We start from the raw sequence: 57,094 nt of genomic DNA on the forward strand, positions 1-57,094 counted from the left end.
CCTTTGATGCTTTATCTCTTACTGCAGCCTTTATTTCTCTTGCAGCTTTAGCAATGACAGGTGCCGCTCCCGTTCCTGTGCCACCACCCATTCCAGCTGTGATAAAGAGCATATGACTATCTTTTATATGCTCCATGATTTCATCAATTGATTCTTCTGCTGCACCCTTACCAACATCTGGTAAAGCACCTGCACCTAAACCTTTAGTTAAATTAATACCAAGCTGAATTTTCTTATTACATAAAGATTTATCTAACGCTTGTGCATCAGTATTTGCAACAACAAAATTTACCCCTTGTAGATTAGATTGAATCATGTTATTCACAGCATTTCCACCTGCACCACCTACTCCTACAACAGTAATTCTAGGATGTAGTATGGGTAACTCTGGTAAATTAAGATTGATCGACATTCAAATAAAATTCACTTGACAATAAACTACTACTTTTTCAATAATAAGCAAATACTTTTTACTACTCTATATTTTGCCTATTTTAAAATATATACTATAATGTAGCATAAAGCAATAAAAAAAACACAGAACATGTTAAAAGCTACGAGATCTTCAAGAAAGTTCTGAGAAATATATGGATCGGGCTAGAATTTTTAATAATCTATACCTACCAAGTATAGGCCATGGGCCGGTGCTGTAATACCAGCATAGTTTCGCTCACAGTGAGTTAATATTTTTAACATTTGGTTTGGATCAATACTATTTCTTCCAAATTCAACTAGTGTACCTATAATAATCCTGACTTGGTTATGCAGAAAAGAAAGAGCTGATATTCTAATATAGAGATGATCTTTATTCTGTATAATCTCAATATTATCGATTGTTTTGACTGGATTTTTGGATTGGCAATATTTTGAGCGGAAACTTGAAAAATTATGTTTGCCAAGCAGATATTTTGCAGCTTCACACATAATCTCTACATTAAGTGGTTTAAATATTTGCCATACATATCCTGCCTCTAGCACTACTGGAGCATAGCGATTAATGATTCTATATTCATAATGTCTTTTTTTAGCTGAGAATCGCGCATGAAACGTCTCATTAACAATTTCAGCATTAATAATTGCTATATCAGTTGATTTTAGATGATAATTTGTGGCATTTCTTATTCTATAAGGTTCAACTGCTTGTTGTATATCAAAATGCGCAACTTGTCCTAAAGCATGCACTCCTGCATCTGTCCTACCACCACAATATAATACGATTTTCTCACCTGTAAAGTTAAAGACAGCATTTTCTATTGTTTCTTGGATTGAATATATAGAATACTTCTGTTTTTGCCAACCTAAGAATTTACTACCATTATATTCTATAGTGATCTTATATCTCATAAAATCATTGCAGCATTAATAATTTAGGGTATCATAATAATATCAGTATTTTTAAATAAATCATGGTAGATTTAGTAGATAATAAACAAAAAGCGTTAGATAATGCAATCAGCCAAATTGAAAAGGCTTTTGGCAAAGGCGCAATAATGAAACTCAAACAAAATCCAGTAGAAAAAATAGATACGATATCTACAGGATCTATCGCTCTTGATTTTGCATTAGGCGTAGGTGGTCTACCTAAAGGACGTATCATTGAGATATTTGGTCCTGAAAGTTCTGGTAAGACTACACTTGCTTTACATGTAATTGCTGAAGCTCAAAGGAATGGAGGAGCATGTGCATTTATTGATGCTGAGCATGCATTAGATGTGTTATATGCTCGTAAGCTAGGCGTTAGTACTGATGATCTTGTGATTTCACAGCCAGATACCGGAGAACAGGCGTTACATATAGTTGAATATTTGGTCTGCTCTGGTGCAGTTGATGTAATAGTTGTTGATTCTGTAGCTGCCTTGACACCAAGAGCTGAAATTGAAGGCGATATGGGTGAGCAGCATATGGGACTACAAGCAAGGCTTTTAAGTCATGGATTGCGTAAATTAACTTCTGCTGTATCAAAAGCAAATTGTATATTAATATTTATTAATCAAATACGTATGAAAATAGGGGTAGTTTATGGGAATCCAGAAACTACTACAGGTGGAAATGCTTTAAAATTTTACACCTCTATCCGGCTTGATATCAGAAAGACTAGCACTATAAAAGATAAAGAGAATATTACAGGAAATGAAACAAGAGTAAAAGTTGTAAAAAATAAGGTTGCACCTCCATTTAGAGAGGCAAAATTCGATATTATGTATAATGAAGGAATATCAAAACTTGGTGAGATAATAGATATGGGTGTAAAGTTTGGTATTGTTGAAAAATCTGGTGCTTATTATTCATATAATAACGTACGTCTTGGGCAGGGAAAAGAAAATGTAAAGAATTACCTTAGAACGAATCGAGAGGTTGCATCTGAAATAGAAATAAAAATTAGGGAAGCGCTAAGTAACCATAATAATTTTACTATTACTATGGATGATACTGAAGAAGATAAACTTAAAGAAGCAATTTTCTAATGGATCTCATTAAAGTAATAAAAGAACGAATATATAACTCTATCAATGTAATAGATGTTGATCTTATTGATGAATCAAGAAGTCATGCAAGCCACTATTCTACCACAGTGTTGCCATCACATATTCAATTAATGATAGTGTCCGATGATTTTATCGGTATGAATTCTATCAAAAGGCATAGACTAATTTATAAATTATTAGAAAATGAAATAAAGCTCCTACATGCAGTTTCGCTTTGTTTATATACCAAAGATGAGTACAATCAACCTGAAACAGAAATCTTTATTAGTTAAAGCTGGCAGAAATTTTAAAAATTATAATGGCTCAATGAATCCACCTGTGTACCATTCATCAACCATATTATTCCCTACTTATATGGACTACTTAAGTGCTGCAAATGGTAACAGTATATATGATGTTACCCATGATGGCATTACACGAGATTATAGTTATAATAGCGTTGGATCCCCTACCCTTCACTATTTTGCAAATGCGCTTGCTGAAATCGAAGGCAGAGGTCATGCACTTATCTATCCTTCTGGGTTATGTGCTCTCACCTTTACTATTTTAATCTTCAGTAAATCTGGCTCTCATGTTTTAATTCAGGATAATAGCTATTATCGTCTTAAGAGATTTGCTAAGAATGAGTGTCCTAAAAGAGGAATAGATGTAACTTTTTATGATCCAACACAGAGTATAGCTCGTCTTATTCGTGATAATACTTCATTGATAATGATTGAAACTCCTGGTTCTGTAACATTTGAGATTTCCGATATAGAGCATATAGTTAAAATTGCTAAAATGCATAATATTATTACTGTTTGTGACAATTCGTGGTCTACACCACTACTGTTTAAGCCATTAAATCATGGCATTGATGTTGCATTGTACTCAGTAACGAAATATCTATCTGGTCATTCAGATTTATTAATGGGTGCTATAATTGCTGAAGGTGATACTTTTAACTTAATGTATGAAAATCACAAATATTATGGAATAACAGCACAATCATACGATTGTTATCTTGCACATCGTGGATTGAGAACACTTTATATACGCATGACACAGCATCAAAAAACAGCAATGCAGCTAGCAAAATTTCTTGAGACACATCACAAGGTTAATAGAGTGTTGTATCCCGCATTAACTTCACATCCTCAACATGAATTATGGAAAAAATATTTCAAGGGAGCAAGTAGTGTATTTAGTATCATACTTGATAGACAATATTCAGATGAAGAATTAAGTAATATGGTCGATCATATGAAGGTTTTTGCTATCGGTGCATCGTGGGGTGGATGTGATAGTTTGATATTACCATTAACTTATGAAAGATCTATAATGAAGCCTGATCATGTAGGAAGTTGTATAAGGATATCTTGCGGACTAGAAGACCCAGTAGACTTAATAGAAGATTTAAATACTGCATTAACAAGAATATGAAACTAAAAGAACTATTATATAATATTATTGATACGGACTTTGATATAGAGATTGAAGGTGTTACATGTAATCCAAGAAGAATTCGGGCAAACTTTCTTTTTGTCTGTATCGACATGAAGTGTTTAAATAGAATTACAGAATTACCTGTTGCAACCATTATTAGTCAGCAAGATATATTTATGGAAACACTTGTAATTTTCCATCCGCACCCTCAAAGAATATATAGTGAAGTGGTCAGTAGATTTTATCGATTCAAGCAACCTAAGTATATTGCAGCTGTAACAGGTAGTAGTGGCAAGACTTCTGTAGTAGAATTTTGCCGTCAAATATGGCAAAGTGCAGGATATAATGCAGCATCTATTGGAAGCCTTGGAACACGTTTTAATGATAAAATAATAACTCATACAAATGATCTCACAACTCCTGATCCATATGATCTTTATTCTAAGTTGCATGATATTAACAATAACAATATAGATAATATAGCAGTGGAAGCTACAAGCCATGGTATTGATCAATATAGAATTCATGGATTAAAGCTTAGTGTTGCAGCTTTTACTAACTTGTTACATGATCATTTGGATCATCACGGTAGTATTGATAATTATTTTACAATAAAACAGAGGCTGTTTTACGAGATATTACCTGAAGGAGGAAAAGTAATATTAAATAGTGATATAGAGCAATATAATATATTATTTAATATAGCAAAAGAACGTGCAAACAAGATAATTACATATGGTCAAAAAGATTCTGACATTACATTATTGGAACAAATACCAACCCAGGATGGTCAATATATAAAAATCAAAAAAGGTGATAGGATTTATGATACATTTTTCCCAGTTTTTGGAAAATTTCAAGCATATAATTTATTATGTGCAATAGGTATGTCTGGGGTAGATCTTATGGATATATGTGTAAAAAAATTGTATCCTCCTCCAGGTAGAATGGAAAAGGTAGATGAGTTAGTCTTTGTAGATTATGCACATCATGCTGGTGCATTAAAGCAAGCCTTATTATCATTAAAGTGGCATTTTAAAAAAAAGGTAGTGCTAGTATTTGGATGCGCAGGAAATCGTGATAAAACAAAACGCCCACAGATGGGACTGGTTGCACAAAAATATGCAGATAAAGTAATAGTCACAGATGATAATCCACGTAATGAAGATCCAGGACAAATCCGTAGTGAAGTATTATTCAGCTGTCCTGGTGCATGGGAAATTGGAGATAGGAAGAAAGCGATAAAAAAAGGAATAGAAATTGCTTATGATGAAGGCATGATGCTTTTAATTACAGGCAAAGGCAATGAACAAACTCAATCAATAGGTAGTAAAACTGTGGAGTTCAAAGATGGATCTATTGTTAAACTATTAAAAAGTTCTCACTTTTCATAATATTCAAAATTTAAATTGGTAATGTTTTATGTTGAAATATAGTGGACCAAAGCAGTTAAAGTCTTTAATGGAGAATTATCTATTACAATGTGTAAAAAATAAGATGACCAGAAATGAAATACGTCTTATTTTGCATTGGGATAACATAGTTGGCAAAGAAATAGCAGAATATACAAAACCACAGAAAATTTCATATACACAAAATGCAAATGTTGGTATACTACATTTGATTGTCACAAATGGCAGCAAAGCGTTAGAGATTCAACACATGATATCTTTTATAATAGAAAAGATCACAATATTTTATGGATATAAGGCAATATATGATATAAGAATCAAACAAGTTCCTCTCTGTTAGAGAGGAACATTCCTCACTATTATTCGCTTAATATTATTATGGAAAATAATGATTAACTTTATATTAAAGTTAATTTTTTCATACCCACAGAGAAAAATGTAGTAAAACAACATAAATATGTTATGTTAAAATGTTATGGAATAAAAAGTAAAATATGGTGCAGTTTTCTTTACCACAACACTCAAAAGTTAACAAAAGGGGTAAGACTTATCCTGTACCTGCCGGAGCAAAAAATATTAGAAGGTTTAAGATTTATCGTTGGTCTCCAGATGATGCAAAAAATCCAAGAATAGATACATTTTTTATAGATATAGATAATTGTGGCCCTATGGTACTTGATGTATTAATCACAATCAAAGATGAAATGGATTCAAGCTTAACTTTTAGGCGTTCATGCAGAGAAGGAATATGTGGGTCATGTGCAATGAATATTGATGGTACAAATACTCTTGCGTGTACTAAGTCGATACATGATATAAAGGGTGATGTTAAAGTATATCCATTGCCTCATATGTATGTAATAAAAGATTTAGTTCCTGATCTAAGCAATTTTTATGAACAATATAAAAAAATCAAACCATGGTTACAAGTCGATAAATCTGCAGTACCGAATAAAGAATATAAACAATCTATAGAAGACAGAGAAAAATTAGATGGTCTTTACGACTGTATATTGTGTGCTTGCTGTTCAACAAGCTGTCCAAGTTATTGGTGGAATGGCGATAAATATTTAGGTCCAGCAACATTATTACAAGCATATAGATGGATTATTGACAGCCGCGATAATAAAACAGCTGAACGTCTTGACGCACTTAATGATCCATTTAAGCTATATCGTTGTCATACAATAATGAATTGTACAAACACTTGCCCTAAAGGTCTTGACCCAGCAAAAGCTATAATAAAAATAAAACAACTTATGGTTGACATGGTAAGAGACTGAAGAATAATATTGAATGGATTATATCTCACCACCCCATTGAGTATAATCAAGCTATAAAATTTATGGAAGCAAGAGTAGAGTTAATTCATAAAGATTTAGCACATGAGCTAATATGGTTACTCGAACATCCTGCTATATATACTGCAGGTATAAGCGCATTGGATAATGAAGTGATAGATGCATTATTTCCTATCTATAAGACTTGTAGAGGAGGTAAATATACGTATCATGGTCCTGGACAACGTATTATATATTTAATGCTTAATTTACGGGCAAGAAATCAACAGAACGTCAGAACATATATCAAAAATTTGAGTAACTTGATAATCAATGTTTTAAAACATTTCAATATACTAGGAGAATTTCGAGAAGATAGGATAGGTATTTGGGTAAATAATAACGGGATAGAAGAAAAAATTGCAGCTTTTGGGGTACGTTTAAGAAAGTGGATCACGTACCACGGTATTGCTCTTAATGTCAATCCAGATCTTTCTAATTACAAGGGTATTGTGCCATGCGGATTGCAGAATTATGGTGTTACATCTATGGATACACTTGGAGTAAACGTTACACTTTCTGATTTAGATATTGTAATTAGACAGGAGTTTTATAGGATTTTCTGATAAATTCATTATAGATTGTGTCTTGAAAGTCAGGCTAGGAGTTTACATAAGAAATGTCCTAATCATTGCCAAAAATAAAAAGGAGTCTCTAGTCTCACAAAGGATCTTTATCGATAACGGCTCATCCAGACAAAAATACGTTCAAACCACCCAGCGTTGAGGCAATACTTTAAAGCCAATCGAGCTGTCTATTCCACGATCTTGAAGGTATAGCACATTTCATGATAGATCATAAAAAAGCAGAATCAATAGCTTGTCGAGAAGATGTGAACAGAGCTTTTGCGAAATGTTTATAGTTTGACAGCTTACATCTCTCCAAAGTTTTGCCATTGCTGATAAAGTCTTTCCTCCATGTTCTTTAGCAAATTCAGTAAACGCATCCCGATCAGTTTTAAACCTCTGTAGCTACCATCTCTCTGCTTTCTCCTTCATCTACTAACAGCTTCCATTGCCTTCTTCCTGACTATATGCTGCTTGCATCTAACCCTACTGAATATATATCTTCTGACTATTAAAGAAAGGGCCATAACTCTTCAGGTTAGAGCAGTATATCTCCCTTTCCCCTCTATAGATCTTTTGCGAAACAGAAAATTATTGCAAAAGCGTAAAAAATGTGTCTTTTTGATAAAATTTTTCTTGTTTTAAAAGCTATTACAGAGATACCTTAATGGTTTTGGTAATACTTTTGGACTCCAGAAAATCTTCTAAGAATCTGTTCATAATCTTTTGAGAAGTAAAACAGCAAAAGCTAAAACAACCATTTGCAGGCTAGTGTTGAGCTGTTTCTCGCAGTTTTTCCACAATCGTCCAAAGGAGCGTTCCACAACCCATCTTGTTGGCAGCACAACAAAAGAATGCAGTTTCAACAGTTGCACCAATCATCTCTTTTATCTTAGTTGCAAAATTCTCTCCCTGAGTCAACTCTTGATCTCCAAAAGGTTTTCTCTTTCATCATTTCTATAGTACCGCTCCGATCGTCTGTTGTCACGTAAATTACATGCCTTGCGTATCTACTGCAATATGGCGCTTTACCTTTTTCATACCCTTTCTCTTTAGCAGTATCTCTGTGTTTGACACTTTGTGCATCAATTATGCAGAAGCTGGTTTTTTCTTTCCGACCATTGTTTCGTCGAACCTCGCCAACTATTTTTCTAGCTCTAGAATACTTTCTTTATTTGTGTTCTGTCCACTGCTTGAAATAATCATAACAACTTTGGAAATTCTTTCGGTAATATTCCCCATTGGCAACCACTTTTCAAAACATACAACACTCCACAAAATACATCCCACATTCCTTGATTTTGTCTTCTTTCAATAAGACCCAAGCTCTGGCAATATGATTGCGCACTGCTCTTTACTTACATCGCTTGGACTTATATTCTTTTTATACATTATATCTATTTCATATTTACCTTTTCTTTTAGATCGCATACAGGTTCTAACAGGATTATTGCCATGGATCTCACATTATAAATGCTTCCATTGAAAAATTTTTACTTTTTTATTTAATTAAGATATTGATATATAATTATAGTTTTGTATTATAGTACTTAATACTACAGTAGTTTCCTATATCAGAAAACAACTAGTTTACATTAGTGCAGCTGTAGTACATATGTGGTTTTTAGTAAGTGAGAAACAAATGCAAGATCAACCAGGTACAAGTGAACAATCTAAAGTGCAAAGTGGAAGCAAAGCACTTTTGCCACATGGAAATATTGAAGTGGATACAACTACAGAACCAGAAGTTAAGGTTGAAGTATTTTCACCAAGCAGCGATAGAATATACGATATAGCATGGATGGAAAAGTCACTCAATAAATATTTGACAATGTTGTCGAATGATGTAGAGGCGTATGTTAAGCATAATACAAATATTGCAGATGATACATTTAAGTATTTTAATGACTCTCAGGAATTTGACAGTGAAAAATATCTTACAGCAGCTACTAAGTTTCCTCTGAATTCGATAGCGGACTTACTATTGACCTGTAGATTGAAAGATGCACAAGTCAATAGCAAGGTTCCTGTAGTGCATGCATTCTTTCAAGAAGAACGTATAGATAAAGTTGGTACTAATACTGATAGCAATTTGAAATATGTAATTGAAAACGCTTATAACACTTCATATCAACAAGAAGATAGATTGATCGTATTTCTTGGTATGAATATACCTAGTTTCGCTCATGCTATATGTCTTGATATAGATTTATATAAGAAAAAAGCTGTTATTTATGATAGTTCACAAGACTTATTTATTGAACAACAATCTGGGATAATAGGGTTACGTAAATATTTATCAGAATTAGGTTATCAGCATCATACTGCAAAACATCCTATCTGTATACAACAGTCCGGTAGCTGTGTAAACGTGACAATTGAAATGATTGTGCATTTGTTATGTGGTACTCCTATAACGAATGAAGCTGACATACTTGCTTACCATTTGAACCTAGCAAGTGAGTTAAAAACTCTTAAGGATGTTATCATGAATGCATTTAAGACACACATATTAGATCATAAATACGAATCAGGTCCTGATGTATTTCGAAACATAAGAGGAGAATATAAAGTACAAGGAGGTATATTACACTTTTTGACAGCTTATGCATTATCTATGCATCCTGATCACAAAGGTAAGATCAAGAATCAAGGTACACTCTTATCTCTTTTGGTAAAGGCATACTCTACCTCAAGTAGAAGCTATTTAATGTGTTTAAATATGTTAATGACTGATACTGAAAAACGTCTTTCAAATGGGCTAGACTGCATTAATAAAATGGAAAACAGAGGGATGCATTCATTGGATGAAGTAGACATTGACATTGATAATTTTCAAGTATTAATTTTTTTGGCAGAAGTCTATTTACAAAAACACCATTATAAACAAGCAATTGCCTTTATAGATCGGTATATCACAATCCATGTACGAGATTACCCTGAAAATGTGGACAATGATGCATTCATTTTAAAAATGAGGTGTTATATAGGTATGGGTGAATATCATTCTGCATATACCATATTTCTAGAATTAAATCTAAATGATCTGCGAGAAGCACATAAAAATAAATTTTGTACCATTATAAGCAAGTTAATCAAAGAGTTTACAAGTCTCTCAGAACATGAAAAGGTAATGGAGTTATTTGAAAAATGTCAATCTCATATAGTGCAAAATGATGATATTTATAAAATTATAGCACTGATGCAGAGCAGCCTAAGTTTAGAGAAAAAGGAAGAATTGATAACTACCTACAATAAAAAAGCAACACGTAAAGTAGAAATATTAACTAGAGATAATTATGCTACCCAAGCACAAGGTTTGGTTAATAATCAAGATTTGGTTAATAATATTTACTGTATAAAAGGTTACCGCAATATAGTAATATTAACTACAGAAGCATGTATGATTGAAAATATAGGTATACCAAAGATAACACAGTTATATTATCTTCATGAGTGCTTATACGGTAATAGTATTGTTGATAAGGAGAGTTTAGTTCTACGCTTATCAAGAAAATATTATGAATGCAGTATTGGTACAAATATTCAAATTCAATCCGTTATAGAGGACGAGTTGAGAAAAATCGGAGAGAGCTTAGAAGATGAATGCAATATTGGTGCAAATATTCAAACTCAACCCTTTAGAGAGGACGAGTTTAGCAGAATCACAGAGAGCTTAGAAGATGAATGCAGTGTGGGTGCAAATATTCAAATTCAATCCTTTATAGAGGACGAGTTTAGCAGAATCACAGAGAGCTTAAAAAAAGCATTGCGTGAAATACGGCATTCTATATGTAGTAAAGATAATGATGCTTATGAAGCATTAACAAAACATATTTGTGGTGTAACAAAATCTCCCATGAATGACAGGATTTTTATAAAGTTTGAATACTTTCTAGATAGTCGAAAAGATGCTACAGCAGTAAATTCTTTTGAAAAACTTACTGATGATATATGTATAGCTAATTCATATGAATATGTATTAATTAATTATTTTATAGCATTACACCATGCATCTAATATAATAAATTCTTTGGATGATATTACAAATGTACTATTAGCTCAGCACAATACATCAAAAGTTACTCAAGTAACAACAGATGATGAAAATATTTTATTAAATGTTTTATTAAATGAGGGCCTAGTATGGATTGGTGAAAGTACTAATTTCACTAATATAGATGAAGCTTATATTAAAAAATTAATTGAAGAATCACCAGATGATTCTGTTGCTTTCCTTAAAGCTTATTTTAACAATATGCAAATTGTCATTGATAGTAAATTCCCTTACCTAAAACATCAGGCTTATTTATGTACAGGAAAAATACTTGAGTTAATATACCGATCTATGATAACCCGTATAGGAAATATACTTGAGCCAATATACGAATCTATAATGACAGATAAAGATGATCCATTTCGTAAGCAGCAGCTTTTAAATACTAATAAATTTCGTAAGCAGCAGCTTTCAAGTGCTAATAAATTGTTAAACAACATGCTGAGAGATTGTAGTATGTATTTTAATAAAGCAAAAGAAATATATCCTAATATAGCATCAAGTTATTTGTACCTTGCTATTTTATATCAGCATGCACACACTTATATTGCAGAACTCTATATTAAAGATTCTTCTTCAATAACTAACACTATCTGCAGTCTAGATTATCTAAAACACAGCATTTTAATGCAGTTTCAATCAGTGTCTTTTCTTGAACCAGGTAGAAGTGACTATGTAATACATATTCGTGATAATAATATGTCTGCATATAGTAAGGATTTGGTATCATTAAAGCATCATGAAAAAAGTAATGATACTTCCACTCTTTCTATCATAAATAGCATTAAAGTCATATTGGGAACTAAGTTGTCATTAGCCGATTTTATTGAAGTAAATGAATGTAACAGGCTTTTTCTAAGCAGTATACTTGCGACTATAAGAAAGCTGTACAAGAAAGCTCTGCTATATTTGGATGATGCTATTCTTATTAATGATAATTTTTTACCAGAGTCTCGTCTACTTAAGACATATATTATATGCATGATTCATAGTAAGAATGGTATCATAGAAATTGATAACAGGCAAAAGCTGCGTAAACAAGTAGAAGATTGTATTTCAAAGATTGATACTAGAGAAGTTTATGATTTGCAAAATATGATGCAAGATATGTCTCACTTACATTTTGAGTACAAGAAAATGTTGAAATCTTTTTATACAATAAAAGGTAATTTTTTGAGAGATAACATCAACGTATTTGATATAGATGACCTTATTATCAATGCATTCCTGTATTTATATCCATCCAAATCCTCTTTTAAGAATAAAATAGATTATAATTATAGCAAATTAGGGTTACAAGGGGAGATATATGAGTTCTTACAGTCTGCGAGACAAAATCTGTTATCGATATTTTATCTAGCAGACTATAAAGAATATATAACTCAATATAAACGCAGAATAGCCCAGAGTTTAACAACTTTTGAAGCATTTAATCAGTACGCAAAATTTATTAATTCTTATATTCATTCTGTATGTGCAGAACACAACTATACGGTAGCACTTGCAACATGTAGAGAGTTATTACAAAACTACATAGCACAGGAGCAAAGAAAAGTCAGCTCATTAAAGATGCTTCTCTTATTTAATATGTGTTTGCTTTCTATTCAGTGTAATCAAAACAGCCCGAACAACAAGGTGGTTGTTGATGCTGACATTGCTCAAGATTATATCCGCGAGTACAATCAAGCAAGATCTCGATCAACAAGTGTAAAAACGAGAATAGTAGGTCATATTAGTCATTTCATATTACATCATTCTTCTCCTGCGTTACTCAACAGTTCTGGTCAAAATTACATTTACGCATTAGCTAATACCAATACTATAGGTATTAATGATAAGAAAAACTTACATATTCAATATTGTGATATTGAAATGTATCTATGCTATTTAATATTGATTAAGTTTTATCACTATAGCGTTAGCAAAGCATCAGTAAACGATAGATTACAAAAATTTGTATCACAGTTTATGGAGTGTGGTCTTGATATTAATCGCATAGGTTCTTTATCTGGGGATGTAGAATCAGAGCTAAGATTCTTATTGGATAATATTCTTGCAGCACAACTAAATAATATGAGATATAGTAATTATACGTATTACAGAACCATTTTACTGTATATTCAAAATAATATAAGTCCAAATTCTAAGGATCATCAAACAATATCTGATATTCTATTGATTGATATTTCTCAAACACCACAAGGAGATACACCAAATGCGACACCTGTAAAGATATCTTCGCCTCAATTGAGTTTTACTCCTGTTAAGGCTAATAAATCAGGGAAAAAAGATCAAGGGTCAACTTCTACGACTAAGAGAACATCAGATGTGAATGTATTGAAATTGTTATCTAATGAGTCTCAATCTCCTAGTACTTCTTTAGGATCACCAAACCCAGAAGCTGCAAAAAGAGCAAGAGTGAATAGTAGTGAGAGACAGTGAAATATATGTTTAATGTTTACTAAAAAATTGATATAGTGAATATATCAATTTTAAGAACATAAGAACAAGAGATACAATTATGCGTTTATTTAATCAGTTTCTAGAGTTTGTAAATAATCTGCCAGAGAAATTAGGAATAAAACAACCAGTAAGATCAATAAATCTTGAAATGGCACCAATAAATATAAAACCAATAGAACTAGATTTCAGTACTGAGTTCATTATTTCCGTTCTTAAATCTTTTGAAAAAAAGAAGATACAACAAGAATGTACTAAATTGTTTGATAAGTTTTTAAGTTGTGAAGAATCCTTGACAATTAGCTATGATCTAAATAACTTATTATACACAGGACATTTTCTAAAACCAAAGTTGCATACATCTATGCATACATCTATCAGTAAAGATGATCTTAAGAAGTGTTTTATACATATGTTTACAAAAGTACAAGAATATACGGTAAATGTAGACAACACAAAATATGTATATGAGCACTGTATGTTTATGTTCAAACGGGAATTTCTTTTAAGGTTACATAAAAATAATGTTTATCCTTTCTACATAAGACAATGTAATGTGGGTACTACTGCAGATCCTATATTTAATGGATTACCAACACTTATAAGTATTACAATTATAAATAGTAGTGACATCAAGGCTCTAGATCGCTTATTGATAGCTCTTTTCAGTCTCCCTTTATTTTATAAAATAGATAGTATAATTGCACAAGCTAGTAGAGATTTTACTGATGTAACAACTGATAGTATAACACTTTTCAAGTTGCAGGATGATCGTATTAGATGGTATCAATGTGGGTTTGTACCAAAGCACACACTTGATAAGGTAGAGCATTTAATATTAAATGAGCAATACAAAACACGAAATGAAAAACCTTGTAATAAAATGGATGATGCTGAAGTAAGTTGTGTTGCAGGCTGCTCAAAGTTTCTATAAATAGCAGAATCCAATTTTGTGCTCTACTCAGCTATTTATGTTACAACCAAGCCTTGCTAGGAAATATGTAATGCATGGATTTATATTTTACCAGAATTAAGCTCTTTCAACAACTTTACTCCCTCATCAGTTAGCTTAATACATGCCTCAATCTCTCTCATTTCACTTTCTCGTTCTTCTATACTAAATTGTATAATCTCTTTGGAATATCCATTTTTCTTACTTATAAGCTCTGTTTGCAATTTCCTTATTTGATACTTTAATTCATCAACTCTTTCATATTTTGCTAAAAGTCCAATCATACTATTTACTTGTGCGCACAATTCTTTTTCTACTATCTTTTCCAAAATTAGAGAGAGTAACAACATATCTATTTGATAATCTATTTCAGTTTGTACTCTAAATAGCTCTATTAACCCATATAGAGATTTTTCATTAATTCTTGCATAATTGAGAAAATTGTAAAACTTTAACTTCTTTTTTAGATAATTTTCCATATCCTTTTCAAGATTTGGCTTCAGTTTATCATATAACTCTAATAGTATAACTACCAATTCCTTCAAGGATTCTAAATTTATCTCTTTAGGATCATAAGGTAATAACACTATCAATAGATGCTTAATTCACTCTACATCATTTGATTTTATTGCCTAATAAAGTGCTTTGCTTCTGTCTTCCTTTACATCGTATAATTCTGATTAATCACAAATGTTAAATATATAATTTATCAACTTTTCATTACCTTCTGTAGAATAAACCACTATTTTTAGCTCTCTAAATGGATGATTGATATCAAATTCTTTTAAGAGTTCGTGATCCATGGTTTTTTCTATTATAACCGCTATTTTACTTAACTTTTTTAGTTCAGCTATACTATCTAAATATTTCTATTGGTTTAAACAATATTTGGATTATAATTTAGTTTTAATGCGTGTACAAAATAAAATGCGTAAAATTACATATTTTTTTATCCTGGTAATGATTGCAATACAGTTGTATGCAATACAAAAAAATGATTCTGACCTATATGATACAGCAGTGCAACTTTTTAATCAAGAGAAGTATAAACAGGCTATTAGAATTGCACAATCAATTGAAGATCTATACCCTCTTTCCTATTGTGCAATGCAAGCAAAATTACTAGTTAGTATTGCTAGATATAATATGGGAGAATATAGTAATGCTGCAAATGAGCTGGATGAATATATATTTACTTACCCAAATAGTGAAGATCTAGAATATGCATTCTATTTAAGAATATTAGCCTATTACATGAAGATTAATAAAGTAAAACTTGAACAATCTGCTGCTTACAAAACTTTAGAATTAGCTACAGAATATATAAATTTTTTCCCAAACGGTGAATATATAGAAGATATAACAAATAAAGTTAAATTAGTCACAGAACATATAGCAGCAAAAGAGTGTTCAATAGGTCAGTTTTACTTCAAACGCGGCGAGTACTTAGCAGCGATAAAGCGCTTCCAAAATATATTAGAAAATTATAAAGATTCCATCTATTTATCTCAATCTATTAAATATCTTGTTGGGTCTTATTCGGCACTGGGACTTGACCTAGAAGCTGAGCAATATACTAAACTCCTGCCATTAGAATGAATGGGCAAACTCTTTTCTATTGATATAGATGAGTCTATTTTTAATGTACTAGCACAATATATATTATCTAAATATAGTGAAAAAGAAATATCTGCATTAAAAATAATACTTCCCCATAAACGAGATGTAACGGCACTACTCGGTGCATTTACAATTGGAAAGTGCATGATTCTACCAGAAATTACTTCACTAGAACATATTGATGAAGAAGAGTTAATGCAGAATTCAGATAGAGTACAAGTACTGACCCCAGAAAATGAAACACTTTTATTAATTGAATTCATATTAAAGTGGAACAAAGAAAATAACGATAATTATCCAATAGATTTAGCATATAGTATTGCACCGCTGCTTAATATATCAGAGCCAATAAAGCATTTAGAAAAGATAGAGAATTTCATAGAGTTACTAATCAACACATGGGGTAGTACTTTAAAAAACTTGGGCATGGTAAGTAGATTAGAACATACAAGGTATTATATAAATAATATAATACTTTCATTGCGTGATACTCAACATATTATTTTTGTTGGAATTGAAAAGAACGAAATACATCAATCTCTGATCAAAGCAATATATAATCTACCATATGGTATTGTGATTTTACCAAATTTAAATTTTAAAATCTCAGAGAAAAATTGGCAATCACTGCATAAAAAACATTATCAATATATCATAAAAAACCTGTTAGATGATATGAATATCAGCAGAGATGAAATTACACATTTAGGTAAACAATCTGATAAAATCATTGATTATATTTTTGATACAACAAGTCAATTAAATGTCCAGAAGTGTGTTCATAATCATATTGAAATTATAACCTGCCACTCTGTAGAAGAGGAAGCAGAATCAATTGCATCGATTATAAAAAATAAAGGATATGATAATGTGTCATTACTTATCGATAATCCACTACTTGCAATCCGTATAACATGTTTATTAAAACAATATGATATAACAAATTATTCATATATAACTCTCTTGCTCTATAGTATTGAATTACTCACTTCAAACTGGAATAGTGTAGCACTACTTTCACTACTTAAGCATCACTTGATAGAATTTAGATATACACAAGAGAAGTATTTTGAAATTTTGACAGAATTCGAAATAGAAATATTACGTAATTTCAATATTAATGGTTTTAAGAATATTATAGACACTATCAACAAGCATAAAAAAATAAAATATCAAAAAGATATATTAATTATTCTCAATAGGTTACAGACCATTCTAGATCCTTTACTTCATATGGTAAATCGCCCTATTTTTGAAATAGTTACAACACATTTACAATGTTTTTCTTGCCTACCTTGCATTGGTATCATTACAGATTTTGTTAATGCATGTAAAAATACAAAAATTAAGTGCTCGCTAGAATTATATAGTAAAATTCTTAATCTATTTTTTCAAAAACACTTTGTCTCTACATCTACAATAGAAAATAACTTTAGTTTATATAAAACCAAAGTTATGGTATTTGCAGATTTAAATTGCTTACAAGAAGAACAAAATTATTTTTTATATAATTTGTTTTGTGCAAACAAAGTATACATTGTAAGGTTGTCTAATCAGCGAAAATCTCTTTTACTAAAGCGTATAGAAATATTTTATAAGGAAAAGACATACAACTATAAAAATATAGTTACAAATATCATGCCTTGTACACAACCTATACCTAAACCTGGGGTTCAAGTTAGAATGGAAAAAATGCAACTAATATCTTGCAGTGCATTAGAAAAATTAATTCGTAACCCTTATACATTTTACATTGAATATATACTCAATATTAGAAAGCTTAAAGATCTAAATGCTAAGTTATCTAAATTAGAATTTAGCACTATTATGCATAAGATTTTTGAAAAGCATTCTTTTGATATTTCGCAAGAAGAATGCTTATCTAACTTTTCAAGCATGTGGTGGATAAGGTTACAAAAAATTATTCAATCCTTTATTAAAACTAGTAATACTAGAAGCCAACATATTGAAACTGAAAAAAGTTTTTCTTTGAAAATTTCCAAGGAGATTTCTCTAGTGATAAAATGTGACAGAATTGAACACTTAGCAGATAATAATTTAGCAATTATAGATTATAAATTAGGTATACCTCCGTCTCAAAGTGAAGTTATGCCTATACAATTAATTCTACAGGCACTAGCAGTGGAATCTAGTACTAAAAAGAAAATTTCAGAACTTGCCTATTGGAAATGCGATTATGATCAAGCAAAAATCGTTCCTCTGATAGGTTATAGAGAAAAAATGCAAGAATTTCAGGATATTTTGCCACAGTTCTTATCTCATTATTTAAGTGCTGATACTCCTTTTACTGCATCACCATATTTAGACAAATTTCTCAGATTTAATGACTATACACACTTGGAGAGAATAAAAGAATGGCTTTAGTGTGCTTTTTTATATTTTTTATTCACTTTGGTCATTATATGATCAAAAATTCCTAAAACTCTTTTAAATAAATTTGGAGTGGCTGAAGTAATAAAATTCACCGATGTAGTGTTGTTTTTATCATCTCCACTTGCTTTGTAGTCTAGAGCAATAACACCCCTGCTTCTTCCACCAGTAAGAATCTTACCGAAAATAGGTATGTTAGAAATAAGCTTATTTATAAAATATAATGGTACTATTTCTCCTGTAATTTGGAACCTAGAATTGTTAATATTGAACGCACCGTGGGCAGTAATATATAGTTCTGTAGCAGTTAAACTAGATTTTTCAATCTCAACAATATTATTACTATATGAAAAAGGGATATTACATATATCAAAATAAATACCTTCATTATTGAGAGTATTAACAATTCCTACAAAGGAAGACATAGAAAGTAGTTTAGTAAGCAAAGGTGCATCTTTAACATAAAAACTACTAATCGATGCCATGCCATAGCGTTTATTATTTTCCATCTGAGTGGATAAATAAAAAGATATTCTACCATGTTTTACCGATTTACTGATACCTAAAGAACGCAAAAACATCCCTGCATTGTCTGCATAAACTTCAAGACCTATATCGGTATATTCCGCAAGAATATTACTATCATCTTGTAAAAACCGTCCAATAAATTTACTACCACTACAATCAGTATGTGTGCATGATAAATCTAATTTTGCATCACGAATAATAATATTTTCTTGCATAATTACATTATCAACATACATACTAACTTTTATATTATTTTCCGAGATACTATCGTTATTGTTAATGATATAACTTAATATATCACTTATATTGATCGTATTGCCATAAATAGTTAGCGTGTTTTGATTCCTGCTTAATTCAATAGTCATATTAAAGTCATTACCAGGTAACTGGAATGTATTTGAACTTAAATATAAATGCTCATTTTCCTGCTTTCCACTTAAACTGATATTTATGTTATCCCCTGCGATATGCAACTTTTCTAATAATAGTTTATTATCATTATGCAATTCTGCAGAAAATGTCAAACTTTCCATATTACCTTTCCACCCTAAATAACTTGAGTTGAATATTAGTTTTGATAAATCTATATTGCCATTGATAACTCCAGTATTATCTGAATTTATTGATGATCCTATATCTAGGTTTACATGGCCATCTATATCAATATAATTTTTATTAATATAATTTTTGATAATTTGAGCAGGTAAATTTCCATTAAATTTAAAAATACTATTGTTATTCTGTTTTTTAAAATCAAATGTCACTTTTTCATCCTCACTTACACCATTGAATGCGATAAAATTCTTCCCAAACTTAAGGTTAAGATCATAGTTACCAATATCTGTATTATATACAGTTAAATTATCTATTTTTGAATGTAAATCACCTAAAAAATCAACTTTTTTACCATGAACATTTAAATTCAAAATTTGAAAATCAAATTGAGATTTTGCAGCACCACTAATTTTGTCTTTTTCAACTTTAATAATCTTATTTAATTTGGTTGCATATAAGGCATAAGCATCACTTACTGCTTGACCATGAATATTTAATACTGCATTTTCTTTATTAAGTGAATCCATTTTAACCTCACCATCTATAGTAAAATCCTGAAATTCAGCACTGTTTACAATAATTTTAAGATTATTATTTTTGAATTCCAGAGCACCATTTAAATTTTTTACCTGCTCAAAGTCAGCATCAAATTTTATACATGCATCTTCTATATCAGCAACTGTTGTAAAAGAATTATGATTTCTTACATTACCATCAAAATTGATTACCATATTTAATATATCTCCGCTGACATTATTGCAATACCATGCGCGTAATTCATCATTTATTATATTATTTGGAATGTAAACACATAAATCCTGAACAGAGAATTTACTGATATTCACTCTTAATAGCCCTTGATCTGTGTTAATATTCATTTTACCACTAACAGAAGTATATATGTCATTGACTTTAAAGTGGAAATTTTTTATATCAATAATGTTATTCTCGTATGTGAAAGTTATGTTTACGTTATTTAACGTTGTTGGCACATCTTGCTCAACACTTAATATGCGTACTTTTCCTGCTAAAATTTCATTGTTCTTATTAATTTTCAATGACAAATTACCTTGTAATCCTGCATCTTGAATTAATTTATTATCCTGAACAAACTTGTCTAGCCTCAAGTCATCAAATGTGCCGTACACATTTAAAAGATTATTATAATTTTCTACCGTTATAGACAAGTCTTTCAAAATTCTACTCTTATTGTTTGTATACATACATATGGTGAGAACTTCCTTTTTATTGATATCTAGTTTATCAATATAATATTCGTTTTCTCCATCCTGATTGATAATTATGTTATTGACTTCAATTCTTGATTTTTCATCTAAATTATGAAATAATTGCCATATTGGTTTCAACAAATCTTGCCTGGTTATTGCAGTTTTTTGTCTGTCTTTTATGTGTATATATACATCATTTGTCAAAAGATGAAATAAATCTGTTTTTGTTTTTAGTAGAGAACTTAATTTAAAGTAGATCGAGAGTTTGGGAATACGTACAGTAAAATTAGGATTATCTATTATTAAATCTGTAATATTAAAACATGAATTTTCATTACTCTTATGCCAAATAAATTCACTATCTTTTATACTGATATCTGAAGAATCAACTATTTTTAAAATTTTATTTTTTACATAAAAATTAATATAATTAGCATTGAATTCTACTGTATCCTTATCTTTTAAGTACAAAAAAAAAATATTAGCAAAAAAACTATCAATAATAGTATTATAATTTTTTTACGCATACTTTTCTTGCTAAATTATCAGCTACTGTATTATATGTATCACCATTGTGAGATTTAACCCACTGCCAATTAATGACATGTTGAGATGCAATGTTATCTAATTCTTGCCATAATTCTATATTTTTTACAGGTTGTTTATTACGTGTTTTCCACCCGTTCACTTTCCACCGGTTAATCCATTCTGTAATACCTTTTTTAACGTATAAGCTATCTGTATATAAATTAACGTTACACGGTACTTTTAATGCTTTTAATCCATTAATTACTGCCATTAACTCCATCTTATTATTTGTTGTACTAATTTCACTACCAGAAATATCTTTTCTATAATTTTGAAATAAAATAACTGCTGCCCATCCTCCAATACCAGGATTACCAGAACATGCTCCATCAGTATATATTGATACCTCCTTTCTGTTCATGTATTTAATATATTTTTAATCATTGAAACATAATTAAAGTATACCATATTATAATAATATTTCAATGACAGGATTTTTACGTTATAATTATTTACGTGTTTATAACTACGTGTGTGCAAGTTTATTGATTATACTATTTATTATTACTTATTATAGATCTTTTGCGAAACAGAAAATTATTGCAAAAGAGTAAAAAATGTGTCTTTTTGATAAAATTTTTCTTGTTTTAAAAACTATTACAGAGATACCTTAATGGTTTTGGTAATACTTCTGGACTCCATAAAATCTTCTAAGAACCTGTTCATAATCTTTTGAAAAGCAAAACAGCAAAAGCTAAAACAACCATTTGCAGGCTAGTGTTGAGCTGTTTCTCGCAGTTTTTCCACAATCGTCCAAAGGAGCGTTCCACAACCCATCTTGTTGGCAGCACAACAAAAGAATGCAGTCTCAACAATTGCACCAATCATCTCTTTTTTCTTAGTTGCAAAATTCTCTCCCTGAATCAACTCTTGATCTCCAAAAGGTTTTCTCTTATACATTCTTACCTTTTCTTTTAGATCGCGTACAGGTTCTAAGCATTAATTTCGCAAGAGATCTGGTGTATGAAACATTTGTTCCAATTCATTTTCTTTTATATAATATTCCATGGTAGTATCTACTCGTTTATTCTTCATTATAGATAAACCACCATCTTTTGTATTTTTTGTACACAGAACTTAGGATTGTACAATGATAAGTTTCAGTTTTATTGGCTTAATTAAATCTATTTTGATGTTACCTGCAGTATTACTTGTACTCATTGCAGGTATTTACTTATCAGTAAAATTAAAATGGTTACAGCTTTTTAAGTTACCATATGCAATTTCACTTTTAAGAGGTAAAAAAGGTGTTGATGGCTTTGCTTCACTAGTTGCATTATTTACAATCTTAGGTGGAAATCTTGGTGTAGGAAATATTTCAGGTACAGCAGTTGCTCTGAAAAGTGGAGGTCCTGGTTTTATTATATGGATGGTGATAATAATTATGATAACATCTATTATAAAATATGTGACATGTTATCTTAGTATAAAAAAACGAAAAATAAAGAATCATAAACTTGTAGGAGGTCCCATCACTTACATGGCAGATGCATTTAATTCTAAAAAAGCAACAGTTATATTTTTACTTATTATGATTATAGCTTCGATTACTGTTGGTAATCTAGTACAGGTAAACTCTTTATCTATACCATTAGATATGGTAGATATACCTGTTATTATTGGTGGAATTTCAATGTCTGTAATTTTCTTTATTATTACAGTGCTTAGTTTAGATAAGATAAAAATCTTTATCTCAGCTTTAATCCCGATAATGACTGTAAGTTACCTTGTACTGTGTGGAATAATATTACTGAAATTTAGAGAAAACATTTTACCTTCCATGCAATTAATAGTAAATAATTTTTTTACAATGAGTAGTGTTACATCTGGAGTGTCACTGGGTTTAATTTTAGAAATACTCAATGTTATTCAGGTAGGTGCTCTACGAGGTATTTTTGCAACAGATATAGGACTTGGTTTGGAAGGAATAGTACATTCTGCAATTGTTCCTAAGAAGAATGATGTGAGATTTCTTATTGAGCAAAGCCTAATAACTATAATATCACCCTTTGTAGTAGTAATAATAACATTTATTACTACCATTGTGTTGCTGATAACAGAAGCTTGGACAACTGATCTAGAAAGTACCAATATGTGTATATTTGCTTTTAAGGAAGCTACTAGCTCATTTTATGTGAGCTACCTCATTATGGCTATAATGTTCTGTTTTGCGTTTACTACTATTTTTACTTGGTTCTTTTGTACTAAGCAAACAATATATTACGTGTGTGACAGTGATATATATATTAAAATCTGGGCCGTAATTTTTACTGTTGTCATCCCTTTTGGATCTATTGGTAGGGTCAGGCTATTATGGGATATTGCAGACATTTCTATTGCTGCACTATTGTTTATTAACATACTAGCCATATTAAAATTACTACCTCAACATCAGGGAATATTCAGTACAAGTAATAGATATTTAAAATTAGTATGAATATTAAGATCAGAAATTTAGTAAATGCTTTATCTAAGTTACCGAGTCTCGGTCCATCATCATCACGTAGAATTACGATACATTTATTACAAAATAAAGAAAAAATTATGCTGCCGGTTGTATCATCTATGCTAGAATTAGCAAATCAGGTAATTAAGTGTGATATATGTGGAAATTTAGATCTGCAATCTCCATGTGCTATCTGTACTGATCCAAAGCGAGATTGTAAATTATTATGTATAGTCGAAGAATTAGGAGATTTATGGGCATTAGAAAAGGGAAACATATATTCAGGTTTATACCATATTTTAGGCGGTAGGTTATCTGCAATAAATGGTGTAGGACCACAAGAACTTAACCTTGATACTGTTCGTAAAAGAGTGGTGAATTTACATATTCAAGAGATAATAATTGCAATTAGTCCAACACTGGAAGGTCAGGTGACTTTACAGTATATTATAGAATTACTTAAAGATCTTAATATACAAATAACTCGCCTTGCTTGTGGTATACCTATGGGTGGTGAAATTGATTATCTGGATGAGGGTACTTTAAAAGCAGCACTCACCTCAAGACAGAGTATTAAATAAGTTTTTTTGTTTTCCTAGATTTTTCCACACTAACTAGAGCCTTTTGTTACTACAACTACCGTATTAAATAATATGTCATGAAATGTCTGTTTTTTTTCTGAGAAACAAGCGATTAAGTACCATAAGAGATTTAAAAGAATTAAAAGACCTAATATTATATAGATTGCAATAAGCAACATGTTATCAATCAACATATTTCTTTCTTTAAAGAAAGTCATCGGAATATATATTAATGCAGGAAAAAAGAATTGAGAAATAGTTCTATCAAATGCTAAACATAAATCTATTTTTTGTTTGTCTACTTTAACTGTACATATGTTAAGTAAGCGTTGTCCTGGGGTTGCTTGAGTATCAGAAGATAGGAAATAAGTAAAATAACTGCATTGTGTAAATATACTGAGTAAGTTTCCAAGAAGATGTAAATATCCTGGTAAATGTTCTACTGATAGCCCAGGTATTAACAATACAAGTATCAAAACTAATAGTATAGCAACTAAATTTACATGTATAAGAATTATGGTATCTATTAGATATGCACAAAAACGTCTACGTATGCTTGAGATTTCCATTAATTCCCTAAGTATTTTACTATAAAATCTTTAAGTTTACCAAAGCATTGAAAATATAACAAGTCTTCATAATTATTTACTAATGATTGGCTATATACTATAGGTAGGCAATTTGTATTTTGTGCACATAAAATATCTGTTACACTATCACCGATAAAAAACACATTTTTTTTATTAATAGGTAATAAGCTTTTGTCTAGAGCAAACAATACAGGAGCTGCATATGGTTTATCTTCATGCGTGTCACCAGAGCCAACAATTTTATTGAAATAATTATCTAATTTAAAATAGGTAACCTCTTTACGTAAGTTAATGTTTCTTTTATTACTTACTATAGCAGTGTAAACATTATGAGATTTTAATGTTTTTAGCATTTCTTCTACTCCAGGGTTAAGGGTGATATTTTGTAAAAGTGCTTCATCTAAATATTGTTGATATATTGTATTTGCCTCTTTCCATTGCACACCAAATAAGCTGATCATATATTCCTTTCTTGATAAATGGAAATTTCTATCTAAAAGAGTTTTGTTACTGTAGCCCATAGCATCTATGGTATGCTTTATAGCATTCCTAATATTGTTTTGCGTATCAACTAAAGTATTATCCCAATCAAAAATCACTGCTAATGGATTGCTTTTCATTTCTGTTTATAAAAATAATGTTTTACTTTAAAAAGTATTAATAAAGTATAAAAATAATCAAAGCTTATTAATTTTTCCAATAATCTTCATTGCTTTTTGATCGCTAAAACAAATTTCTAAACTTTGTAAATTTTTAGGAGATATTATCAGAACCATGCCAATGCCACAATTAAAGGTTCTAAGCATTTCACTTTTTGTTACTTTACCTGTATCTTGTAGCCATAAAAATATCTCAGGCCATTGCCAAGATGTATAATCTATATCTGCAAAAAAACCGTCTGGAAGAATACGTGCAATATTATCTGATAGTCCACCACCTGTGATGTGTGCTATTCCTTTTAATAAGTGCATTATAGGTAATAAAGAATCTACATATATTTTGGTAGGCTCAAGTAATATTTCTGCCCATAATTTATTATTCCATGGAGATAGACTATTATAATTTATCCCTAAATCTTTGAAAATGTTACGTACCAAAGAAAACCCATTTGAATGAATACCACTGGATTTTAAACCTACTATATAGTCTCCTTGTTCCATTGCACTACAGTTGGGAAGAATTGCATTCTTATCAACTACACCAACCACAAAGCCTGCAAGATCGTAACGACCTACACTATACATATCTGGCATTTCTGCAGTTTCTCCACCTACTAATGCTGTTCTAGCTTGCCTGCACCCTTCAGCAATGCTTTCCATTACAGATAATAATATGTTTTCTTTTAACTTACCAGCTGCAAAATAATCAAGAAAAAATAATGGGGTGGCACCTTGTGTTAACAGGTCATTTACACACATCGCAACCAAATCTATACCTATTGTATCATGCTTATCTATTTCTTGAGCGATCAGTAATTTTGTGCCTACTCCGTCAGTTGAGGAGACTAATACAGGGTGATCGTATTGCTTGCTTAATTTGCTAAAATCAAATAGCGCAGAAAATAACCCAGTTTCACTTATTACTTCTTCTTTTGTAGTTTTGTCAACGATTGGTTTAATTTTTTTGATTAGTTTATTATATAAATTTAAATTTACTCCCGATTTAGCATAGGTAGCCATATATCCTTGTAATTATTAATACCATATTAATAGAAAAGCGCAAAAATGCAATAAGATTTTCTCGCTATTGACAGTGATATACTTGCTGATAAAATCAATTTAAGTTTTTTGCAATTAATTAATGAATGAAAATGCAACAGATATTTTGCTGACTATAGAGCTATTTTCAAGTCGTATGTTTCATGATTTTGCTAATTCCATGAGTGGCGTGATATTTGGTATTGAGGAACTTGAATTTGGCGATACTAGTACGCGAAAGGAAGCTCTTTTTTTAATTAAAGAGAGCTTTAATGATCTATTGGCAAAGTATAAAATTATGAAGCAAGCTTATTCTATATCAGATAGTAATTCTTGTTTTAGTCAGACCAGGTCAAATATTGAGAATTATTTACTACAAAAAAAAATAAAACTGGTATGGGATATCATTGGTTGTAATACTCAAATAGATGTGATAGAGAAGACAAATAAAATCATTGCAAGTATAATACTTACAGTATCAGTTGCGATAGCAGGAATACACGAGATATCTATAGTGTTATCAAATGATATGCAAGATAAAATGTTATTGATTATTAAAGTACATAGCCAATTTAGCAAGTCATTTGCAGATAAATTAAATAATAAAAATAAAATTGACTTGGATACGAAAAATATTAATATTTACCTAACATTATTACTGTTAAAATGTTATAATGCTGAAATTAATTTTACACATAAGGATAGTTCCTTGGAAGTCACAATAACCATTTAAGATTTATGGAAATAAAGTTCTTGCAAGAAAGAAAAGGGTTGATAACTGGAATAGCCAATGAAAGGTCAATAGCGTATGGTATAGCTAAGGTGCTTAATCAGCATGGGGCAGAATTTGCAGTTACTTATCCAAATGAAAGTCTCAAAAAAAAATTATTGCCAATAGCAAATATGTTTGACTTAGATGAAGAGTTGGTTCTGCATTGTGATGTGCAAGATGAAGTAACTATAGATAATACTTTTGATATAATAAAGAAGCGATGGGGAATGCTAGATTTTTTAATACATGCAGTGGCATTTTCTGATAAGGATGAGTTGAAAGGTAAATACCTTGATATTTCATTAAAAAATTTTCTTAATGCAATGCATACATCGTGTTATTCTTTTACTGCTTTAGCACAAAGGGCTGAAAAAATTATGCAAAATGGTGGTAGCTTACTTACTTTATCTTATTATGGTGCTGAAAAAGTAATGCCAAATTATAATGTAATGGGTTTGTGTAAAGCAGCACTTGAAGCAAGTGTGAAATATTTAGCATGTGATTTAGGCTCGCAAAATATTAGGGTGAATGCTATTTCTGCTGGTCCAATTAGGACTTTGGCGTCTTACGGTATAAGTGATTTTCATTTTATTTCTGAGTGGCATAGAAATAATGCTCCGTTAGAGCGTAATATTACTATTGAAGATGTTGGAAAAGCTGCATTATATTTGGTAAGTGATTTAAGTAGTGGGACTACTGGGGAGATTTTACATGTTGATGCAGGATATAATGTTGTAGGAATGAAACGTGTTTAAGAAACTGGCTTCTTATTGGTTTTGTTTAGAATTAATTAGAGGTTTTGCTATTACATTAAAGTATATGTTTAAACATAAGGTAACATTAAATTATCCTATGGAAAAGGGTCCTCTAAGCACTCGCTTCCGTGGTGAGCATGCGTTACGTAGGTACTCAAATGGCGAGGAACGGTGTATAGCATGTAAATTATGTGAAGTGATTTGTCCTGCACAAGCAATCGTGATAGAAGCAGAAGAGATGGAAGATGGTAGTCGCCGTACTACACGTTATGATATTGATATGATGAAGTGTATATACTGTGGATTTTGTCAAGAAGCGTGTCCAGTTGATGCGATTGTAGAAGGTCCTAATTTTGAGTTTGCCGTAGAAAAAAAAGAAGAATTGATATATAATAAGGAAAAACTTTTACGTAATGGTGAAGTATGGGAAGATGCTATAGCATTGAGATTAAAAAAGAATAGACCGTATTATTAGAGAAATAATGGTTGAAATTATTTTTATAGCTGGGCAGAGAAAGAAAGAATACGTTAGTAAAGCTATAGGTTTTAATATACTATCACAAAATCTTTTGAAGAAAGCAATTGCACTCAAGTTACTAAAAATTGTATGATTTGTCACGTGAAATTAAGCATGGTGCTGAAGTGATATGAATGATGAAGTTGGGTTGGATATTATACGGCATGATGCTGCACATATTATGGCACAAGCTGTAAAGGAACTCTTTCCAACTATACAGGTAGCAATTGGTCCAACAATTCAGGATGGTTTTTATTATGATTTTGCCACTGATAGGGCTTTCACTACTGATGATCTCACCGTAATAGAAGCAAGAATGCAGGAAATTATAAAAAATGATTATAAGTTTATACGTGAAATATGGAATCGTGAACAAGCAATAGATTTTTTTAATAATATAGGTGAAAAATATAAAGTTGAAATTATTGCTTCTATACCGCTTGAAGAAGATATAACGGTTTATAAACAAGGTAATTTTGTAGACCTATGTCGCGGTCCGCATTCACCATCAACTGGCAAAGTTAAGGCATTTAAGTTAATAAAAGTAGCTGGGGCATATTGGCGAGGTGATTCTAAAAGGCCTATGCTGCAGCGCATATATGGTACTGCATGGAAAAATAAAGATGAGCTGAAAAATTACTTAAAACATCTGGAAGAGGCTGAAAAACGAGATCATCGTAAAATTGCTAAAGAGATGGATCTATTTCATATTCAGGAAGAAGCAGTAGGGCAAGTCTTCTGGCATGAGAAGGGATATATTTTATATAATATTCTTGAATCTTATATCAGAAAAAAGTTGAAGGATAATGGGTATTCTGAAGTAAAAACTCCTCTATTAGTTAATAAAGAATTATGGGAAAAGTCAGGACATTGGGATAAATTTCGTGAAAATATGTTTATTCTTGATAATTCTAATATAGCAATTAAACCGATGAATTGTCCTTGTCATGTACAAATTTTTAATTCTCATACAAGAAGCTATCGTGATTTACCAATACGTATGGCAGAATTTGGCACATGCTATAGAAACGAAAGTTCTGGGTCGTTACACGGGTTAATGCGTGTAAGAGGGTTTACTCAGGATGATGCACATATATTTTGTACAGAAGAACAAATTATTACTGAAACTTTAAACTTTTGTGATCTTTTAAAACAAGTTTATTCTGAGCTGGGTTTTGACCAAGTTTCCGTTAAATTTTCTGACCGTCCTAACGTGAGAGCAGGAAGAGATGAAATATGGGATAAAGCAGAAAAAGCATTGCTTGAGGCTGTGAAAGCAGCAGGATTAGATTATAAGCTCAATCCAGGTGAAGGTGCTTTTTATGGTCCTAAACTAGAATTTGTGTTAAAGGATGCTATAGGAAGAAACTGGCAGTGTGGAACTTTACAAGTTGATTTTATTTTACCTGAAAGACTTGGAGCAATGTATATTAGTAAAGACGGACAGAAACATAATGTAGTTATGTTGCATAGGGCAATTCTTGGTGCTTTTGAGCGCTTTATAGGAATTCTAATAGAGCATTATGCAGGGAAATTCCCTCTATGGCTTGCTCCAACGCAACTTGTCATTCTTACTATTACTAATGAAGTGGATCAATATGCTTTAGAACTAAATAATTTTTTAAAAAAACATGATGTAAGAGTTAAAGCTGATCTCACTAATGAAAAAATCAATTATAAGATACGCTTGCATAGTTTATGTAAGATACCTATATTATGGATTATAGGTAAGAATGAGCGTGAAAATAGGACTGTGTCGGTTAGGTATTTAGGGTCTACAAAACAAGAATCTCTTCCTTTTGAAAAGGCTGCTGAGTTGCTATTTAATCAAGGAGTAAAGTTTGCAAACTAAGAAAAATAGAATCAATGGATTTATTACGGCTAAAACAGTACGTTTAGTTGATCACAATAGTGAAATGATAGGAGTCGTATCACTAGAAAAAGCATTAGAAACGGCACAAAGTGTTGGATTGGACCTGGTAGAAGTTGCACCTGATTCTACACCTCCAGTATGTAAAATTTTAGACTACAGCAAACAAAAATACGATGCAAAGAAAAAAGCAAGTGAAGCGCGAAAAAAGCAGAAAACATTGACTATTAAAGAGGTCAAAATAGGGCCTAATATTAGCGATCATGACTATGGCACAAAATTGCGTCAAATAAAGGATTTTATTACTAATAGCTACAAAGTCAAAATTACAATGAGATTTAGAGGAAGAGAACTTATACATACTGAAGTTGGACTAGAAAAATTAGAACGGTTAATTCAAGATACAGAAGATATTGCGAAGGTAGAATTGATGCCTAAAAAAGAAGGCAATCAGTACTTCTTAATATTAGTATCTAAATAAAATCTGCAAATGGCATATTTCTGGGAATATGTTGATTGACTTGCAAACAACTAATTTGATGTATAAAATTAAGTTATTTATAATTAGGATAGGTCTATGAATCTTATACAAAAGTCTGCTATTGATTTTACAGCTCCAGCTGTTCTATCTGATGGAAAAATAAATGATAAATTTTGTTTTAGTGAATATGTGAAAGGAAAGTGTGCTGTGCTTTTCTTTTATCCACTTAATTTTACATTTGTCTGTCCTACTGAGATAATATCGTTCAACAATAAAATTAATGATTTTGCGAAACGTGACACTGAAGTATTAGGAGTAAGTGTGGATTCAAAATTTTCGCATCATCAATGGCGTAAAACCTCACCTCATGATGGTGGTATAGGGAAAATAAGTTATACTTTAATTTCTGATATAACAAAATCAATATCGAAAGAATATGGAGTACTGCATGATGAGTCATTTGCCTTGAGAGCAACTTTTATAATAGATGATAAATTTGTCGTGCGCCATCAATCGATAAATGATCTACCTTTAGGACGTAATATTGAAGAATATATTAGGATCATTGATGCAATTAAACACAATGAGGAGTTTAGTGAAGTATGTCCAGCAGGATGGAGAAAAGGTAAACAAGCAATGCAAGCAAGTGATGAGGGAGTAGCTGATTATCTTAATTCCCATAGCGAAGAATTATAGATGGAAACAAAAGTACTAATAATTGGTTCTGGAGCAGCTGGCTACTCAGCTGCTATATATGCAGCACGTGCAAATCTAGAACCAATTGTAGTCACTGGCATGCAACCAGGTGGTCAGTTAACAATTACTACAGATGTTGAAAATTATCCTGGATTTGCTTTAATACAAGGTCCAGAATTAATGGAACAAATGAGGATACATGCAGAAAATGTTGGTGCAAAAGTCATTGATGATCACATAAAGAATGTTAAAGAGTATAATAAATCCCGATTTAAATCTACTGGTAACATTAGTGACTATTATTCGGATGCAATTATAATTGCTGCAGGAGCACAAGCTAAATGGCTTGGTTTAGAAAGTGAAAAAAAATTTCAAGGTTATGGTGTATCGGCATGTGCAACTTGTGATGGAGCATTTTTTAGAAATAAAGTTGTTGCTGTAGTAGGAGGAGGAAATACAGCAGTTGAAGAGGCAATTTTTCTTACACGCTTTGCAGAGAAAGTAATATTAATACATAGACGCGATGTGTTGAGAGCAGAAAAGGTAATGCAAGATAGGCTTTTTAATAATAATAAAATAGAAATTATATGGAATCATGTGGTAGAGGAGATATTAGGCACAGAAAATCCTAAGAAAGTTACTTCTATGGTAATAAAGTCCATTATTACAAGAAGTCTCCAAGAAATAAAAGTAGACGGAGTATTTATTGCAATTGGACATGCACCTAATACAGCTATTTTTAAAAGTTTAGTAGAAATTGATGATCAAGGTTATATAATAACCAAACCTGGCACGACATTAACTAGTAAAGACGGAGTTTTTGCTGCAGGTGATGTGCAGGATAAAGTATATCGTCAAGCTGTAGTTGCAGCAGGTACAGGATGCATGGCTGCACTTGATGCAGAAAAGTTTTTGGAAAGTAAAGATAGCTAAGTATAACTAGCCCGAAGATGATGAAATGTGTGTATTTGAAGAGATTAGGTTCTATCAGCATGTAGTAAGGAAGAAGGCAATGGAAGCTTTAATGGAAGCTTTAGATGAAAAAGAAAGCAGAGAGATGGTAGTACAGAGGTTTAAAATAGGAAAAACTGTTTTTTTTGATCTATTCGCACTATTATGAAATACGCTATACATCTAATTTGAAGTTAACTTAGCTGCATTGTACTCCTTTTTTGATATAAGGTAGTAGTAAAATTATTGATTTCTAGGATAAGCGCACATATTTAGATAACGTTAAAAATAGTGTAAAGCAATTATATGTTCCAATGGAATGAGACTCATCTATACAATGCTACTAATGGTAAAACAATAGGTAGCTGGAGTAGTAGCAGTGTTTCGACAGATACAAGAAATATAAAACGTGGCGACCTATTTATAGCAATCAAAGGCACAAATTTTGATGGTCATGATTTTGTACATGAAGCATTTGCAAAAGGAGCTGCTGCTGCAGTGGTTAGTAGAGAAAATATCAAAGTTTTTCCAATGGTTGTTGTTACTGATACGTTAAAAGCCCTTCATAACATGGCATCGTATTACATTAAACATCTTCAAGCAATAGTGATTGCAATTACAGGCAGTGTAGGTAAAACTACTACAAAAGATATGTTATATACTGTTTTATCAAAATGCGGTATATCGTATGCAAATATTGGTAATTTTAATAATCATATAGGATTGCCTTTAACTATATTAAGTACTCCTGCAAATTGTGAATATCTCATTCTTGAAATGGGAACGAGCAATAAAGGTGAAATAGCAAAATTATCGAAGATCAGTAATCCAAATATCGCGGTTATTACAAATATTGGATATGCTCACATTGCAAATTTTCCTGACGTGTATGCTCTCGCACAAGCAAAACTAGAAATTCTACATGGTATTGCGAGCAATGGTATACTACTATTAAATCATGACGATAGATATTATGACTATTTATTATTACATGCTCATCAGACAATCAATAAGATAGTCAGTTTTGGCACACATCCAAACGCTACAGTACGTTTATTAAATTTAACTAAAAATTACGCAGGGTTAAACCTGGAAGTTAAATTAAATGATAATAATATAATAAATTTTGATCTTCCTATCAGAAGAGAACAATTTATCCATTCTGCCTTGGCTGTTGCAGCAGTTATACAAAGCTTAAAACTTGATCTACCGAAAAACGCTTTTGATACATTTAAAATAAGACAAGGTAGAGGTGATGTACACAGTATCCAATACAATGGAAAACATATATACCTTATTGATGACTCCTATAATGCTAGCCCAACTTCAATGAAAGCTGCAATTGAAGATTTGGGCGGATATTTCCATAACAGAAAGATTGCATTACTGGGAGATATGTTGGAACTCGGTAATCATGGCATAAAGTTTCATAGAGCATTGCTTGATCATATAATAGACCAGAAAATAGATAAAGTTTATACAGTTGGAAAAATAATGATAGAATTATACAAACTTCTACCAGATAAAATAAGAGGTATGCACTTTACTGATGCTAATCAGTTAAAAACTCAATTAAACAATATTATTAACAATAATGATACAGTTCTTGTTAAAGGTTCACAACTAATGAATATGGATATGATAATAGAAGAATTTTTGAGACTCTAACCTAAAATCGAGGAATGGTTACCTGAGCAGAATACAAGATAAAGATAGCATATGTGTTTTGTCATAAAATAGATTGGCTTTTAGCCTAAATTTTCCACAGCTTGTTTAGCTTATTATATAGTAAACTAAGTTGAATTAGACATTTAAAAAAAAGCAGAAATTGAGCAATATATGCACCACGTTTATGTCATTAGATCTTCTATTACAAACTGTACAAACTCTCTTCCATTCCAATAATTAACAGAGATTCTACCTAAAATAGTTTTAACGCCACTTTGCATAATAGCAGAACTAAGTTTAGTGTTTACAGAACGAAAAGCAATAGCTCTTGCTGTTGTATTACCATCAGTAATAAGGCATTTAATATGATTAGTTCCTATAATTTCAGGGTTTATTATTCTGACACCTTGGATAATAAATCTTGGTTCTGGATGCCCAACTCCAAATGGTTCTAAACGTCGCAATTGATTCCATAAAGATAGATTCACTGACTTAACAGTAATTATACCATCGACTTTTATCATTTTTTCTTTTACAAAATCTGCAAATCTTTCAGCAAAAAAATCATGTAAGTCTCTTATTTTATGATCTTTAATAGAAAATCCTGCTGCCATACTATGTCCCCCACCTTCAATGATGAGATCCATAAATTTTGCAGAAAGTACTGCTGCACCAATATCAATTCCTGGTACTGACCTACAACTTGCCTTTCCAATACCATTATTTAAAGATATTACTATTGTTGGCAAATGAGATTGTTCTTTGAGTCTTGAGGCGATAATACCTATGATCCCTTGATGCCAATTACCGCTCACCATGATAAATTTTGTATTTAATGTAACAGACTGTTCAACCTGTAATAAGGCTTCTGATAAAGCTTCGTTTTCTAATACTTTTCTTGCATTATTAAAATTTATTAACTTTAACGCAATTTGATATGCTTCTTCCTCATTACACGTAGAAAGCAATCTTGCGCCCAATGATGCTTCGCCTACTCTTCCCCCTGCGTTTATACATGGCCCTATGCTAAATCCTAAATGAGCAACACTTGGTTTCTCCAATATTCTCAAGTTATCAAACAAGATACGTAATCCAACATTTTTTCTTGCTGACATCACTTTAAGTCCTTGTGAAACTAACGCTCTATTTAAGCCAGTAATTTGCATCACATCACACACAGTACCAAGAGCAACTAAATCTAACAAATCAAATAAATTTGGCTCTTTTTTACTAATAAAAAATCCCTTCTCTCGCAAGATTTTATTGAAAGCAACTATTAGCAAGAATGATACTCCTACTGCTGCAAGGTTATTATAAGGAAAATTTTCATCAAACCGATTTGGATTAATCACTGCTACTGCATTTGGTAAGCTTTCCATGCTAATATGATGATCAACAACTATAATATCAAGCCCAAAGCTTTTTGCATCATCTATTGGTTGATATGCAATAGTGCCACAATCTACAGAAATACACAGACCTACTTCTTGCTTCTTAAGCTTTAATAGAGCGGCCGTGTTTAACCCGTAACCCTCATCAATGCGGTCTGGAATGTAAATTGTAGAATTGATACCTATTTCCTTTAAATATCTATGAATTAATGCAGCAGATGTCGCACCATCAACATCATAATCACCAAATATAGCAATTTTTTCATTATTGGTTATTGCCAATATTATCCGATCAACAGCCTTATCCATGTCTAGTAAAGAAAAAGGATCAGGTAATAATGATTTAATGAGTGGATATAGAAAATCGCTTGCATTTTCCACATTAATGCCACGAGTTACTAATATCCTTGCTACTATTTCTGGTAATTCAAACTTTTGTACTAAAGCTAAAACCTGTCTTGAATTTGCGTCTTGTAATTGCCACAATGTATTTGTTATACTACGATCTAGCATTATATAATCTTCCCCTGAAAGCTTGAAACCCGTTTTACACTTTAACATTCTTAAAAATCACTCCAAATTCAAGACAGTTGCACACAAATCTATCCACTTGTCTTTTGTTTTGTACTTTTTTCTGTCTTCCCTACAGATTCTTTTACCTTTTTTACCAATAAGATTGCTTATCTTGTGGTCTTACCTGCAATATTGCTATTAAACCAATCAATAAATTCAAGGTTACATAAATCCCAGCTAAAAAATTTATCTGTGGAAAATTTTTAATAAAAAACGTACATATCATTGGAGCCGAACCTCCATATATCAAATAGGAAATATTACGTGATACACTGACACCACTAAATCTAAACTGTGTAGGAAACAGTTCAGATATTACTATACCTATTGGATTTATTCCTCTTTCTAGTATAGTAAGCACCATTATACTTAACATAATAATTAAATAGTTTTTACAGTAATACGCAATAGATAGAATTGGACAACATAGCATCATTGTAACAATTATAAATAAAATTGCGGTACGTTCTTTCCCAACTTTATCAGCTAGCATTCCAAATGCTATTGAACATATCGGTATCAATATACCAGTTATTATGTTTATAATCTCATTTACATAGGTTGCAGCATACATTTCTATCGAAACTATTTCCTTTGCAAGTGTACGTAGAAATATAATAAAGCCTGCTATAATATTGATCGGCATAGCTATTAAAATAGCAAGTATTAAGATTCTTTTATGATGCTTTATTAGATCCATTATTGGAAAAGCAGACCGTTCATTATTTGCCTTATAAGCTGGTGTTTCTCCTAATAAATATATACTATATGCACTAAGTAATCCTAAAACGACTAAAAAAATAAATGGTATTCTCCATCCCCAAGCATTGAAATCAGTTGTCTTTTTACAAATTATAATTATTACCGTAGAAAGCAGCATACCTATAGATCTACCTAGACCTGTTATACCAAGAAACATACCAAGCTTTTGCTGCTTATAAGATAAATGTTCCATCAGATAAACAGAACTACCACCTTGTTCACCACCTAATGCTATTCCTTGTATAATCTGTATTGTCAAAAACAACATAGTAGCAGCTATACCAATCTGGTTATAATTTGGAATAAAAGCAATTAAACTTGAAGGAATTGATATAAATAACATTGCAATTAACAATGCTACTTTTCTTCCATATCTATCACCTATATGACCTAGCACAAATGCAGCACCTAAAGGTCGGGCCATAGTACCGAGCCACGTTATTCCAAAAAACTGCAATATACCGTAATAAGTATTTTCTGCATAACAGAATTCTCTGCTCATTATGTTGACTAACTCAATAAAAAGTGTGTGGTCATACCATATTGTGGTTCTGCAGAGAATACTTGCAATTAACACTTTTGTTTGTACTGTAACCATGCTAATCATTCTGATTGTTTTTTTAATTTAGTAAAGGGAAACTTCAACTCTATTAAAGCTATTAAGTTTATCAAGAAGTTTACAGTTTATTAGTTATATTGAAAGAAAGGTCCAGTAATTAATGATTTAGAACGTCCAACACTTTTTTACCTATTACTGCAGGAGTTTCAGCAATGAAAATACCACTGCTACGCATAACCTCAAGCTTCGCACTAGCACTACCACTACTAGAAGAAATAATTGCCCCAGCATGACCCATACGTTTTCCAGGAGGTGCAGTTTGTCCTGCTACAAATCCTACAACTGGCTTTTTAACTTTCTCAGATTTTATAAAATGTGCTAAATTATCCTCTTCACTTCCACCTATTTCACCAATAACAACAATACAGTGTGTATCATCATCTTTCAGAAATAGCTCTATACAATCAACAAACGTTATGCCATGTACAGGGTCTCCACCAATTCCTATACATGTAGACTGTCCCAGACCTACAGCTGTTGTTTGTGCAACTGCTTCATAAGTTAAAGTTCCAGAACGGGACATAATGCCTATATGTCCACGCTTATGAATATATCCTGGCATGATTCCTATCTTACACTCTCCTGGTGTAATAATACCTGGACAATTTGGACCAATTAGCCTACTTGTCGAATGAGTAAGAGCATCTTTAACTTTTACCATATCAAGTATAGGTATACCTTCTGTAATACATACTATTAATTCTATTTCTGCATCTATCGCCTCTAATATCGCATCTGCAGCAAATTTCGCAGGAACATATATAACTGTAGCATTAGCTTCTGTCTTATCCTTAGCCTCTTTTACAGTATTAAAAACAGGTAAATTTAAGTGAGTCATTCCTCCTTTACCAGGAGTCACACCACCTACCATTTTAGTACCGTAATTAACTACTTGTTCTGAATGAAATGTACCTTGTGCCCCAGTAAAACCTTGACATATGAGCCTTGTATTACGACTAACTAAGATAGACATGACACTTCTTTAACTATTTTACGTGCAGCATCATCAAGACCATCAGCAGCAATGATGTTTAATCCAGAGTTTTCTAAAATTCTTTTACCCTCTTCAAAATTAGTACCAGATAGTCTCACTACTAACGGTAGACTTATCCTCATTTCTTTTGTAGCTTCTATTATACCATGTGCAATAATATCACAGCGCATTATTCCGCCAAATATATTGACTAAAACCCCTTTTACCTTATTATCAGATAATATAATTTTTAACGCTTCAGTAACAGTTTCCTTGCTTGCATTGCCACCAACATCTAAAAAATTTGCTGGCTCTGCGTTATAATACTTTATTATATCCATTGTTGCCATAGCTAATCCCGCACCGTTAACCATACAACCAATATTGCCATCCATCTTGATATAACTTAGACCATATTGCGAAGCCTCTACTTCTTCTTTTACCTCCTCATCATAATCCCGAAGTGCTATAATTTCAGGATGACGATATAACGCATTATCATCAAAATTCATTTTGGCATCTAATGCAATAAAATCACCAGAACTTGTTTCAACCAATGGATTAATTTCAATTTGACTTGCATCTGTTGCAATAAATGCCTCATACATTTTATGTGCAATATCGTTTATTTTTTCCACTTGTTTTGAATGCAAACCAAAATCATCACATATTCTAAATTTAGAAGATAGATCTATAGAAATTTTTGTAACTTTAGAAGGAAAATTTATTGCTACTTCCTCAATATCCATTCCACCCTCTGATGAAAAGACAAATGTTAGCTTACCAGAGCTTGAATCAATAACCAAGCTCAAATAATACTCCTTCTTTATGCTAGATCCTGCTTCAATATATACCTTTCTGACACATTGTCCCATTGGACTAGTTTGATGTGTTATTAAAGTAGAATGAAGCATATCGTGTACAAATTGCTTTACTTCTTTAATAGACTTTGCAAGCCTTACTCCACCAGCTTTACCTCTACCACCTGCATGAATCTGAGCCTTTACTACAAATATATCAGTCTGTAATTGAGATATTTGTGATTCTACCTCTTCAGAAGACGTTACGATAAAACCTTTCGGCACTGGAACGTGAAACTTACGCAAAATCTCTTTTGCTTGATATTCATGAATATTCATATACTGTAACGTTGCTTAATACGTGCTTGTTGATATCTTCTCTTTTTTCTAGCTTCAGCTTTTTTTTTAGCTCTCTTTTCAGATTTTTTCTCATGATACTGTTTTTTCATTTTAACCCACCTTCCCTCTCTTTGTATTATTTTCTTTAATACAGGAAAAGCGCGGTCTACGTCACCGTGGTGAACTGATACTTCGATCAAACTTTATACCTCCATATTTCAAAAGTTATCATCTATCTTATAGATTAGAAAATTAATACCGTCAATTAATTTATGAACTTAGATTAACTGTAATTCCTTAAAAAAGTCCTAATCAAATCGGGGCGGAGAGATTTGAACTCCCGACCCCTTGGTCCCAAACCAAGTGCGCTACCCAGGCTGCGCTACGCCCCGACTATTAATTACAATATCATAATTAACAACAAATGCAAGTAGTAGCCATTTGCAAATTGTAAAAGACATATTTAGGTGTATTTTACGCTTTGGCAATAATATTTTGTTTCGTAGAAGCTTTATTATGCATTAATTACACATTAAAGTCAAGAAAAAACACATCTAGATGTATTTTCCATTTTTGGAACAACCACTCCGTTGCATTTCACAAATAGTTAATAGGTTTTTAATATCAAAATGACAACTTAAAAGCTTCATGTCTACAGTTGAGAAAATTTTACTAGAAGATACACCAATAGCTATGTTATGGGTCGTGAAAGATCCTATGCAGTTGAAATATGATAAACTTCCACTACCAAACATATCTATCCTTATAAAGATAGATTATTAAGCTGGGCAGACAAAGAACCAGAGCGTCAAATAAAATTATATTATGTTTCCACAAATCTCACACCAGAACAAAAACAGAAATTAATTGATCTCACTGATGCAGAGAAAGGAGAAAGAGGTAATATAAAAATTAATAATGATAATAGCTGGAAAAAAGACTATTTATATACATTTCACAACAAAGCTCCTATTTTGGAAACTCCGCTTGAATTTGAAGAAAACCATGACATTGACAATAACATCATGACAGGATTAACAAATACTTTTACTGATTTGATATGGTGATTTGGATATTTTAGATGTATGGTCCCAGAGAATAAAGGTATGGATTGAGTATCAGTAGATTTTATCCATTGATCACATATCAAGAGAAAACCTACGCTATAAAATTGTCAAGCCAATCCGTATTTACTCCACTTTGCTGTAACTTGATTGACTATTTCTGCATCCATTTCAATCTTTTTCCCCCAATCTCGTGTAACTTCAGGAAATACTTTATTAGTAGCATCAAAACCCATCTTGCTTCCAAGACCACTATGAGTAGAGGCAAAATCTAAATAATCAATAGGTGCATTATCTATAGTAATAGTATCACGTGCAGGATCCATTCTTGTGGATATTGCCCACATTACTTCACTCCAGTCACGTATATTTATATCACCATCCACTACTATTATAAATTTTGTATATAAAAATTGCTTAAGGAATGACAGTATACCCATCACTATTCTTTTTGCGTGTCCTGGATAAGATTTTTTGATAGATACCACTGCTATTCTATAAGAACAACCTTCTGGAGGTAAGTAAAAATCTACTATTTCTGGAAATTGATTAATTATAATAGGTATAAAAACTTCATTTAGTGCTTCAGCAAGAATAGACGGCTCATCTGGTGGTTTACCAGTAAAAGTGCTGAGGTAAATAGGATTCTTACGCATAGTAATTGCAGTAATATTAAATTCAGGAAATTGTTCAACAGAATTATAATAACCTGTATGATCACCATATGGACCTTCATCCCGGTATTTATCTAGACTTACATATCCCTCTAAAACAATTTCAGCATGAGCCGGTACTTGCAACGGAACTGTTTTACAGTTGACAAGTTCTAGCGGTTTCCTACGTAATAAACCAGCAAACTGGTATTCTGACAGTCTCTCAGGTACAGGAGTTACAGCCGCAATAATAGTTGCTGGGTCAACACCGATTACAGCAGCTGCAGGAAATTTATTCTGTTTTTGTTCCTTCCATCGTCTGTATTGATTAGCACCACCACGATGTGCAAGCCACCGCATTAAAGTTGTTTTTTTATCTATAACCTGCATACGATATATTCCTAGATTAAAATTATCCTGTTTTTCACTAGTAGGCCCTCTCGTTACTACAATGGGCCAAGTAATTAATGGTGCAGGTTCATTTGGCCAGCAGGTTTGTATAGGCAAAATGCTTAGATCCACTGCATCCCCTTCTAATACTATTTCTTGACATGAAGCATTTTTTATAATTTTACTACGCATGGACAACGCAGCTTTAAGTATAGGAAACATCTTAACCACTTCTACAAAATTCATTGGCGGTTCTGGAGACCGTAAAAATGCTAAGAGCTCACCTAAATCTTTCAGTGTTGTACCCAGTGCTAGAGTAATTCTATCTATAGTACCGAACAGATTAACCAATACTGGAATAGGATTCTTACCGTTTTCTGTGATAACGTTTTCAAAAATTATAGCTGGGCCTTTTTGTGATAAAATTCTACGGTGGATCTCCGTAATCTCTAGTACTGTTGATACTTTTTCTTTAACCCTTATAAGGTCGTTTTTTTTTTCTAAAACTCTAATGAAATCAGATAAGCCGTTCACAACAGTTTTTACCCTCTATCTAATTCGGACAGATCTTGACCTTGATACATCTGCGGTGAGTGAGATGGTGATAAATATTGTCGCCCATCATAATAACCATCATCATGTGCGCCATGTAAACCATCAGCTTCATGAGCCAATCTAGCATCAGCATGCGGAAAATCATCAGGATTATAATGATGATCTCCAGCCCCATCATAGTGTGGAACTTCCTGGTCTCCTCCCCCTGTAAAATGCTCTGCTATCTTTTCAAAAAATTTTACCCCCAACATATTAGCTGACTTCCACATACCATCTAAATTGCAACCACTAATCCAAGCCTCAAACACATTATTGTATGCAGCATACAAACCTTCACTGATAAGACAGAACAACCATTTTCCTCCATCAAGCACTGTAGAGTAAGGGTCGCCATAACCTATACCAAAGCCACTTTTTTCACCACCAGCTTCCTGATGTTCACGTGCAGACTGTAATGCTGCAATATCTAAACCTTGTGAACCTTCACCACTAACCATATATACTCCTTTTTGCTTAATATTTTAGCATAAGTCTTTTAAAATATCAATAAAAGCTATGTTATTTCTTTTCTTCTTCCTCGGAAATAAATCCTTACTGATATCAATAAGATTATCAATAAGTAGAGTAAATTCCATGTGGCTAAAGATAGACCTAAAACGTAATACCCTCTATCACAAGATGGCAAACGGTGAGTATTTAATAAACTATTTCTTAATTCTTCAATAGTAATATTATTATTAATCTGTTCAGTACAACCTATAATATCCTGAAACCAGCCAGCTTCAATCCCAATGTGATAAAAAGATATTATTATACCTATTAGGTAGCTACAAAACATTATGTAAATTAGAGCTTTATACTCTTTTATCAAACATAATACTGAAAGCACTGCCACGACATAAAAAACTATACGCTCATAGATACATAATTTGCACGGCAGAATGTTAAAAAAATATTGCAGTATATACGCAAAGATCAACGCTACAGTGCTGGATAATAAAAATACCGTAGAAGTAATTTTACTATTATTAAGCATAACCAATAAAATAAGTATCTATTTTATATATGGATTTTTATTTTTTTTAAAGCGTAATCTTACCGGTATACCACTAATAAAGAAGCTTTTACTAAGTTGATTAATTAAATAACGTTTATAACTCTCGTTTACAACTTCTGGTATATTACATATTAAAGAAAAAGCAGGAGGTGTGGTACCAATTTGTACAATATATTTCATTTTAACAACTTTACCTTTTATCAAATGATGAGGATGAACACTTGATAACCATTTATTCAGCTTTGCAGTGCCAATTTTTTTGTTTAAAAACAAATTTATTTCAAGACATCTATCCAGTACTTCGCTACAGCGCATATTTTTCAATGCTGAAATTGTAACAACTGGTACTTCTAAAAAAAGCCTGCTAATTTCCTGTTGTTTAACAAATTTTATTATTTTACTCCTATCATTTTTATTTATTAAATCCCATTTATTCAAAACAACCACTATGCCTTTACCTTCCCTTATTGCAATCTCCCCAATAAACAAATCTTGTTGCTCGATACCTAAAAGAGAATCTAGCATCAAAATAACAACATGAGAACGCTTTATAGACTCTATACTTTTTTCAATAAATTTTGATTCTAACATATCTACTTTTCTACGTATTCCTGCAGTATCAATGAGTGTAATTGTTTCACCTTTATAATTATATGTAACATCTATGGAATCATGCGTAGTACCAGGCTCTGGACTTACTATTACCCTATTGTCCATTAATAAGCTGTTTAAGAAAGTTGATTTTCCAACATTCGGACGGCCTATTATGGCAATTCTAAGATTTGTATCTTTGGCAATTAATGGCTGTATACCATTATTTAGATTTTTAACAATTGCTTCATAAAGATCCACCATGCCGAGATTATGCTCAGCAGAAATATATACAATTTCATTAAAATTGAAAAATTTTAAATAATTTACATTCACCAATTCTGGATTTTCACATTTATTTGCAATTAATATTAGAGGATGATCAGTCCTTATCTTTAACCACTTTGCAAGCTCTTGATTTTGATAATCCTCTACTCTTGCATCAACAATAAAAAAAATCATATCAGCATCTAAGAAAGAATATTCTATCTGTTCAATGATTTGTAGTATAGTGCTATCCCAACCTCCTGTATCTATTATTTTAAATTCAAGATCACTAATTCTCGCAATACCTTCTTTTCTATCTCGTGTCACACCAGGAATATCGCTTACTATAGCAGCCCTCTTCCTTCCTACTAGCCTGTTAAAAAGTGTCGATTTACCAGCATTTGGTAGGCCTACTATAGCAATTTTAATGCATTTAGACATTCATGCTTTTGCCAGAAACAACACTTTTGCTGTACCATAAATACGTTCCAGTACCACGCTAAAATTTTTATAATATTGAAAATCTTCATTTTTCTGAATTTCCAATACTATTAATGCATCATCATTTAACCAACCAGAGTGAGCTAGTCCATTTAAAGTAGACTCTACCAAATTACTATTATATGGTGGGTCTATAAAAACTATATCGCATTGAGAAATAGGTTGAGGCAGATTATCAGCACTACAACATATTAACGTTGTTTTGTCTGTAATACCAAGACTATCGGCTGTTTTCTTTGGTAACTGTAAATTATAATAATCTGAGTCTACCATAAAAGCATGTTTGCTACCACGAGAAATTGCTTCAAATGATAAAGCACCGCTACCACAAAATAAATCCAGCACATTTGAGTCACGGAGTTCTTTTCTAGAAAGAAGTATATTAAATATAGCTTCTCGTACAATACTCATTGTCGGCCTTGCTGCTAGTTGTTTGTCGGTAATTACTCTTCTTCCACGATATTTACCTGCAGTAATACGTAACATATTAAATTCATTAAATAAATAATTATATAACTAGATTTTCAAATTCGCTAATTAATGTCTTCATATCGTATGGTAAATCAGATTTAAATTCTATATATTCTTGGCTTTTTGGATGGTAGAATCCTAACTTATATGCATGTAGTGCTTGTCTTTTAAAATTACAAATAAAATGAGACTGTTTCGCATATCTTGCACTCTTGCTACTATTCTTACCATAAACTTGATCTCCAACTATAGAATGCCCTATATGGCTCATATGCACTCGTATTTGATGTGTCCTACCTGTTTCTAACTTACAATTTACCAAACTTGCTTTCCCTATCGGTTTTTTTACTGAATAATGAGTAATAGCTGATTTACCTATAGCTTTTGTTACACACATAATTTTCCTATTGCTGCGTTTTGGTGCAATATAAGTTTTAATAGTTTCGTATAGAGGAGACAGTGTACCCCACACTACTGCAAGATATTCGCGTTTTATTATACGCTTTGACAAAAGCGTAGATAAAAAAGTGTGAGATTCCTCATTCTTTGCAATAACCATTAATCCACTAGTCTCTTTATCAAGGCGATGTACGATGCCTGGCTTACTATATGGAAAGCAAGCTATTACTGCATTTAAAAGTGTATCATTATTAGTTCCTGCACCAGGATGTACAGTTATTCCACTTTGTTTATTAATTATTATTATGTAATCATCTTCATAAACTACATCTAATTTTATATTAAAATTAGGACTAATATCTGTTGTATCATCAGATTTGATTGAATCCACTACATATTCTTCACCAGGCTTTACAGCATAATCATTATCAGTAATAACACAACCGTGTAATTTAATACACTTGTTCTGTATTAATTTTTGAGCTTTACTACGTGATATGTTATGTATATATGCTATATAAGTATCTAACCTCTTGCCTTCCATGCTTCATTAACGTTGGGATCTATCCACCATTTTATGTCTGCACTAGCAAACTGTACCTGCCTGTTATTCTCCTCCTCTATGCGTATCTGTGAACCATCCAGGTTATGAATAATTTTTTCCACACAAATATCGTATAATGTGAAAAATTTCCCATCACGATCTTGAAACTGAACAGATTCAGACAAACAATTTATAAAATCACTTGCCTTATCATTTATACCAGCACTTACCTGTTGATTTTGCATTCTGACTGGCTGCATACCATCAAAATAACCATTATAATTATTAAGAGCAGCTTGTTTTAGTTTACACCAGAGATTTTGCACGTTATTAATATATACATTATGCAACCCTTCTCCTCTTGCGTTTTTCATGACTGCAACAATCTTTCCTTCTCCAAATGGAGAATAAAAAGACTTTAATGTAAGTCCACCTAATTCTTGAATAAAATCATAATTTTCATTCCTTTTACACTCTATAAGTTTTTTACACGCAGTGTAAATCCTAAATGCCATAATAACACAAAACAGTAACATAACTACTGCTGCAATAGGTGGAATACTCTGCTCTTGCTTCAATAAATATATTAATGGACTTAACATAATAAAAACAGTGATCACATGCTGAATAACAATCAAAGCAACCTTGTGCCTATTTTCTGCAGCTATAATCTCCATGATCTCTCTCTGATTATTGTTCTTAGCAATTGGTATGAAGATCGAAAAGTTTCCTTTACTATCATTAAACTTTGGTATAAATTCTATAGCAAACCCACTTTTGCCAATATCACTTTCTTTATCCGCTTTACCACCTCTATACTTTACATCTATTTCCTCTTTTGTTACTACTGCACCATAACGCTTCTCCATCACAAAAGATAGTACAAATAGTGTACAAGGAATAGAGATAATGAATATAAGCAACGGTATTGATAATTTAAACAGTGGTATTCGTACAGGTTTAACAAAATTATGTAGAAAAATGAAATTATTCTCAACAAACATCATTGCAACAAAATAAGCAATAGTAAAATTGATACTAGCGCTCAAAGCCGACTTTTTTAAAGTACCATTTAAGGCATACCTCCTTATACAACTAAACCAATCAAACGGTAACCTTAGCACGCCTAGATCTGACATGCGTAGCTTAGGTATTAAATATTTCCAGGCACTCATATAAACCCCCACTGTTATTTAACTTTATTTATTATATAACTAACTATGTACAAATACACAAGAATTTTTTGAGAATACATTTACATATATTTTCTGTCTGGCTTGCCACTTTAATACATACATTTAATCTTAAACTCCCCACCTCCAATATCATTATTAATAAACTCTATACTTGTTATGAGTGTAACAGGCTTTGTTCTATCATCAAGATTTATTATATCATCTCCACGACCTTTTATAATACAATACTTAGGTGAACCTCTTTTGTCATATAATATAACCTCAGCTCCCAAAGCAAGTAATGTTGTAGTATGTGGGTTTTTTTCCCCATCTATCTTTACTTTTACCTTAATATCTCTTAATCTTTCATAAATAAAAACACTTGCTGGACCATGTAATAATTGCCGTAAATCATCAGATTCTCTGTCTCTTATTTTTTGTGCCTCTTTCTCTTGTATTGCCTTTTCCACTTGTTCTGCTTCTTTAGATACGTCTCTGACCCTTTGCTTTTGCTGCCTTATTTGTTCTTTTAAGGATGCTTCGTTAACTATCAAATCGTTTGCTTCTTTTATTCTTCTTAGTTCTTGCTCTAGTTTTGCTATTCCTTGCTTCATCGTAATCGTATCTGTATTGCCTACACCAGGATCTACAGGGAGATCTACTTCACTTCCACTGTTATTCTTCTGACCTTCTTCCTCCTGAGCATTACCACGATTACACCATGCAAGCAAACCTCTCATGCTACCCCATGCATTATCTATATGCCGGATAGCACTCGCAACATTAGATTCACCTATTTTGTCAATGTACTGATTTATCTTGGTAACACATTGCTGTAGATCTTGTCTAGCGCCAGCTATTTCTTTATTGATTGTATGCTCTATTTGACCCACACTGCATGTTACATTTTCTGATAGAATTTTTAAACAATCCTTAGTCTTAACAGTTAATGAATTGAGATTACTGACTATATCATCCACCTGATTTACCAGGTTCTTCTTTAACAACTTATTATCTCTGACTAATACAGTTTCAGAGTTTCCAAATATATTACACACAATACCCAGAACAGGAAACCAAGAAACCCACCCTATTGCATCTAATTTTGATGTTAACTGCTTATTCTTATCCATCTTTTCATTTGCTTTATACATATTGTAATAACTAACAATACTACTCAGAACAGCATGAATTAGTACCAACAAAACTATACACAGCTCTATACTATTATCAAGATTAGAAATACCAAATTTTCTTAATGCACCAATTATTACCAAAGTACTTAATGCATATGGTACTACAATAAGTATGAACTTATCTCTGTTTTCATTCTTTACATCATCCAATATAGCATCTCTATCACAACCCTGGCTCTGAGATATTGGATCAATTATTGAAAGATTTTTTGTAAATTTTGGCTTAATGGCCATTACCCATAGATCTTTTTCAAGCTCACTTTTCTGTGCACCTTTTCCCTGGCCTATCTTTTTTTCAATATCTTCTTCATTATTGATCTTTTGTACACAAACAAAATAAGTAGCACAAGCAATTGCACCTATAGCAAAAGGTACAAGAAAAATTAAGCCATGTGTATACAATGCAAAAGAACTTAAGCTATTCCACAAATAACCACTACTCAGAAAACTTAAGTCATTACTGGTAATTAGTGTTATAGCAAAATACGCTACTTCCCAATGTATTAAAGCATTCAATGCTGCTCTCTGTATGGTACCATTGATACAATATCTTTTCACACGACCAGGCATATTCCAAACTTGATTAACTACAGGAATATATTGAGAAACCATATTGCTACCCCATTTTCATATGCAACTTTATTATATTGTACTATTAATAGCAACCAAAATCAAGCCTAATTCATCTCCACTGCAAATAACATAGAACCTTGACACTTATGAATGCGAGAATAAATGCCACGGTCTATTAGAACGCATTCTTTTGACCTTCATACCACTCCAAATTAAATGCGTACCATATTGCTCTAAATCAGAATATGTAATAACATGAGTACTACATTTTTGATAACTAAAATCACTCAATTGGATTATTAAGTCACTACTGTTACAGTATTGTAAAACATCTTCTTTCGTATAAGCAAGTAATACTGAATTATTGTTACAATGATATATATAACTATCTATATAATATTTTAATCTATTATTACCACTATATTTTTTATGATTAAAAATCTTATCTTGACCATTTTGTCTGGCCCAAGTGCGTATAACAAAGTTTTTATTTTTTCCATTCAGAGAATACAATAATCCATCATTTTCTTTTATAGCAATGTTATCAACATTTACCAATATATCAGGTGTCTTATATGTAATGCCTAATAGGATTCCTGTGAGCATAAAACTAATTCCCCATAAACGCCATTTCTGTTCCCATAAGCATATCCATAATAATCCAAATGTTATTATTAAAATTGATGCAGGAGAAAAAGTATGCACATTGATACAAAAGTTAGTAATTGTATTGATTAAGTACAAGATGCTGTCTATGAAATATTCTATCATTGGTGTAATAAATTTTTCAACTTTCAATGGAATAAGTAACATATAAAACAATCCTGAAGGGATAATCATTAATGTTACTATCGGTATAGCAATTAAATTAGTCATGATTCCACTAATTGAAAAATAATTAAAATTATATATAGTGTATGGTATGGTTGCTAAACTCGCTATAATTGAACTAGTTAAAATTGAAACGAAGTATTGTATTACCCTCACATCAAAAAGTCTAACGTGATGGCATGAGAGTAATGCTAATACAGCAGAAAATGACATTTGAAACCCTGGCTTAAAAATTGATTCTGGTTCTATAACAAGTAGAACTGAAGCAGCAAATCCAATAGCAATGAGTGCTCTATATTTTCTATCTAATATTATTGCAATTAATACCAAAATTACCATGATATAGGCACGCTGTGCAGAAATTTGCATGCCTGTCATCAATAGATAAAATGTAGTAGGTAATATAGTAAGCAGTGCAGATATTTTTTTGGTATTATACTTGAGTGTAAGAGTTTCAGATATTGCAAAAAAATTACGAAATATTATAAAGAATAGGCCTGCAACAAAAGAAAGATGCAAACCAGAAATAGCAAATAAATGAGATATGCCAGAATCACGTATTGCATTTATAGTTTTTATATCAATACCATCCTTTTTACCAATCAATAGTGCAGCCATAATACCTGCATGTGGTGTTTTTATATTATTATGCAAATTTTCATAAATATATTGACGGAAAGACTCTATGTATTCGTAAATTTTTTTTGTTTTTGCTTTTCTATATAAACGCAATTTACTTGTTGCAAAGCCTGTAGCACTAATCTTTTGATAATATGCTATTTTTGCAAAATCATATGCATATTCTGAAGACGCAATTTTTAATGGAAAAAGTTTTGCAGACAAGATTACCTGATCACCTATTTCGATATTACTATCTATACCAGTTCTCACAGATATTTTAATGTTATCCAAGCAATCATTAAAAACAGCAAGCAAAAATTGCTTATACAACCCTTTGTGATCAATATCTTTCACTGTAGCTACAACATTTTTTACATATCTCTCTTTATCAAGCATTTTAGTATTCACTAAAACTGTCTTACACTTACTTGCTGCAAATCCTATAAATACTGCAGTAATAGCAATACATAAGATTGTATGTCTTGTATAAAAAATACAGACTGGAATGAGTGCTAAAAGAAAAATTATAATAAAATTTGGTTCAAAATTTAAAGAAAAATAAAGCAACACTCCTACACATTGGAGTACAGGAAACCATAACACTAGATTATATTTCTCTTTATAAAGATTGTTATGTATATAATTAATGATACCTCTTGTATTCATTGCAATTAAATATATAATATAAGTAGACAATACCGCGGGGTGGAGCAGCTCGGTAGCTCGTCAGGCTCATAACCTGGAGGTCGTAGGTTCAAATCCTACCCCCGCAACTTAAGGGTATAGTTGTTCTACTTTCCATTTGTTATTTTTAAAAGTGTACACATGCCTTATATGTCTTCTATGCTCTCCTGCCTGCCAAAATTCTATGACTTTTGGTATGACGCAAAATCCTACCCAAGAACTTGGACGTGGTATTTTCTTGTCCAAAAACTCCATATTTTTAATTTTAATTTCTTGTTCAAAGTCTTGCCAATCATTCAATACACTAGATTGCTTTGAACACCATGCACTTATTTGGCTCTCACGTGGGCGAGAAGCATAATATTTATCAGTTTTATCACTATCTAATAGTCCTACATCTCCTTCTACACGTACTTGTCTTGAGGATGCAATCCAATTAAACACCAGAGCAGCTTTAGGGTTTTTTATCAACTCTTTACCTTTCCTGCTATTAATATTGGTAAAAAATATAAAACCTTTGTCACTATACTCCTTTAACAGTACTACCCTTGCAGACGGAATACAGTCCTTATTACAGGTTGCAAGTGTCATAGCTGCAGGTTCTATACATAAAGAAGCTCGGTACCATTGAGAAAACAAACCTATAGGGTCTATCATGTGTCGAATATCGTAGTGATAGTTTTTTCTTGAAAAAAATACTTTAAATAATTAATGCCATCAGCTTCTACTTTACTATCAATGCTACGATTTATATATATATGGTTAGTGAATATCCTTTTACTAATCATATTTACCCTACTTTGAATATAGCTATGTAAAGAAAATGCATTACATTTTGTATTATTTATATCATTGATAACTTCATGTAGCTGTGCTTTATCAAAACGTATAATATGTAAAACAGGACCAAACACTTCCTGTTTCAGTTGTGAAATTTTTTCTATTTCATAAATATATGGAGGAAAGAAATAACCATCCATGTTAACAGGTAGCTTAGACAAAAGAGTTGAATGTGCATCTTCTGACATTTTCTTAGTATATTGAACTAACATATCCATAGATATTTTATTAACCACTGGACCGATGTCAGTACTGAGCTCTATTGGATTTCCTATTCTTAATCCTTCAACTGCATCACATATCATTTTTATCTGCTTTTCTGCTATATCATTTTGAATAAATAATACTGAACAATTTTGTCCTCTACTATAAAATGCAGAAGATAATACGTCCGTAGTCACTTGTTCCATAAGAGCAGAGCTATCCACAACCATAGCATTTAGTCCATCAGTTTCAGCAATTACTGGTATTCCGCTACCTATCAGCCTTTCATTAATTATTCGTACAGTTTGTAAAGAACCAGTAAAAACTATACCTTCCACTTTGTCATAAATTGTATCAACATTACCTGGAATAAAATGTAGTACATCATGAGGTATACCAGCTTCGTGCAATATTTTTACAACTTCATAAACAATAATAGGCACATACTTTGACGGTTTTACAAGTACGACATTACCAGTAGCAAGTGCAGCAGCAATTTGTTTAATAAAATCTACTACTGCAGAAGGCAATGAAGAGATACACAAAAAAACCCCTCTACCCCCAAACTCAATAAAACTATTTTCACCAACCATTCCAGGTAATTTTTCTACATCATTCAATTTATTTTTTGCAATTACCGCATAATAACGCAGAAAATTGATTGTCTTCCTAATATCTGATATCGCATTTGGTATGGTTTTTCCAGACTCGATAATCAGTACATATATTAACTCTTTAATATTTTCTTCTAGTAAATCTGCAGCTTTTTCTAAAAATTTAGCACGTTCTTTTACTGAAATATCCTGCCATTGGGAAAATGCACTTCGAGCTATTGAAAGTGCATTTAGAACTTGTTCATCTGTTGCATCTGATATTTCTCCTACCACATTGCGCAGATCTGCTGGATTAACTGCTTTATAAAATTTAGCATTATCTAATAATAACTGACCATCAATTATTGGACCTATTTGCCATTTTTTATTGGCGAAATTTTTCATTTCGTCAAAAAATTGCGTAACTGTAACTAAATCACTCATGTCAATGCCTAAAGCATTTTTTCTATCTGATCCAAAAATATCTTGTGGTAACGGAACATTTGGGTGTGGTTCATAATTAAAGCTTTTAGATTTTTCTAAAGGGTCCTCAATTAACAGATCAACATCATGACTGATAAACGACCTATCATCAAAAAGACGCTTGATAAGATATGGTAATAAATTACCATGTGTACCAACTGGTGCACAAATACGACAACTAATATTAGTTGCAAGTTCTGACATGACATAATCATACATGTCTTTGCACATTCCATATAAACGTTGAAATTCAAACCCTGGATGATTTTTATCAGCAATCTCCATTATGGTTGCAAAAGTATAAGCATTATGAGTCGCAAAGCATGGATAAAAATGACTTGCTTTACTTAAAAGTTTCTGTGCACATGCAAGATAAGACACGTCAGTATAACTCTTTCTTGTAAACACTGGATAATTGATCATACCAAGCTCTTGCGCGCGTTTAATTTCTGAATTCCACTGTGCACCCTTTATAAGTCGCACCATAACTTTATGTTTTGACCTAACTGCAACATCCTCAATAAAATCTAGGATATGTAAAGCACGCTTTTGGTATGATTGTACCGTCAAGCCTAAACCATTCCACTGTGACAAGGACTCATCAAGACGAAGCTTTTCAAACAATATTAAAGACATCTCTAGCTTTTCTGCCTCTTCTGCACCTATACATAATGAAATATTATATTTTTTTGCTTCACGACATAGTGCTAATATTTTACCTAGAACCTCATCAGCTATATGGTCAAACTGACTAAATTCGTAACGTGGATGTAGCGCTGATAATATAATTGAAATTCCATTTGATTTGAAACAGTCATCTGATGAATTACGTGCTTCACCTATCGTTTTGACTGAATACATACATGTATTAAAATACTCCTCAGACGTTTCTCCTAGTACATCAAACGAATAAAGATTTTGATCTGGTGTTACGTATTGCAAGACTTGCTCTATGCTTTCTCCAATAATAAAGTGCTTACCAAGCATTAATACTGCATGTTTTACTGCTTTACGAATTATAGGTTCTCCTAAATTTTTAAGTAACTTGGAAATGATATGATAAAATTTTGAATCTTTTTCCTCAGTCTTTAATATACTGCTTCCTATTACTAAACTCCAGGTAGAAGCATTAACAAATAGTGAAGCAGAACTTCCTAAGTGCTTACTCCATTCTTGATTGACAATTTTATCCTTTATTAACTCATCAACTGTATGATCATCAGGTATTCTCAGCAACGATTCAGCAAGACACATTAATGCTACTCCCTCGTCACTAGAAAGCGAATATTGCTGTAGAAAAGAGTCTATAATGTCTAATTTATTATGCTTTATCCTTTCAATAATTTGTTTTGCAATATTATAAATTCTGTTTTTTGAATCAGTTGAAAGCTCTACTTTTTCTACAAGATAACGTACACAACTTTTTTCATCAGCACGATAAAGGCTCTGTAAACGTCTCCTTAATTCATTAAGCTCTTGTATCATAACTATCACTTCAATGGTAACATGATTATATCATAACTTTGTGAATATCAAATTTATAAATAGTATAGATAAAATTGTACTGGAATTTTATACCAAATTTTAGAAAGAATAAGATATTTGATTATATAGCTTGTTGTTTTTCTGCCTTAAATCAAGATAAAATACACCCTGTAGACTTAACCTTCAATGTATAGCTTCTTAAATTACGTATTTTTACCATACCATTGTTCCTTAATAAACACAAATACTGATTAACTCACAGATTGTATTGTCTTTAAAACTTCATCTACGTGCCCACTAACTTTTACATTTCTCCATATTTTAATTATTATACCTTTTTTATCGATTAAAAAAGTAGCACGTTCAATCCCCCAATATTTCTTGCCAAATATGCTTTTTTTCACCCATACACCATATTTTTTAAGTATTTCTGCATTTTCATCAGAAACAAGATAAAATGGCAAAGAATGTTTTGCTTTAAAATTAGCATGTGACTGCACATTATCTTGTGATACACCAATTATTACTGTATCAAGCATAGAAAAATCATTTATTCTGTCTCTGAAACCTTTTGCTTCAATAGTACAACCTGGCGTATTATCTTTAGGATAAAAATAAAGCACTATATTCTTATTATGCAAAAATTCATTTAGTGATAAATATTCACCAGAATCTGCAGGTAACATAAACCCAGGAGCACTATTTCCTACCATTAATTCCATTGCAATACCTATAAAAATCATGAGAACCTTACTGAGAAACTAAATTTCACAATATTATGTTGTAATCTATTCACGACCTTGACTATTATTTTTACTAAAAGCAGAAGCAACTTCTATATTACTTATATTTGTGGTGCTAGCGTTAATCTCTCTAGTAGCCTGACTACTTGATTTCTGCTCATCTATATTTCTGTTGTGACTTTGCTGTATAACAGTATTATCACGCTCTTCTCTGCAATTACTGCTGTTATCAAAGAAAGAAGACAAACTTGTTTTAACAATAGATCCTTTTGCCGTATACACACCTGGTATAAAATTTTGGTCTGCTCTATCATACCGTTTCTTAGATGGAAATTTATGAGATGCACTTAGAAATTCTCCAGCATTTTCATCAAAATTCTTATGTTCAAACCCGTACTGAGAATGATTTGAACTTGAGGATGATGGAAATGCAAGTGCAAGTGAATCTTCTCGATCATCAGTCAAGAGTTTTCCGAAATTAGGAGATAATTTTGTTACATAACTTTCTTCAGTTTTTTCTCTTTTATGATTTTTATCTCCACAATATTGTTTCTTTTGAGATCCATTAGCATTATCCATTTTTTCCCTTATTAAATTTCATAATAAGGGAATTATATCAATTGTAATGGGTCAATGCAAAATAAACTTTACGAAATCGATTGTAAAGTGTATTGAAAATAGCAAATACATGTAGGTAGTATAGTGGCGAAAGATGCTTGTACTATTCCTGGCAAAAGCATTATTAAATCAAATACTGGATAAAGCAGATATTAAAGCTTATAGCTCAAAGCATTTTTAACTAGCCTTTTTTGTATTGCTATTAATTTTTTCTAGCATTGATTCTGCAGCTTTTTGTTCAGCGACTTTCTTACTACTGGCCTGTGCAGTCACTATACCATAGTTTTCTATACATACTGATATAGTAAACTCTGGTTTATGTGCAGGTCCAGACTTATTTACCATGGCGTATTCTGGTAAGGACAGCTTGTTTTTTTGTGTCCACTCTTGTAACGAAGTTTTAGGGTCTTGAGGAGGACTAATGGTTTGTTTTGCAAGCTTTTTCCAATGCTTTATAATAAATAGT

49 protein-coding genes, 2 tRNA genes and 5 pseudogenes are annotated in these 57,094 nt (G+C 31.8%); 24 read left to right on the forward strand and 32 right to left on the reverse strand.

Translation table 11 applies throughout. The features are described 5' to 3' along the window. Positions 1 to 412 (reverse strand): annotated as a pseudogene (locus tag BIY23_RS03895) (cell division protein FtsZ); the annotation flags it as partial. 194 nt (positions 413 to 606) lie between these two features. After that, positions 607 to 1,344 carry a tRNA pseudouridine(38-40) synthase TruA gene (gene truA / locus BIY23_RS03900; RefSeq protein ID WP_070065225.1) on the reverse strand — a complete coding sequence of 246 codons (738 nt, stop codon included), beginning with the start codon at positions 1,342 to 1,344 and terminating at the stop codon, positions 607 to 609. A gap of 62 nt (positions 1,345 to 1,406) precedes the next feature. Here truA and recA point away from each other — a divergent pair, with 62 nt between their 5' ends. The 7 genes from recA (at position 1,407) to lipB (ending at position 7,229) form a co-directional block, all read left to right on the forward strand. Next, entirely contained in the window at positions 1,407 to 2,465 is a 1,059-nt protein-coding gene (gene recA / locus BIY23_RS03905; RefSeq protein WP_070065226.1) for a recombinase RecA, read from the forward strand. After that, complete coding sequence (locus BIY23_RS03910) at positions 2,465 to 2,758, forward strand: BolA family protein (RefSeq protein WP_070065227.1); 294 nt, start codon at positions 2,465 to 2,467, stop codon at positions 2,756 to 2,758. Before recA ends, BIY23_RS03910 begins: the two co-directional genes overlap by 1 nt. After that, a complete protein-coding gene (locus tag BIY23_RS03915; RefSeq protein ID WP_070065268.1) occupies positions 2,733 to 3,908 on the forward strand; it encodes a trans-sulfuration enzyme family protein in 1,176 nt (391 codons plus the stop codon). The genes BIY23_RS03910 and BIY23_RS03915 overlap by 26 nt, the downstream gene beginning before the upstream one ends. After that, positions 3,905 to 5,305: a Mur ligase family protein gene (locus BIY23_RS03920; RefSeq protein ID WP_070065228.1), complete on the forward strand. Its 1,401-nt coding sequence runs from the start codon at positions 3,905 to 3,907 to the stop codon at positions 5,303 to 5,305. The genes BIY23_RS03915 and BIY23_RS03920 overlap by 4 nt, the downstream gene beginning before the upstream one ends. A 28-nt stretch (positions 5,306 to 5,333) precedes the next feature. Then, positions 5,334 to 5,663, forward strand: coding sequence for a DUF721 domain-containing protein (locus tag BIY23_RS03925; protein ID WP_070065229.1), 330 nt, complete (start codon positions 5,334 to 5,336; stop codon positions 5,661 to 5,663). Between the two features lie 154 nt (positions 5,664 to 5,817). Beyond that, positions 5,818 to 6,606 (forward strand): succinate dehydrogenase iron-sulfur subunit, encoded by a 789-nt coding sequence (locus BIY23_RS03930; protein WP_070065230.1) that lies wholly within the window; start codon positions 5,818 to 5,820, stop codon positions 6,604 to 6,606. 8 nt (positions 6,607 to 6,614) lie between these two features. Next, positions 6,615 to 7,229: a lipoyl(octanoyl) transferase LipB gene (lipB, locus tag BIY23_RS03935; protein WP_081326560.1), complete on the forward strand. Its 615-nt coding sequence runs from the start codon at positions 6,615 to 6,617 to the stop codon at positions 7,227 to 7,229. A 276-nt stretch (positions 7,230 to 7,505) separates the two neighbouring features. Here lipB and BIY23_RS05555 read toward each other — a convergent pair. Together BIY23_RS05555 and BIY23_RS05705 are read right to left on the reverse strand one after the other, a co-directional pair. Further along, positions 7,506 to 7,619, reverse strand: a pseudogene (locus tag BIY23_RS05555) (IS630-like element ISWpi11 family transposase); the annotation flags it as partial. 326 nt (positions 7,620 to 7,945) lie between these two features. After that, positions 7,946 to 8,621, reverse strand: a pseudogene (locus BIY23_RS05705) (transposase). Between the two features lie 223 nt (positions 8,622 to 8,844). On the opposite strand from BIY23_RS05705, the gene BIY23_RS03940 reads away from it, so the two are divergent. Then, positions 8,845 to 13,728, forward strand: a complete 4,884-nt coding sequence (locus tag BIY23_RS03940) for a tetratricopeptide repeat protein (protein WP_070065232.1) — start codon at positions 8,845 to 8,847, stop codon at positions 13,726 to 13,728. Positions 13,729 to 13,807: 79 nt separating this feature from the next. Continuing rightward, a complete protein-coding gene (locus BIY23_RS03945) occupies positions 13,808 to 14,680 on the forward strand; it encodes a hypothetical protein (RefSeq protein WP_070065233.1) in 873 nt (290 codons plus the stop codon). An 80-nt stretch (positions 14,681 to 14,760) separates the two neighbouring features. Here the strand turns inward: BIY23_RS03945 and BIY23_RS03950 are convergent, their stop codons facing one another. Both BIY23_RS03950 and BIY23_RS05565 read right to left on the reverse strand, forming a co-directional pair. Beyond that, on the reverse strand, positions 14,761 to 15,291 hold the full coding sequence (locus tag BIY23_RS03950) for a hypothetical protein (RefSeq protein WP_148115225.1): 531 nt from the start codon (positions 15,289 to 15,291) through the stop codon (positions 14,761 to 14,763). Positions 15,292 to 15,378: 87 nt separating this feature from the next. Then, the gene (locus tag BIY23_RS05565) at positions 15,379 to 15,501 is read right to left on the reverse strand and encodes a hypothetical protein (protein ID WP_261722520.1); all 123 of its coding nucleotides are present in this window, start codon (positions 15,499 to 15,501) and stop codon (positions 15,379 to 15,381) included. A 106-nt stretch (positions 15,502 to 15,607) separates the two neighbouring features. Between BIY23_RS05565 and bamD the strand changes: the two genes are divergently transcribed. Continuing rightward, positions 15,608 to 16,297, forward strand: coding sequence for an outer membrane protein assembly factor BamD (bamD, locus tag BIY23_RS03955; RefSeq protein ID WP_390903706.1), 690 nt, complete (start codon positions 15,608 to 15,610; stop codon positions 16,295 to 16,297). Beyond that, positions 16,298 to 18,703 carry a PD-(D/E)XK nuclease family protein gene (locus BIY23_RS03960; RefSeq protein ID WP_070065235.1) on the forward strand — a complete coding sequence of 802 codons (2,406 nt, stop codon included), beginning with the start codon at positions 16,298 to 16,300 and terminating at the stop codon, positions 18,701 to 18,703. It begins immediately after the preceding gene. On the opposite strand, the gene BIY23_RS03965 is transcribed toward BIY23_RS03960, so the two are convergent. From BIY23_RS03965 to BIY23_RS05015, 3 genes and pseudogenes are all read right to left on the reverse strand, one after another. After that, complete coding sequence (locus BIY23_RS03965; protein WP_315940527.1) at positions 18,700 to 21,492, reverse strand: YhdP family protein; 2,793 nt, start codon at positions 21,490 to 21,492, stop codon at positions 18,700 to 18,702. The two genes, BIY23_RS03960 and BIY23_RS03965, sit on opposite strands and share 4 nt — an antisense overlap. 37 nt (positions 21,493 to 21,529) lie before the next feature. Then, on the reverse strand, positions 21,530 to 21,970 hold the full coding sequence (gene rnhA, locus BIY23_RS03970; protein ID WP_070065236.1) for a ribonuclease HI: 441 nt from the start codon (positions 21,968 to 21,970) through the stop codon (positions 21,530 to 21,532). Positions 21,971 to 22,271: 301 nt separating this feature from the next. After that, positions 22,272 to 22,415: pseudogene (locus BIY23_RS05015) on the reverse strand (IS5/IS1182 family transposase); the annotation flags it as partial. A gap of 284 nt (positions 22,416 to 22,699) precedes the next feature. On the opposite strand from BIY23_RS05015, the gene BIY23_RS03980 reads away from it, so the two are divergent. Then, positions 22,700 to 24,046: an alanine:cation symporter family protein gene (locus BIY23_RS03980; RefSeq protein ID WP_070065238.1), complete on the forward strand. Its 1,347-nt coding sequence runs from the start codon at positions 22,700 to 22,702 to the stop codon at positions 24,044 to 24,046. A 2-nt stretch (positions 24,047 to 24,048) separates the two neighbouring features. Continuing rightward, the gene (gene recR / locus BIY23_RS03985) at positions 24,049 to 24,636 is read left to right on the forward strand and encodes a recombination mediator RecR (protein ID WP_186820158.1); all 588 of its coding nucleotides are present in this window, start codon (positions 24,049 to 24,051) and stop codon (positions 24,634 to 24,636) included. Between the two features lie 29 nt (positions 24,637 to 24,665). On the opposite strand, the gene BIY23_RS03990 is transcribed toward recR, so the two are convergent. From BIY23_RS03990 to purM, 3 genes are read right to left on the reverse strand one after another with little or no spacing between them, the layout of a single operon-like run. Further along, complete coding sequence (locus BIY23_RS03990; protein WP_081326561.1) at positions 24,666 to 25,205, reverse strand: RDD family protein; 540 nt, start codon at positions 25,203 to 25,205, stop codon at positions 24,666 to 24,668. After that, positions 25,205 to 25,846 (reverse strand): HAD family hydrolase, encoded by a 642-nt coding sequence (locus BIY23_RS03995; protein WP_070065240.1) that lies wholly within the window; start codon positions 25,844 to 25,846, stop codon positions 25,205 to 25,207. The genes BIY23_RS03990 and BIY23_RS03995 overlap by 1 nt, the downstream gene beginning before the upstream one ends. A 57-nt stretch (positions 25,847 to 25,903) precedes the next feature. Further along, positions 25,904 to 26,905 (reverse strand): phosphoribosylformylglycinamidine cyclo-ligase, encoded by a 1,002-nt coding sequence (gene purM / locus BIY23_RS04000; protein ID WP_070065241.1) that lies wholly within the window; start codon positions 26,903 to 26,905, stop codon positions 25,904 to 25,906. A 121-nt stretch (positions 26,906 to 27,026) separates the two neighbouring features. Here purM and BIY23_RS04005 point away from each other — a divergent pair, with 121 nt between their 5' ends. From BIY23_RS04005 to BIY23_RS04040, 9 genes and pseudogenes are all read left to right on the forward strand, one after another. Beyond that, positions 27,027 to 27,656, forward strand: coding sequence for a histidine phosphotransferase family protein (locus BIY23_RS04005; protein ID WP_070065242.1), 630 nt, complete (start codon positions 27,027 to 27,029; stop codon positions 27,654 to 27,656). A 5-nt stretch (positions 27,657 to 27,661) separates the two neighbouring features. Beyond that, on the forward strand, positions 27,662 to 28,450 hold the full coding sequence (locus tag BIY23_RS04010) for an enoyl-ACP reductase FabI (RefSeq protein ID WP_070065243.1): 789 nt from the start codon (positions 27,662 to 27,664) through the stop codon (positions 28,448 to 28,450). Next, positions 28,443 to 28,925, forward strand: coding sequence for an NADH-quinone oxidoreductase subunit NuoI (gene nuoI / locus BIY23_RS04015; RefSeq protein WP_070065244.1), 483 nt, complete (start codon positions 28,443 to 28,445; stop codon positions 28,923 to 28,925). Before BIY23_RS04010 ends, nuoI begins: the two co-directional genes overlap by 8 nt. A 7-nt stretch (positions 28,926 to 28,932) precedes the next feature. After that, positions 28,933 to 30,819 (forward strand): annotated as a pseudogene (gene thrS / locus BIY23_RS04020) (threonine--tRNA ligase). Beyond that, complete coding sequence (gene infC / locus BIY23_RS04025) at positions 30,809 to 31,318, forward strand: translation initiation factor IF-3 (protein ID WP_070065245.1); 510 nt, start codon at positions 30,809 to 30,811, stop codon at positions 31,316 to 31,318. Before thrS ends, infC begins: the two are co-directional and overlap by 11 nt. Positions 31,319 to 31,414: 96 nt before the next feature. Then, the gene (locus BIY23_RS04030) at positions 31,415 to 32,014 is read left to right on the forward strand and encodes a peroxiredoxin (protein ID WP_070065246.1); all 600 of its coding nucleotides are present in this window, start codon (positions 31,415 to 31,417) and stop codon (positions 32,012 to 32,014) included. Then, positions 32,015 to 32,947, forward strand: coding sequence for a thioredoxin-disulfide reductase (gene trxB, locus BIY23_RS04035; RefSeq protein ID WP_070065247.1), 933 nt, complete (start codon positions 32,015 to 32,017; stop codon positions 32,945 to 32,947). Positions 32,948 to 32,972: 25 nt separating this feature from the next. Beyond that, positions 32,973 to 33,134, forward strand: coding sequence for a hypothetical protein (locus tag BIY23_RS05290; RefSeq protein ID WP_186820157.1), 162 nt, complete (start codon positions 32,973 to 32,975; stop codon positions 33,132 to 33,134). 137 nt (positions 33,135 to 33,271) lie between these two features. Further along, positions 33,272 to 34,633, forward strand: a complete 1,362-nt coding sequence (locus BIY23_RS04040; RefSeq protein WP_070065248.1) for a UDP-N-acetylmuramoyl-tripeptide--D-alanyl-D-alanine ligase — start codon at positions 33,272 to 33,274, stop codon at positions 34,631 to 34,633. 182 nt (positions 34,634 to 34,815) lie between these two features. Here the strand turns inward: BIY23_RS04040 and recJ are convergent, their stop codons facing one another. From recJ to BIY23_RS04070, 6 genes are all read right to left on the reverse strand, one after another. Continuing rightward, positions 34,816 to 36,585: a single-stranded-DNA-specific exonuclease RecJ gene (gene recJ / locus BIY23_RS04045; protein WP_390903705.1), complete on the reverse strand. Its 1,770-nt coding sequence runs from the start codon at positions 36,583 to 36,585 to the stop codon at positions 34,816 to 34,818. A 103-nt stretch (positions 36,586 to 36,688) separates the two neighbouring features. Next, a complete protein-coding gene (locus BIY23_RS04050) occupies positions 36,689 to 37,957 on the reverse strand; it encodes an MFS transporter (protein ID WP_070065273.1) in 1,269 nt (422 codons plus the stop codon). 118 nt (positions 37,958 to 38,075) lie between these two features. Further along, positions 38,076 to 38,951, reverse strand: coding sequence for a succinate--CoA ligase subunit alpha (sucD, locus tag BIY23_RS04055; RefSeq protein WP_070065249.1), 876 nt, complete (start codon positions 38,949 to 38,951; stop codon positions 38,076 to 38,078). Continuing rightward, positions 38,939 to 40,090 carry an ADP-forming succinate--CoA ligase subunit beta gene (gene sucC / locus BIY23_RS04060; protein ID WP_070065250.1) on the reverse strand — a complete coding sequence of 384 codons (1,152 nt, stop codon included), beginning with the start codon at positions 40,088 to 40,090 and terminating at the stop codon, positions 38,939 to 38,941. Before sucC ends, sucD begins: the two co-directional genes overlap by 13 nt. Next, complete coding sequence (gene rpsU, locus BIY23_RS04065) at positions 40,087 to 40,290, reverse strand: 30S ribosomal protein S21 (protein ID WP_070065251.1); 204 nt, start codon at positions 40,288 to 40,290, stop codon at positions 40,087 to 40,089. Before rpsU ends, sucC begins: the two co-directional genes overlap by 4 nt. Before the next feature lie 117 nt (positions 40,291 to 40,407). Continuing rightward, positions 40,408 to 40,482: transfer RNA gene (locus tag BIY23_RS04070), tRNA-Pro, on the reverse strand. Positions 40,483 to 40,738: 256 nt separating this feature from the next. On the opposite strand from BIY23_RS04070, the gene BIY23_RS05570 reads away from it, so the two are divergent. Further along, a complete protein-coding gene (locus BIY23_RS05570; RefSeq protein WP_261722521.1) occupies positions 40,739 to 40,873 on the forward strand; it encodes a hypothetical protein in 135 nt (44 codons plus the stop codon). A gap of 391 nt (positions 40,874 to 41,264) precedes the next feature. Here the strand turns inward: BIY23_RS05570 and BIY23_RS04075 are convergent, their stop codons facing one another. The 9 genes from BIY23_RS04075 to BIY23_RS04115 form a co-directional block, all read right to left on the reverse strand. After that, on the reverse strand, positions 41,265 to 42,731 hold the full coding sequence (locus BIY23_RS04075; protein ID WP_070065252.1) for a UbiD family decarboxylase: 1,467 nt from the start codon (positions 42,729 to 42,731) through the stop codon (positions 41,265 to 41,267). Between the two features lie 8 nt (positions 42,732 to 42,739). Continuing rightward, entirely contained in the window at positions 42,740 to 43,249 is a 510-nt protein-coding gene (locus BIY23_RS04080) for a hypothetical protein (protein WP_070065253.1), read from the reverse strand. A gap of 56 nt (positions 43,250 to 43,305) precedes the next feature. Further along, positions 43,306 to 43,788, reverse strand: coding sequence for a disulfide bond formation protein B (locus BIY23_RS04085; RefSeq protein WP_070065254.1), 483 nt, complete (start codon positions 43,786 to 43,788; stop codon positions 43,306 to 43,308). 18 nt (positions 43,789 to 43,806) lie between these two features. Continuing rightward, the gene (der, locus tag BIY23_RS04090) at positions 43,807 to 45,108 is read right to left on the reverse strand and encodes a ribosome biogenesis GTPase Der (RefSeq protein WP_070065255.1); all 1,302 of its coding nucleotides are present in this window, start codon (positions 45,106 to 45,108) and stop codon (positions 43,807 to 43,809) included. Next, positions 45,109 to 45,654 (reverse strand): 16S rRNA (guanine(966)-N(2))-methyltransferase RsmD, encoded by a 546-nt coding sequence (rsmD, locus tag BIY23_RS04095; RefSeq protein WP_070065256.1) that lies wholly within the window; start codon positions 45,652 to 45,654, stop codon positions 45,109 to 45,111. 22 nt (positions 45,655 to 45,676) lie between these two features. Then, positions 45,677 to 46,582 carry an RluA family pseudouridine synthase gene (locus BIY23_RS04100; RefSeq protein WP_070065257.1) on the reverse strand — a complete coding sequence of 302 codons (906 nt, stop codon included), beginning with the start codon at positions 46,580 to 46,582 and terminating at the stop codon, positions 45,677 to 45,679. Further along, a complete protein-coding gene (locus BIY23_RS04105) occupies positions 46,564 to 47,757 on the reverse strand; it encodes a hypothetical protein (protein ID WP_070065258.1) in 1,194 nt (397 codons plus the stop codon). The genes BIY23_RS04100 and BIY23_RS04105 overlap by 19 nt, the downstream gene beginning before the upstream one ends. Positions 47,758 to 47,867: 110 nt before the next feature. Next, positions 47,868 to 49,565, reverse strand: a complete 1,698-nt coding sequence (locus BIY23_RS04110) for a hypothetical protein (RefSeq protein WP_070065259.1) — start codon at positions 49,563 to 49,565, stop codon at positions 47,868 to 47,870. A 105-nt stretch (positions 49,566 to 49,670) separates the two neighbouring features. Next, entirely contained in the window at positions 49,671 to 51,644 is a 1,974-nt protein-coding gene (locus tag BIY23_RS04115; protein ID WP_081326562.1) for a ComEC/Rec2 family competence protein, read from the reverse strand. 33 nt (positions 51,645 to 51,677) lie between these two features. Here BIY23_RS04115 and BIY23_RS04120 point away from each other — a divergent pair. Further along, positions 51,678 to 51,751: transfer RNA gene (locus BIY23_RS04120), tRNA-Met, on the forward strand. Position 51,752: 1 nt separating this feature from the next. On the opposite strand, the gene pdxH is transcribed toward BIY23_RS04120, so the two are convergent. The 5 genes from pdxH to BIY23_RS04145 all read right to left on the reverse strand — a co-directional run. Continuing rightward, complete coding sequence (pdxH, locus tag BIY23_RS04125; protein ID WP_070065260.1) at positions 51,753 to 52,319, reverse strand: pyridoxamine 5'-phosphate oxidase; 567 nt, start codon at positions 52,317 to 52,319, stop codon at positions 51,753 to 51,755. Further along, entirely contained in the window at positions 52,316 to 55,276 is a 2,961-nt protein-coding gene (gene putA / locus BIY23_RS04130; RefSeq protein ID WP_070065261.1) for a bifunctional proline dehydrogenase/L-glutamate gamma-semialdehyde dehydrogenase PutA, read from the reverse strand. The genes pdxH and putA overlap by 4 nt, the downstream gene beginning before the upstream one ends. A gap of 242 nt (positions 55,277 to 55,518) precedes the next feature. Next, positions 55,519 to 55,989 carry a thioredoxin-dependent thiol peroxidase gene (bcp, locus tag BIY23_RS04135; RefSeq protein WP_070065275.1) on the reverse strand — a complete coding sequence of 157 codons (471 nt, stop codon included), beginning with the start codon at positions 55,987 to 55,989 and terminating at the stop codon, positions 55,519 to 55,521. A 66-nt stretch (positions 55,990 to 56,055) separates the two neighbouring features. Next, the gene (locus BIY23_RS04140; RefSeq protein WP_070065262.1) at positions 56,056 to 56,589 is read right to left on the reverse strand and encodes a hypothetical protein; all 534 of its coding nucleotides are present in this window, start codon (positions 56,587 to 56,589) and stop codon (positions 56,056 to 56,058) included. Between the two features lie 216 nt (positions 56,590 to 56,805). Next, a partial coding sequence (locus BIY23_RS04145) for a putative dsRNA-binding protein (RefSeq protein WP_261722523.1) occupies positions 56,806 to 57,094 on the reverse strand: 289 nt, incomplete at its 5' end.

The sequence above is a fragment of the Wolbachia pipientis genome (assembly GCF_001752665.1).
GTDB lineage: Bacteria > Pseudomonadota > Alphaproteobacteria > Rickettsiales > Anaplasmataceae > Wolbachia > Wolbachia pipientis_A.

What these genes read in the sequence shown, in the direction of transcription:
- BIY23_RS03920 (WP_070065228.1), top strand. Translation starts at nt 3,905, where the DNA reads ATGAAACTAAAAGAACTATTATATAATATTATTGATACGGACTTTGAT.
- rsmD (WP_070065256.1), bottom strand. Translation starts at nt 45,654, where the DNA reads ATGTTACGTATTACTGCAGGTAAATATCGTGGAAGAAGAGTAATTACC.
- der (WP_070065255.1), bottom strand. Translation starts at nt 45,108, where the DNA reads ATGTCTAAATGCATTAAAATTGCTATAGTAGGCCTACCAAATGCTGGT.
- BIY23_RS04085 (WP_070065254.1), bottom strand. Translation starts at nt 43,788, where the DNA reads ATGCTTAATAATAGTAAAATTACTTCTACGGTATTTTTATTATCCAGC.
- sucC (WP_070065250.1), bottom strand. Translation starts at nt 40,090, where the DNA reads ATGAATATTCATGAATATCAAGCAAAAGAGATTTTGCGTAAGTTTCAC.
- BIY23_RS03960 (WP_070065235.1), top strand. Translation starts at nt 16,298, where the DNA reads ATGGGCAAACTCTTTTCTATTGATATAGATGAGTCTATTTTTAATGTA.
- pdxH (WP_070065260.1), bottom strand. Translation starts at nt 52,319, where the DNA reads ATGATAGACCCTATAGGTTTGTTTTCTCAATGGTACCGAGCTTCTTTA.
- recJ (WP_390903705.1), bottom strand. Translation starts at nt 36,585, where the DNA reads ATGTTAAAGTGTAAAACGGGTTTCAAGCTTTCAGGGGAAGATTATATA.
- BIY23_RS05570 (WP_261722521.1), top strand. Translation starts at nt 40,739, where the DNA reads ATGTCTACAGTTGAGAAAATTTTACTAGAAGATACACCAATAGCTATG.
- BIY23_RS03930 (WP_070065230.1), top strand. Translation starts at nt 5,818, where the DNA reads ATGGTGCAGTTTTCTTTACCACAACACTCAAAAGTTAACAAAAGGGGT.
- BIY23_RS03925 (WP_070065229.1), top strand. Translation starts at nt 5,334, where the DNA reads ATGTTGAAATATAGTGGACCAAAGCAGTTAAAGTCTTTAATGGAGAAT.
- BIY23_RS04105 (WP_070065258.1), bottom strand. Translation starts at nt 47,757, where the DNA reads ATGAGTGCCTGGAAATATTTAATACCTAAGCTACGCATGTCAGATCTA.
- BIY23_RS04110 (WP_070065259.1), bottom strand. Translation starts at nt 49,565, where the DNA reads ATGGTTTCTCAATATATTCCTGTAGTTAATCAAGTTTGGAATATGCCT.
- BIY23_RS03995 (WP_070065240.1), bottom strand. Translation starts at nt 25,846, where the DNA reads ATGAAAAGCAATCCATTAGCAGTGATTTTTGATTGGGATAATACTTTA.
- BIY23_RS03990 (WP_081326561.1), bottom strand. Translation starts at nt 25,205, where the DNA reads ATGGAAATCTCAAGCATACGTAGACGTTTTTGTGCATATCTAATAGAT.
- BIY23_RS03945 (WP_070065233.1), top strand. Translation starts at nt 13,808, where the DNA reads ATGCGTTTATTTAATCAGTTTCTAGAGTTTGTAAATAATCTGCCAGAG.
- bamD (WP_390903706.1), top strand. Translation starts at nt 15,608, where the DNA reads ATGCGTGTACAAAATAAAATGCGTAAAATTACATATTTTTTTATCCTG.
- BIY23_RS04050 (WP_070065273.1), bottom strand. Translation starts at nt 37,957, where the DNA reads ATGGTTACAGTACAAACAAAAGTGTTAATTGCAAGTATTCTCTGCAGA.
- BIY23_RS04100 (WP_070065257.1), bottom strand. Translation starts at nt 46,582, where the DNA reads ATGGAAGGCAAGAGGTTAGATACTTATATAGCATATATACATAACATA.
- BIY23_RS04115 (WP_081326562.1), bottom strand. Translation starts at nt 51,644, where the DNA reads ATGAATACAAGAGGTATCATTAATTATATACATAACAATCTTTATAAA.
- recA (WP_070065226.1), top strand. Translation starts at nt 1,407, where the DNA reads ATGGTAGATTTAGTAGATAATAAACAAAAAGCGTTAGATAATGCAATC.
- BIY23_RS04080 (WP_070065253.1), bottom strand. Translation starts at nt 43,249, where the DNA reads ATGGTTAGTGGTGAAGGTTCACAAGGTTTAGATATTGCAGCATTACAG.
- trxB (WP_070065247.1), top strand. Translation starts at nt 32,015, where the DNA reads ATGGAAACAAAAGTACTAATAATTGGTTCTGGAGCAGCTGGCTACTCA.
- BIY23_RS03940 (WP_070065232.1), top strand. Translation starts at nt 8,845, where the DNA reads ATGTGGTTTTTAGTAAGTGAGAAACAAATGCAAGATCAACCAGGTACA.
- BIY23_RS03910 (WP_070065227.1), top strand. Translation starts at nt 2,465, where the DNA reads ATGGATCTCATTAAAGTAATAAAAGAACGAATATATAACTCTATCAAT.
- BIY23_RS04005 (WP_070065242.1), top strand. Translation starts at nt 27,027, where the DNA reads ATGAATGAAAATGCAACAGATATTTTGCTGACTATAGAGCTATTTTCA.
- rnhA (WP_070065236.1), bottom strand. Translation starts at nt 21,970, where the DNA reads ATGAACAGAAAGGAGGTATCAATATATACTGATGGAGCATGTTCTGGT.
- truA (WP_070065225.1), bottom strand. Translation starts at nt 1,344, where the DNA reads ATGAGATATAAGATCACTATAGAATATAATGGTAGTAAATTCTTAGGT.
- BIY23_RS04010 (WP_070065243.1), top strand. Translation starts at nt 27,662, where the DNA reads ATGGAAATAAAGTTCTTGCAAGAAAGAAAAGGGTTGATAACTGGAATA.
- purM (WP_070065241.1), bottom strand. Translation starts at nt 26,905, where the DNA reads ATGGCTACCTATGCTAAATCGGGAGTAAATTTAAATTTATATAATAAA.
- BIY23_RS05290 (WP_186820157.1), top strand. Translation starts at nt 32,973, where the DNA reads ATGTGTGTATTTGAAGAGATTAGGTTCTATCAGCATGTAGTAAGGAAG.
- BIY23_RS04040 (WP_070065248.1), top strand. Translation starts at nt 33,272, where the DNA reads ATGTTCCAATGGAATGAGACTCATCTATACAATGCTACTAATGGTAAA.
- BIY23_RS05565 (WP_261722520.1), bottom strand. Translation starts at nt 15,501, where the DNA reads ATGGATCACGAACTCTTAAAAGAATTTGATATCAATCATCCATTTAGA.
- bcp (WP_070065275.1), bottom strand. Translation starts at nt 55,989, where the DNA reads ATGGAATTAATGGTAGGAAATAGTGCTCCTGGGTTTATGTTACCTGCA.
- BIY23_RS04030 (WP_070065246.1), top strand. Translation starts at nt 31,415, where the DNA reads ATGAATCTTATACAAAAGTCTGCTATTGATTTTACAGCTCCAGCTGTT.
- BIY23_RS03980 (WP_070065238.1), top strand. Translation starts at nt 22,700, where the DNA reads ATGATAAGTTTCAGTTTTATTGGCTTAATTAAATCTATTTTGATGTTA.
- BIY23_RS04140 (WP_070065262.1), bottom strand. Translation starts at nt 56,589, where the DNA reads ATGGATAATGCTAATGGATCTCAAAAGAAACAATATTGTGGAGATAAA.
- sucD (WP_070065249.1), bottom strand. Translation starts at nt 38,951, where the DNA reads ATGTCTATCTTAGTTAGTCGTAATACAAGGCTCATATGTCAAGGTTTT.